Below are 55,605 nucleotides of genomic sequence, written 5' to 3'. Positions count from 1 at the left end.
ATCGCGCTCAATAAAGTCACAACCAGCCATCGACGCATCGTCTTTCCCCTGTATAGATTGAACTAGATCCCAAACGTTAATGGCCGAATACAAGATTGGTGCCACCACAAAAATTCCCGGCAGCCGGATTGTGGGTTGAGGTGGCGGCAGGCTAGATCTGGAATTCATTAAAAAATTCGAAAAAATGATGTGAAGCACAGAGTAAAATTGTGAAGCGCATCCCGAGTGATCTATCAGGCCTTATACCGCTATTGTAGAGCCTCCATTTACCATATTTTCCTGTAATCACATTATTTTACAGCCAATCGTGGACACAAAATTCATTGCAGTCATCACAGGTTGATAGTCAGGAGCTATTTCTTCTGAAATTACGTTATGTTAGTGGCGTCGTTCCAAATTTGTGTTCCGGCCATCTGCAGTCTTCCCACTGACACGCCGTTCTCACTGGTATCGTTGCTGACGATGGATGCTGCAAAAATCACTTCAGTCTATGAAAAGTTCACAACGGATCTCGATTTGAGCCACGACCCATTCGATCACAACCTAAATCAAAGCGAAGCTCATGAAAGTCTGTAGAGCTGATCGAGTGAGTGTTGTTGATGAAGTTGTCGTAACTGAGTTGAAAGGTAAAGAATTCATGATCGTGAAGAAATCGAAAGCGCTGCCTATCCTGCTGAGCAGCGTGGCCTGCATCCATGTGATGAGTGCCTGCGGTAAAAGAACCCAAAAAAGCGACCTTGATATTGTCGGCGGACGCCTGGTCACGTCTCAGGATGCCGGTCCCGAAAAGGTGTCTACAGTCGGCCTGAACGGGTGTACAGGAACCATTATCGCCCGGGATTTGATATTGACGGCTGCCCACTGTTACCCGCAGACCGTGCAGGGTGGATATGTGCTCTTCGGCATTGATTTCGATGGCAGTGATCGCAAGATCATCAACATCGCAGGCGCCACGGTCAATGAATCCTATACAGGTTCTCATAATGATGTGGCCATGCTGAAGCTCGCCAAAGATATTCCTGCCGGGTATGCACCTGTGAAGCTCCTCCCACCCAGCTTACCATTGACTGCCGGAGACGGTGTTCGTCAAGCCGGCTACGGCACTGACAACGAGGATGCTTTCGGCACCTTGCGGACGGTGGAAAGCAATTATGTGGGCCAATCACCTGAGGGCACTCTGGTCATTAAGAGTGGTAGCAAGGCCGCCTGCAGTGGTGACTCCGGTGGACCTCTTTATGTGCAGAAGAACGGCGAATGGTACTCAGCGGGGATTGCTGCCACCGCGACTATGAACTTTCGGAGAGAATGTGTCGGCGGCAACGATTATACGAGCGTCATCCAAAACTTGAGTACAATCATTAATATGGCGCGCCAGCTTTCTGGTCGCGAGGATCCTTTAGGTTCCGGCAGCACCGAGCCCGTGCCTACGCCTGCACCAGAGGACTTGAATAATTCGCAAACACCCATTCGATTTGGGGTCATCGGTCACCTCGTAGAGCAAAACAATGTGCTCAGCAAAACATCACAGGTCGTGTGGTACGGAACTGTCAGTTCACAGTCACACCTGTACGTAAATTCCAGGACGGCTCTTCCGTATCGTATGATCTGACTTTCCTTGTCAAGGAGTCCGCGGTGGATCAAACGCATGTATTGACCTTCCAAGACGAGTTCGCCAGCGATAGTCGCCTCGGTGATATCCTAAATTACAGCATTAAAAAAAGCTGCCAGGAATAAATCGTGACAAAGACGCTGCTTAGCGAGCATCTCGCAGCAGCATCCCCTCAAGCTCCACAGCCCGCTCTTCGAGAATTCGATGATTAAAGCCCTTTGCCGCAAATGTGTACATCAGCGTATAGGTATTCTGGTCGAAGTCAAACCCTTGGATATCATTATTGCGATTTCTTGCCGTGACAAAGCGGAACGAAAAGCTCGAGCGTTCGGACCATTTGTAATGAGTCGAGGCGCCAAAGCTATATCGGTTATCGAGTCGGGAACAAAGTTTCACGTCCGCATCCGAGCTATCTTCTATAACTCCAGCCCGGCAGTCCCCGATCTTCGCGCTTGGCAGCACAAAATCATCGGACCAAAAGGCTCCGTAGAGACCGAATGACAGGCCATTGGAGAAAGGTTGCCAATCCAGCTTCAGGCTTGATCCCGTTCTCACAAAATCGCTACTCTCATCATTAAATAAAATTTCATAGCGGAAAGCATGCGCCGCCAGCTCAAAACCCTGTTCTGTAAAGGTCCGCAGGTACTTCACTCCCAAGCTGGGCTTGCCAGGCGCATATGATTTGTAACTGTTCAAGTCCGAGATAGAGTCAATGTTCTTGTAGAAGATGCTATAGACTCTGATCCGATCAGCCTGAGTGATGACCGCATCGGTGTAGGGCATCATATAATAGCTGAGCCCGGTTTTGAGAGGGCTGGTTTCAAGATCGCTGTCTTCTCTGAAGAGTGAGGAACCGCGGATCGTCTGGTCATAACTCGTATCGACACCCAACCGCACAGCTTCCGTGAGATGATACTGCGTCAGCACACGCCCCCGGAAGGTATGCCACGCCCTGTGCGGCGCAAGAGGAAAATTATCGTAGCTCGTCTCTCGAGAAAATGTTTCCCATGCGTTCCTTTGAATATTCGCATTGCCAACGTATTCCAGTCGCCCCTGGACATCGAGGCCTTTCCAGGGCTTCAATTCGTGCAGCAGACCAAGCTGGAGTCGCGCCATGGTCTCCTCGAACTTCTGCGTCGTGAGCTGTAAACCGTTCGCTGTATCATCCGGGGCCGAACTCGTTTTTGCATCACTCATCAGACCGCTGTGTATATACCATTGAGTACTGGGGCTTTCTGAAGCTTTTTCTAAAGGCATTTGCGCAAGCGCGACCCGATAGCTCGAACTCAATCCCAATCCTATCAACAATGTGATCCTGGACGTTCTCATGATTTGCCCCACATGCTTTTACGCCTGATTAGAAATTTCCCAATAAAAAGAAGGAGAGGAAAGAAAAGCAGCATGGAGCTGAAAGAACGGCTGCCGGCAGCCCCTAAAGTCCCACAGCTGGCCTTGACTCGCTTCTTCGGTTCGGCAGGCAAAGTGCTCGCTGGCTTCTGTTGCACGGCGTTGTTTGCATTCAAGAGGCCCGTGCCGAGGAGGGGATGCATTTTCCCAGCGCGCTCATGGATGTATTCAGGGTTCGCCGCATAAAGGGCGCGGGAATCGGCGGTTGCCAGAATAAGACGCTTAAGATCCACAGCCTTTAGACCAGGTTGCACGGACAGCATCAGGCCCGCGACTCCTGTTACCAGAGGAGCAGACATCGAGGTTCCGTTGAGACATTGGCTGCTACCACCGGGAACAGCCGAAATGATGCCGTAGCCATGGACTAAGGCATCGCAGCTCCCGACCGGTGCCGCAATATCAACAGCGGAACCATAATTGGAGCGACCATCTTTTTTCAGATTCGAGCTATTGACGTTGGCAACCGAGATGACGTTTGGCAGAGATGCTGGAAAGGTGGCCTGCGATGAGTTTTCATTTCCAGCAGCCGATATCACAAGGATATCGTCATCAAATTCACCGAGCTGCTTCAGAGCTCGATTGACCCTGTCAGAGCTCTGATACTTCCCAAAGGAGATGTTTATCAAACGAACGGGCAGGCCTTGCTGTTTGAGTTCTGCAATATATTCAAAGGCTGCGTAGATCGCATCGTCTGTGATGGAGCCTTCACGGTTCGTAACCTTGATGGGCAGGATTTTGCAGGTCGGGCACACACCGAAAATGCTCGACTCTGGTTGATAACCAGCGATGATCCCGGCGACATGGGTCCCATGTTGACAATTGCCGATCTCGATTCCGCCGCTGGTGCCACAGGCCGTGCCGGGCCCTTGGGTTCCAAGCGGAACGATTTGTCCTTGCCCCCATTTCTCTTGAGGATACTGATAATCGGACGTATCACAGCCAAACTGATCGGACTCGCAGCGCGTTTGAAATACGGACGTGTCGACGATGCGCTCCTCGAAGGCGGGATGGAGATAATCAATCCCCGAATCCAGCACAGCAATCACAGGCTGAGCCTCAACCTTGCTGGCCAGGAACGCCAAAGCCGAACTGAGTTCTACGCGCTCGATCCACGCCAGCTGGGGATTCTGTTCAAGGAGTCCGATCTCCAGGGGATAATTCTGCGACGCTGTCGCGAGCATCGCCCTTAGTTCTTCGCTGGATTTTTCAGGCGTCCGCTGTGGTGCCGCGTCGAAATCAGAAGAACCGCATGCTGTGAGCTGCGCAACCAAAAGTAATGTCTTAATGATTCGATACTTCTCTCGCATTTTCTCTCTCATCCGAGGTTTAGCCCACTTCTGCTAGCTGTCGCGTCACGCGTTCACCGCCAAATCCTTGATCAGGGCTAAGTCTATCGATTTTCTAAGGGCAGAACGATGAGAGAGGAATGAGGATCTTCAGGATTAAAACCACTGTGGACTCTGCTGATAAAAAAAAGTAGTCGGCATGGTTTCAGTGCGCCATATTCGTTTAGACCGGCGAGGTTCAGAAGTGATTGATGGAACAGGCAGATTCCAGACCTTCGGTTCTGATCCCTATGGCAATTATGTTGATGGAAAAAGCTTTAAGCTAAACGCCCTGCTGCACTGATTATTTCGCTGGTTGTCAAGTTTTCCCCAAAACTCTCCGATATAAACGTACCCATTTCTGTATTGGATATGTCTGACGCAAAGCCGAGTGCGGCGCCTGACGTTGTCGAGAGTCCTGTGAACCGATTGCGCCAGTGAGAAGCGGGGGAACATTTTACTTTAAACGGAGGTACCCATGAGGCTGATGTCCGGATCCATGAGTCAAATCCTCAGGATTGTTTCCTTCGCATCCCTTATGGCTTCCTGCAGTGGCAATTCGTTCTTTGGCAAATCATACAGCAGTCAGAACTTCAATTCGCTCGTTACCCGGACCTCTGTCGTGGAAACAGGTCTAGCCGGGTGTTCATCCTTCTACATCTCCGAATGCTATCTGAGTCCCGATGCGGTCGATGCGCTGAACAGCCTGACAAATGATAGATCTGCGGTTGACTCCGCCGATGCAGGCGCGGCGAGAGGGTCCAATACCCAGGATTCTGCTGTTTCCGGCCCTACGAAAAACAACTCTGATACAGGTGATGGCGCAGCTAACAAAGAGGTTATCGTTGAAGACGTGATCCTTGCCGGCGAGACCATGAAAACCGTGAGCTTCTGCTCACGAAACGGCAGCGCCAATGCCGGTACCAACATACTGCAGACGCAGGAAGTTGTTCTGAAGGCGTTTCCTTTGGGCACGCATTACAACAAGGTTCTTGAGACCAATATCGATATGGCCAAGGTCCTGCGAGACGATGTCGTTAATCTCAGCATGATCAATGGCAAGGTGCTGGGTGAGGTTCTTAACACCCTTCCGACTGGCCCTTATGTGTTTCAGCTGTGCGACGTTGCTCTTAGAGATAGCTGCACACTCAACGCAAATTGGCTGGAAGAAATTTTGGGCGACTGGGAAGAATTGGAACAATCACCGAAAGGGACTGTCGGCGTCGCTGCATTGGTTGAAATCGAGGACAAAAAGATCGTCGCTCATTCCGCCTTTGGCGTGCTTTATCCACGAACTGGAGCTGGGTCGACTCATCAGTGCGATGAGGTGAACTCACCGCTGGTGCTGGACCTTACTGGCAGTGGAATCCATCTTTCGGCACCTCTGGACGGACCCAGGTTTGACCTCCTCGGTTACGGTTCTCGCCAGCAGATATCGTGGCCTTTGGGATCCAATGCGGCTTTCCTGGTTTTGGATCGCAACAAAAATGGATCGATCGACGATATCCACGAGCTTTTCGGCAGCAGCACGATTGGTCCTGATATGAAGACCAGCAAAAATGGATTTGAGGCTCTTCGCAAGTACGATGGCAACCAGGATGGCCTGATCAACGCCAAGGATCCTGTCTTTGCCGAGCTCAAAGTCTGGCTGGATAAGAACGGCGACGGAAAGTCAAATGATACAGAACTCCGCTCCTTATCCCAGGCAGCGATCAGCTGGATTCAGGTGAATTACCTGTTGACCGAGCAGAAAGACCAGTATGGCAATCTTCTGCGAGAGCGCAGCGAGTTTGCGACGAAAGACGGGACGACAGGGAAAGAGAAAACGTTCTCAGTTATAGACGTCTGGTTCCGTACCCTGCCGCTCTATAGTGCGCGCTAAAGACAAGAAAAGCGGCCACCCCTCGGGGGTGGCGCCTTCGCAGCTCGCCTCTCCTTATGTGTCACGGATTAATTCGGCAGCAACATCAACTCATCCGTCGATCGCCTTGGCAGCAGGAATACCTTTTGGTGGACCTCAGCTTCCAAGGTTTCGCTTTTTCCAGACGCATAAACCGCTTCGATCATAACTCTAACCTGATCATTGACCAGGTATGAACAGATGGCCATTCCCGGATATACACTCGGAGAATACGATGCGGAGCCAGTCCCCGTGACAACAATCGACACCTCCGGCCAGGTCCCGGCCGGGCAATTCATGGCCATCAGACAACTGTTCGGGTTCTGATAAATCCGGCTGCGGTTGCTATCGGAGTATACCTTGCCCAAAAACTCCTGCTCCTTGGTCGGAAAGGGCTGACAGCTGGTCTGATACCTGGCCTGATAATGCAGCTTTGCATCATTGGCGGTTTGAGGGAGACGCAGGATATCCAATCCTGGCGGACTTAGGAGCGGTGTCAGGCCACCATCCATCTGCACCGCTGCATCTCGTCTTATGAGATTAAAAAGATTTCCTACCATCTTATGGCTGCTTATGCGGTTCTGATCATATCGGGCCGTTTTCTGCAAACCCAGTATCCAGTTGCTGCCGATGCTGATCATCAGGGAAAACACCGCACCACCGACCATCAGTTCAATCAAGCTCATACCGCTCTGATTTTGATTATTTGGTGACATGAAAGAAACTGTTCCTCCGTGTGTATTGCAAGGCTGACGATGTTCCTTTGGACCAATAGGCGGTATAAAACACCTGCATGGATCCATGCTTCAATGTTCGGAAATCATCGCATGAAATAGGATTACCGTTATGAGCATCGACCAACTGCACCTTCACTTCAGCGAACGCATGGGGTGAGCCGCTGATGCTCGAGGATTTGTGCTGGGAATCCCGATTGAACCGAAAGCAGAAATACAGCGTGCCGTCCGACCTGCTCGTCGGATCATTGATATAGCGTGGGAGTTTGCAGCGCTCCACGGCTTCATTTGCAAACGCATGCTGTGGGGATTGGAGTGCCGCACGCTGCGCTTCAGAGAGATCGGCAGAGAGTTGATGACTCATGTTGATGAAGGAATACGCGGATAGTTTATTGGCCAAGTACGACCCGGTGTAGCACGACGCGGGTGAAGCTTTGGCCATGTTTTTCAGGATCTTTAAAACAGCCTGGTCGACCTCCTCAAAGTTGAGCTTTGCCGAAAGAGTTGAACGCGCCTTCCTGGAATTCAAAAATGCCTGGTTTGCCGTAAGCGCTATGAGAGAGAGCAATGCCAAAGCCACGAGGACAGAAACGAGCGAGAATCCGTTTTCATGATCACCGTTCATAGATTCACCATGTTGGAGTTATGCTTGGCTATCGGTTGAAATGAACCCTCGCTTGAAACCATGACGTTCAGAATCTTTCACGGCGCTCAATACCATCGCCGTCTTTAACTTACTGACGGATTCAACCGAAACGTTTTCAAGGAGGATCAATATGCTAAAACTAAATTGTGAACGGGGAAATGCAAGTCTGTTGGGTATGTTTGCTTTCGTGGGTGTACTTGGACTTTACGTGACCCACGACCAAAAGAAAACTCAGAACCTGCGCTCGGAAGTTCTTGGCTCGACGATGAGTTCGATGGCGAAACAGGCTAATGAAGCCGCGCTTTCCCGAACGAAGAACCTTTTGCAAAAGAATTCCAATGGGCAGCCGGGTGTGAACATTCAAAATAACGTGTTTGCGGCTGGTGCAGGCAGTAATATTCAAATCGAGCAAGGGAAGCTTGTGATTAAAACCCCTGATCCTCGCTCTGCACAATGGATGAGCAACTCCCTGTCGGCGGGGCCTCAGCTCATCACCCGCGTGGCTTTGGAGAAAATTGAAAGAGATCCAGCGCTTGATTCTACGGCGGCGATTGCCGTGGCCGAGACCACAATAACCAACGACGGCGTGAGCAAGACACACCGAACCCGGGCTCGTTATGATCTACTGGCTTTGAATCCCTCGCCAAATCCGGCACCTTCTCCTGGCGCTAACACCACCTCCCCTTCCAACCAAGGTTCCCCTTCCAACCAAGGTTCCCCTACCAACCAAGGCTCGCCAGCCAACCCAGGTAACTCGGGGACGCCGGCGACAACGGCTACCGATATCGCAAGCCAATCACCCTCTGCTGGTGGCGGTCCTTGTGGAGCGGGGGCCATGTCGCCAGGCAACTCAGCAGCAAGCAGTCAGACAGGTTCGAACACGGCGAACTCCACGGCTCAGGGTGAGAATACGGCCGCCAGTGCTCATACAACCAGCAATTCATCGTCTGCCTGTGCGATGTCACAAAGCGGCGGAAATACGGCGTCCGCGAATGCCCATGTATCGGGTGCCAGTCACTCCGAGGTGAATGTCAATACGAGTACGACTCCCAACGGAAGCTCTTCGAGCATTTCGGTGTCAGCCGGGCGCTACTAATAATTTCTGCAACTTTTTGCCGCATACCAGCGTAAGAAACTGCCGTTAGAGATGAAATCGAGGTGAGTCGGCCCTGAAGGGTCGCTCACCTCTCTTATCGTTCGGAATAAGGCGAACCCACTTCCCCACTAGCCAGCCACGTAATTGGGAAGTTCGCTAAGTCCTTGATTGCGACCCAACCCTCCAACCCCATAATTTGAGACAAAATCATCCAGGTACTAGGCACTTCACCGTGATGCAAAGTACAATCATAATCCATGGTGATTTTCCGGCAAATCACCGTGCAACTCGGGAGACGCCGTCGTTGTCGAGTCAGTCCTCGAAGGTTAAATTTTCGGGACGGAGCGGTTGCATCTGCATGACGAAACCATTCGACGCCGTTCGTCATCGTGAATCATGCCTTTTGCACAGTGACTAACAATTTCCGATCCTGGCTGCGTGACGACGCCTCTCCGCACGGAAATTCTGGGTAGCAACCAAATCCTATTTTGCTTACGGCGCTGCAAGGACGTCACATGTTAGGTCGTAATTGAGGGATTGGGATCATCGTCAATTTTTCGAAGGTCACGGATGAAATAGCTGCAAAAATCCGCAGCGATGGTATCGCCATTTTGCGTTATAGATCATTGTCCAAGTCACTCACCGATAATCTCCATACACGTAAAAACGCAGGAGCCCATGCGTTTATAAAGCGAGGGAATTGTTTGAAATCTCGAGAGGATACTGCTAAAATTTTAGAATTGACGTAGAGCTCTGTTCCCAAGGCGATCCTCAACTAGGCTGGAATGTTCACTCCGGATGAGTTTGAAGTGATGAAAACCCACGTTGTGTTCGGGCATAAAGAGGCGATGAATGCCATTTCCAAGGGCGTGCCCGTTGATGAGATCGGAGCCCGAGGGTCGCTCGGAGCCTCTTCCGCGCCTTTCTCCTCGCAGCAGCACGTGGCTGTGGCCGTGAAGAAATTGAGCCGACGCATGGTTTGGCTCTTTTTGCTATGGCTGACGCCCGCTTCATCGATTTGGGGCGCTAGCATCGATCTGAATACCGTCGAGCCTCTGGAACGTCAGATGCTCGATGATCCCTTCCAGTTCCCAAGCTGGATCAAGCAGCATTATCATCAGATCAATCGGGACAACGAGCCAACAGCATGGGTTCGAGCTGTTTGGATCTATGGCTGGGTCAATGGCTACGATGATTTTATTCCGATAGAAACGGCTCATGAGGCCGCCGACCAGGCTTTGAAACTAGGGCTTTATGTCGAGTGGGCAGAAATCCGTTCAAGCCTCATTCGCATGGCAGACGCTGGCGAAAACACCTACGATCAAACCACAAAAGCTTACGCAAATCTGGCAACCGAAGCTCGTGCTCTGGACCATGATCAAGCGCTCGCCTATGTGCTCGCCGGTTACGCTGGTTACATGGTGAACTACAAAAGACTTGATTCGAGCATGGCCATTCTCAGCGAGGCTCAAAAGCTTCTGGATCGAAACGCTCACCCTTCACTTATCACCTTTGATCTCGTGACCAATATCCTGGCTCTGGCGCTCCGTTATCAAGGGCAGCTGGATGCTGCCATTGGCGTCCATCAAAGGGTGGAAGAGACCTATGATCGTCACCAGATTCGCTTCGCACGAGCTTTGAACCTATACAACCTGGGCCTCACCGTCTTCGATGCGGAAACGGAGCAGGGGGGCGTCAGCTCGGAAAAATATTTTCGAGAGGCCCTCCAACTGGCTACAGAGGTCAATTCTCAGGAATATAGGGCCATGAGTTTCTATGGACTGAGCGTCTTAAAGCTCCGGGAGAAGAAAACGGACGAAGCCCGGACATTCGGCCGGCAGTCCTTGGCCATTTTTGAAGAACTGAAACACCAGGGTTGGACTGCGGCCCTACAGAGGCAGCTTGCCGAAACCGAGCTCCAAACAGGCCACTATACGGAAGCTTTGAAGCATGTCGCCCTCGGTCGCAATCAAAAAGCTGAAGCTGATAAAAAACATCAGAACACCTTAAATGAGATCCAGTACCGATCCTATCTAGGTCTTGGGGATAAGACCCAGGCCCTGCACTACCTTCAGAAATATATGGAAGGCTACAAGGAAGTCGCTCTGGAAAAAGAGAAAAAGGAATATAACCGGGCTGCGGTGCAGCTGGGGCTCCAGTTTGAAACCGAGCGCAATGCCGGGCTAGCCCAGCAGGTTTCACTGCTCAAGAAGTTCAGGCTCGTTTCCATCGTCGCGGTTTCCCTAATGCTCGTTGTTCTTGCTGTTCTGCTGGTGGTCAAGCGTCAAGCGCGAGCCCTCCGGGTCAGCCGCAAGCGCATGAAGGAGGTCCTGGATAACATCGATGAGGGGATCCTGACTCTCGACGGCCAACTGAAAATCCTGCAGGGCTACTCACCCTACCTGGACCAGATCTTTTCCGGCTTCGGCACGTCTCTGGTTGGAGTTTCCATCCAGCAGCTTTTTAAAGAGGCCAAGTCGGTTGAAAGCATCATGATGACCGCGGCCCTTGAGGCCTGCGTGGGTCAGGATGAAATCAGCTGGGAGATGAATGCGAGTCACCTTCCCGTGGAAATCTACATTGGCACGAGCATACTCCAACTGCATTGGCAGGCTTTAACGGGTGACACTCACCTCATTCACAGTTTTCTTCTTTCAATACGAGATATTACCAGTCAGCGAGCGACCGAAAGCGCGTTGAAGGAAGAGAACGAAAAGGTTCGACGCCTGCAGGTGAAACTGCAGGAAGTTCTCGCCCACGATATCGCTTCCAATAGGCGGCTGATCGACAAAATCCGAGAAGGCTGGGTAGAAATTGAGGCTTGGCTCTTTCAGACGAACAGGATTGCACCGGCCTTTCAAAAGCTGCACGGTTGGAAAGGTGCCGCGCGTACTCTAGGCCTCAAGGAGTTGGCAACATCTCTCCATAAGCTGGAATCATGCCTGGACCCGGTCCGAGGGCAGATCAAAAATAGCGAAGACGCGATCCAATGCTGGTCCGAGCTGCAGGCTGCCCTTCATGATTATGAAAGCTTGCTGGGAAACCTTGTGGCTCGCACGGACGAGTCGCATCCGCAAACTCTCTTCGACTATGCCGCGCTTTACACGTCCGAGTTTTTCAGCCGTCTTCAAGCTGAAGGCCTGCAGCCTGAGAGATTGACGGTTCACGATAGTGTACGGAGTTTGAAACCTGAAGCGCTTGAGGCCGTGCACGAGATGCTTCTTCATGCTCTGACCAATGCCCTCGATCATGGTTTTATCCGCCCTGGCAGGTCGGTCCCTGCATTCATTCAAGTCAGTTCCGTAAAAATTGGTGATACGGTTGTGATTACTTTGCAAGACAATGGGGCAGGCATTGATTGGAAACGCCTCCAGGCCAGGGCGAAAGAACTGGGATTACCTGCTTCGGATAGGGGTGAGCCGAGCCAGCTGCTTTTCCATGACGGCCTTTCGACGGCTACCTCCACCACGGAAACCAGCGGACGTGGCGTCGGTTTGAGTGCCATCCGCAGCCTCGCGCTCGCTTGGGGTGGCGAAGTCGCTATGGAAAACGCACCAGATCAGGGAAGTATCTTGACCATAAAGCTGCCTGCCAAACGCGTTATCATACAAAGCCTGCTTGCTGCAGCTTGAGTCGTAGCTCACTCTTTATGGAATAACCTCGACTCTTGCATCTGCAACGGATGCGAAGCGCTTTGCACGGAGTCATTCAGTTTCACACCAGCGTATGCCCTTCGGAGAAGTCCGCGCCCCATAATTCGCGGCTTTTACGCTTGAACCGTTATTGCTATTGATATAGAAAATGTTCAACGAATCGGAATTCATCTTTTGCACAGTGAGCACTTTACTGTTACACCGGATCAAATTTCTTTTGACCTCAATACAACCTGGGAAGCGAAATTGAAAACCAGTCTTGTGGCTTAACCAAAGCTATAAGAAGGCTGCGGCATCTCTTTTTGGGAAGGACATTTCATGAAAATCCTGCTGACCATCCCACTCTTATCTCTTCTGCTGTCTTGCTCCAAGGATCTTCAAAAATCGCATAGGCATCGAACTGAATCCGAGAATTCGCTATTTGGGCAGAATTCATCTGATCAGAATGCAGGCACTGGGACCGTTCTCACCCCAGGAGGCAATGACCCCTTTCTGACAGATGCGACGAATTCGGAAAATAACGGTGCTGGGCGCGTTATGATGGAGCAGTGGGATGGAATTCCAGGAAATGATATCGCAGCTTTGAAAAGCTCGAAAGATTTCCCCCACCGTCCTTCTTCCCGGATGTTCCTGAACAGATTGGAAACCCCGGCAAACCTCGGCGATAACCACGGAAAGCGTATCCGCGGCTACCTTCACGTCACCAAGTCGGGTGGTTATGTTTTCTACATCACTGGCGACAACCAGTCGCAATTCTTCCTCAGCACGACGGAAAAGCCCGATCAGCTTTCGAATCAGCCTTTGGCTGGCATCTCCGATGCTCAATGGACCGGTCTCGCCGAATGGGAAAAGTATCCAGGTCAGACGTCGGCAGAGGTTCGCCTCGAAGCTGGGAAGCGCTATTACTTTGAAGTTCTCAATAAGGACGGAACCGGAAACGATGGAGTGGCAGTTGGCTGGAAAATGCCAGACGGCCAAATCGAACGCCCGATCTCGGGGAGCCATCTGTCTCCTTTTGAAATCCATCCAGAATACGCAGCGACCATTCCCGCTGCAGCTGATTTGTTCAAGACCCTAAGCCGCACCCACCCGCGGTTGGTAGGATCAGCTTTGGATTTCACGCATCTGAAACGGAAAATATCGACCGATGCGGACTATCAGCGATTCTTCGCAGTGATCAAGGGAACGGGAAGCACGAGCGCCGCTCGGAATCCAGGTCCGCGTGAACGCTGTGATATCGAAGCCTCTGGTCGGAAATCTGCGGATCAACTCTTAACCACCCTTCCCTGTACAAGAATTCTAACAGAAGGAAAGCCCGCAAGGTTGCTGCACACCAGCCGTGAAGTTCTTCGCCGAGTTGAGATTTTAGCCATGGCTTATCGGGTGACTGGTGATCAGAAATACGCGGATCGAGCGATTTTGGAAATGACAGCGGTGGCTGATGACGCGTGGGGAGATTGGCACGAAAAGCACTTCCTGGATACCGCGGAGATGACCCATGCTTTGGCACTTGGCTATGACTGGCTGTATGATGCCATGAGCGTTTCTGATCGCGACCTTGTTGTAGCTGGAATCAAGAAAAAAGGGTTGGCGAAGGGAAAATTGGAATATGAAAACAAAACTTTCTGGACCAACGCCCACCACAACTGGAATGTGGTCTGCAATTCAGGATTAGCATTAGGCGCGCTGGCCATCGCAGATGTTGAACCCGAGATTTCAAAAGATATCCTTCATAAGGCCTTAACTTCAGTCAAAGAGTCTGGTTCCTTCCTTCAATACGGACCAGATGGAGCTTATCCGGAAGGAATCGGATATTGGGGCTATGCAACTAAATATTTGGCCGCATACACGTCAGCACTTGAAAGCGCTCTAGGGACTGATTTTGGGCTTGGCAAAGCAGCTGGTTTGTCGGAAGCGGGAAGATTCCCTATGGCCATGTATGCGCCTAATTCAAAGGTATTTAATTATGCTGACTTTGGCAACGACTGGAGAGTGGACCCTGCCCAGGAAATGCATTTCCTGGCTCAGAAGTACGGTCGACCCGAGTACGCTGCATTTGCAAAAAACCATGCGAGCGTATACGGAATGCTCTGGTTTAATCCAGAGTATGCCAATGCAGTCCTCAAAGGAAGTCTCGACCAAAAATTCAGAAAAGCCGACATTGCCATTTTGAGAACTGGAACATCCAATGACGATGCCTACGTAGGGGTTAAGGGTGGAGACAACAAGGCTGGGCACAGTCACCTTGATTTAGGAAGTTTTGTATACGATGCAAAGGGCGTACGCTGGGCATTCGACCTTGGAGCCGAACCTTACGAAAAAACCACTCAATATTTCGACATGAAAGGAGGACGTTGGAAATACTACCGCACTCGTGCTGAAGGTCAAAACACTCTTGTCATCAATCCATCTCAAAATCCAGATCAAGATCCCAATGCCAGTGCAGGCATTGAAAAGTTTCAGTCCAGCACGACAGAGGCATTTGCCATTCTAAACTTAACCGATGCCTATAAGCCCTCGAAAACTTCATCTGTTCGCCGCGGACTTAAGCTCCTTAAAGACAGTCAGTCCCTGGTTATTCAGGATGAGATTGTAGCCTCACAATCCTCAGACATTTGGTGGTTTATGCATACTGACCGGTCAACCACAATCACTGTCAAGGGATCGGGAACAACGGCTGAATTGAAGAACGGCAATAAAACTCTTGTAGCACGTATCCTGTCACCCTCGACGGCTCGGTTTTCAGAGCCGAAAGACGCCAAATCACTACCGTCATCACCCGAGATCCCCAAATGGACCGAAGAGGATGCGCCAGACGGCGTGGAACCCGGCACCCCGCAAGGAGACTCCAATCGTGGCTTCAAGAAGCTCGCTATTCATCTGGAAGGATTCTCTGGTGGAACGATTACCGTTCTGCTCACTCCTCTTAACAACGGGGAAAGCCAACCTGCAATCATTCCAACAGTAGCCGAGTTGAAAGATTGGTAAACCAAAACGGGCGCGGGTTGCCCCCGCGCTAGCGTCAATCTTGCGTTCTCAAACAATCTGTAACTGGGTACGGAGAATCCTATGAAGTTATCCAGCATTTTACTTGCATCGACCCTGACAGTGCTTGCTGGCTGCGGCAAATCCCCGGCGACCGCAACCCTCGCGGATACGAACTCTGCTTCTGATACGGCTCACGGCAACTACCAGACAGCGTTGCAGTTGTGGCGAAACGACCTTCCCTCCAAGCATGCAAAGGGCTCATGCGCCGGATGCCACGGGGCGAGTTTTTTCGATCTGGCTCGCTCGGGCAGCGCAGAATCAGACATCGTGCGACGAGCGTTGATCGACGGCGCAACTGCTGAAGAAGCTGAAGCGCTACGTGCAGCAGTACTTGAGATGCGGCAAGCATTGAAATTGCCGACCGCAAATGCGCGCACGTTTCGCCCCTTCCAACCGGGGGGACAGCAACTGTTGCCCGACCTGGAAGAAGCGCAGTGGAACATAGCCGCAGTCAAGCGCGACGTGGCATTCGCAGAAAATCTCTCGAAACTCATACCTACGCTCTATGGAAAGCGCGTTTCCACCCTTGCTCAGGCCGTGAAAGCACGTGATGAAATGCTCGACATTGCCAGGGGTACGAACACCGCGGGTGCCAATTCACAGAAGATTCAACTGCGAGACCTGCCAGTGGGGATCGAGTACCCGCTTTGGTCTTCAGACCAGTTCCATTCGTCTTCAGAGGGTACCTTCAACGACTGGTTGTCTGATGTGGCCTTTATTCCGAAGCCTGGATCGAAGGCTGCATGGGAAGCTCTGCAAAACGCTTATTTGGACAATCCCAACAACGACACATTTTGGGCGATGTATTCGGCAGTTGATAGCATGCTGCAATTGGCCACGCCGTCGGCGACTTGTACTGCGAAGTTTAAGAGTGCAGACGGAGTCAATCAGGATCTGTGTAAATCCGCGCCAAGCGCTTTCAAACATAAATTCAAGTCTTCGCTCATCGCTCAACACATGATGCAGCTGGACGCCTTAGGGCGTCGAGGCGAGTTCATGCAGGGACCTATCGCATTCTCGTATCTTGACCTCGATGCCAAGTACAAGTCCATACCGAAGGCCAATTGGGGGGGACGTTCTATGCTGCCTTCGCCAATGTGGGAGATTGGTGATCATCTTGGACGATCCGTGTTCGGCGCCCTGGGTGGGACTAACTTAGCGGAAGGTACGAGCTCCCTTGGCCTCCCCAAGTTCGTAGTCGACAGTATTGACCCTTCCAAGAGTCTCAATCGTGAGGCCCATGATCTGCGACTTCCTTGGATGTGGATCGGCTTCACGTTCGATCCCACCTGTCAACGCATCGGTCCAACATCCTCCACTAGGGTGGCGGAGTATCTCGTCGGTTCGTTGAACGAGGCATTGCTCTTTAATCATAATGCTTTTATGACTCACATGCGCATGATTTCGGGCGCTTATCTCGAAGAATCCTGGGTAAACTCGGCTCATACAAGTACCGGTGTGCAGCGACTGGCAACGAATGACCGTATGCAGACCGTGCTCGATTACTCTTATTTCCTTGGATATGGACGTAATCTTGGCAATTTTGGCTATGATCAGTGGAAAGAATCGGTTTTGCATGGCGGCGTAGGAAAGATTCCTGACGAGCTGAAGGCTCGTTCACTTGAGTTGTGGAGTACTCAAGTGTCCAACGGATCACGTGCAGTCTTATTGCTGTTTCTGGACGAGCTGCAAAATCGACCAGCAGGATTGGACAAGAAATGGCTAAGTAAAGCAGCCTTGGGAATAGAGACAGCGGGCGGTCTCGATAAGTGGAAGCAAGATTTTAGAGATCACTGGAAAAAATTTCAACCTGAATACGTCGCCGAAGATGATGCCCTGCTTAAGAAAGTTGGTCAGGCAATTCTTACTGCGGCATCGGCGAATCGTTGACGGTTCCTATTTAAAATCGTCACGTAGGCTCAGCTAAAACGGCAACGGGAACACATCCCGTTGCCGCACGCTTCAGTGCAGGTGCATCACAATCTTCGTACAGGACTGCTGCTTATCACGGAACATCCTGTAACCCTCGGGTGCTTCATCCAAAGTCAAACGGTGGCTGATGACAAACGAGGGATCAATCTGTCCGGATTGGATACGCTCCAGGAGTGGCCGCATATACTTATGCGTATGCGTTTGCCCCATCTTGAACGTCACGCCCTTGTTAAAGGCCATACCGAAATTAAATTTATCGATTAATCCAACATAGACACCTGGGACTGAAACCACACCACCCTTGCGGCAGCTGCGAATGGCCTGCCGTAGCGCGTGCGCACGATCCGGCTGGACGCGAAAAATCGCTTTGGCCTGGTCCATGAATGCATCGATCGTATGGCCTTCGGCCTCCATGCCGACCGCATCGATACAAGCATCTGGACCTTGTCCACCCGTAGCTTCCTGCAGGTATTCATAGACGTCTTCGCTTTCATAGTTAATGACCTCCGCTCCAGACTCTCGCGCGAGGGCAAGGCGCTCAGGAAAACGGTCGATCGCAAACACGCGTTCAGCCCCCAGCATAAACGCGCTGCGGATAGCAAACTGTCCCACGGGGCCAGCACCCCAGATGGCCACGGCGTGGCCTTGTTCGATGTCACAGTTTTCTGCTGCCATATAACCAGTTGGAAAAATATCCGACAAGAATAAAACCTGCTCGTCATTCAAATCATCAGACACGACCAAGGGCCCGACATCCGCAAAGGGCACGCGCACATATTCGGCTTGACCACCCGCGTAGCCTCCACACATGTGGGTATAACCAAACAGCCCGGAACACGCCTGGCCCATGCCCAGCTCGGAAATCGCCGGATTGGGATTGGAATTGTCACAGGCGGAAAACATTTTGCGCTCGCAAAAATAACAGTTGCCGCAGGCGATATTGAACGGCACCACGACCCGATCCCCGACCTGCAGATTCTTGACAGCTGGGCCGACTTCGACCACGTCCCCCATGAATTCGTGGCCCAGGATATCACCCTTCATCAGCGTGGGCACCTTGCCTCCATAGAGGTGCAGATCCGATCCACAGATCGCAGTGCTGGTCACGCGCACGATCGCATCACGAGGATTCAAGATCTTGGGATCGGGCACGCGTTCGACGGCAACGCTATTGGTTCCTTGCCAGCACAAAGCTTTCATAGTCTCGCCTCCATGGAAGGCGTGGAGACAGGAATATCCCTTTGCATTTTTTCCTGCACACTTTCGGTAAAATTTTCAACGGTCTGACCGATCGCACTGCGGCGACCATGGGGCTGACCCTCGATGGTGGGAACTTCGCCCGTTTCAAGCAAGGCTTTGAGGCGGCGAAGTTCCACGTCGAGAGCCTGCTTCAAGGCTGCGATACGGACGGGTCCACCTTTGATCCCAGCGCTCTCTTGATTATTGAGGGACGCATAAAGAAATGTTCGCTTGGCGTCATGCGATTCCTTCAGGCGCAGATCCCATAGCTGATCACCGGCCTGGATGGGAAAGAGCGTGCTGTCTGAATTCTGCCAGACCGGATCATTTTCACCCAGTATGGAGCGGACCTCATCCAGGGATTTATGAATCACAATGGACTTTTCGAAATCCAGTGGCGGACGGCATGAAGTCGGGAGAGTCGCCTTGCCCATTTTTTCATACAGGGGACAATGACCAGTCAGACCTCGGTAGAGCAATCCAGCGCCACTGACGCCTTGAGTCAAACGGCTGAAAACGCCTCTTTTTTTACCAAAGAGACTGCGGGCCAGAGCCGTCGAGCCGAGGGCGATCGAAACCATACGTTCCGTATTCGAAACATTGTGCTGCATGTGGTCACTCCATGTGATGTTAAAAAATTTGGCTTGGATGGACTGGTTCGCGGCGGAACCAGGTTTGTTGTAGTGGGCCTGCATACCAGCCCCTACGGGTTCAGGCAGCAGGCGTCCCAGGGTGCCTTGGACTTTATTTTTAAAAGCGCCAGGAATCACCGCGTCGCGGCCAGCCATGAGCGCTTCAAATCCCGCGCGCGCGACGTCACGAGCGTTGTCCTTGGGCTCGGAGCCGGCCTTGGTGTCTTGCATGCCAGCGCGGGCAAAGAATTGCGTCTCGGTCGCACCAGGCTGGAGCGAGGTTACAGTCACGCCGGTGTCTTTCAATTCGAAACGGATAGCCTCAGCAAACGACTGAAGGAAGGCTTTTGAAGCCGCATAGACGGCCAGATAGGGGCCAGGACTGGACGCGGCGACCGATGACGTGAAAAGGATACGGCCTTGGCCACGAGCCTTCATGCCTGGAATCAATCGCTTCGCCAGGTGAACTGCAGAGACAACATTCAAATGGATGAGTTCAATTTCTGAACGAAGATCAGTTTGGCTGAAATCACCAGACACGCCTACGCCTGCATTAATCGCAGCGGCGTCCACGGGTCGTTGCAACTCTTCCATCGCCTGAACCAGGGTTTCCACCCCTTCAAAGTTGGCAAGATCAACCTGCAAACCTTTCACGAAACGAAGTTCCGAGTTGAAGCTACGTTCGGCTTCGAAAATCCCGGGATCTTCAGCGGCCAGAAGCAAATCAAACCCATGCTGATAAAACTCCCGAGCCAATTCAAGGCCGATGCCGCTGGATGCACCGGTAATCAACGCCAACGGTCTCTGCGTATTTTTTTCCAAAATATTGCCCTCCTGCCTGACGGGATCGCCAGCAGAAAGTTGCATAAATCTTGCCAAATTGTCGGGAGTTATTCAGGTCGCTTGCGACAGCGCACGATACCGCTATCGATAAAACCTCGTGTGGCGGGCGAGCGGAAGATGAGACCTTCCACATGCGGCGTGGGATCCGCGAGCACGGCAAGACATTGATCCAAGGTCTTCAGCGGCGGCAGAGTTATGATCTTTGGTGAAGCGTACACGCGGGGGAGCAAGGCATAGCGTTCGCCATAGGTCACAGCATCAAGGATGTGATCCTCGCGCTTCAGAAAATCAAACACGAACAGGCGATCATCCGCTTTGAGCCATTCGGCGTCAATGACGTTCCAGCCGCTTTTAGGCCGAAAGATACGGCTCACTTCACGCAGCGCATCAGGCGGCAGAACCTTGCGATGCGGCTGGCCTTGCCGATTAAAGATCACGACGTTGTCATGGTCGTCACTGGGAATATGAATCTGCGCGCGGTGGCCATGGATTTTAACCTGACCCCACCAGCCGAGTTCCAGTATCCTGCTGATCGCATCCCGGGTGGGTGAGATTTCGCTTTTAGGGTGTATGGGACGTATATGTTTGGGGCCAATCAAAATGCACCTGCCACCACTGAATATCGTCGAATCAAAAATACCAGGCAACATCCGCGTCCCGCTTCTTCACAACTTGCACCAAGTAGAGGGATAATCTCTACACGGGTTGCGCGGGCCTGACAACTGCTCTAGCGTATGTAATTTCTTAATTTCAGATGTCTAATGATCTCACGAAGTTCCTCGGCTTTCTTTACATGACGACGCGCCAGGTCCGCTGCACCCGGACGAGCTTTCATGGCCATCGGCTTAAAAAGATTCTCCAAAACTTCGGGTGGCAGAGTTTGCAGAGCTGCGACGACAGCGTCGTAATTCGCTTCGAGCACAGCCTCATTGAAGCGAATGCTGGCAAAATCGCGAACGATCAAGTCTTCAGCGGCTTTTTTGCCCCAGCGATCGGTGAACTCTTCCACGTCCTCTTCACTTATGCCCGCGCTGGCATCCTGCACAACATACATGGCCATCGTTTCGACGCCTTGTATTTTGAAACCACTGCCTTCGCCGGTAAAAAGGCGCCGCGCATATTCTTCCGAGGCGTAATTGATTATGGTGTTTTTATGAACGGTGGCTTCACCTTCATGAAACTTGGCTTGATCCTGCGCCGCGCGAAACGCATCCACCGCTTCGGCTACGTCCTCGGGCGGAGTCAGAACATTCTCCGCCTGCCGGGCCGGGGCTCGGGATTTTTTCGTCTTAAAAGGATCCTTCGAAGCACTGGCCTTGGGCGCGGCTTTGGCCGGTGCGGATGCTACAGTCTTACGCTTGCTCGGAGCCATGAAACACCTCCAAAGCGCTTATCGACCGATCATCGGGCGGGTTTAGGCATTTTTTTCCGACCTTGGGTCAGGGCATCCAGCTCTTTCTGTTTCTCAGGTAACGAGACCGCAGCGGCGGCCATGTCTGCCCAGAGGTCCCCTAACCTTGCGAGGCGCTTTGGCAATGTCGCGATGGTAAAGATTCCGGGGTCGAGCCCTGGCTTGACCTCGGACCAACGCAGCGGCGTGGACACGGTGGCGTTGGGTTTTGGGCGTACGGAATAAACGGCCGCCATGGTCTGACCAATGCGATTCTGGAGGTAGTCCAGATAAATTTTGTGGGTCCGGCGATCCGGGGAACGTTCCAGGCTGGTCGTATCCGGTAACAGCCGGTGCACTTCCTGAGAAAGCTGCTGAGCGAAGATGCGGGCTTCATCAAAGCTCGTCGCATCCTTGATCGGCACATAGATATGCAGGCCGCGCGAGCCAGACGTCTTGCAATAGGCCGGCGCCTTGAGCTTATCCAGAATTTTCTTGACGGCGCGAGCCACTTCAATGACAGCATCAAACTCTATTTTTCCAGGGTCCAGGTCAAACACAATGAAATCAGGCGAGTTAATGGCACCAACGCGGGAGAGCCAGGTATTGATTTCAATGCAACCCATATTAGCCAGGAAAAGCAGATCCGATTCCGTTTGGCAAAGCGCATGGGTGACCGTTTTACCCGAACGCCCCGAACCGATGGTCGCGGTTTCCATCCACCCTGGAACCGCACCGGAAACTTCTTTTTGAAAAAAGTTGGTGCCGGTAATCCCATTCGGATGACGATTCAGGGATTGGGGCCGATCCCGCAGATGAGGCAGCATAAAGGGTGCCACGTGTTGATAGAATTCGAGCAGCTGGCCTTTGGTGATTTTTTCCTTGGGCCAGTATATTTTCGTCAGGTTGGTGAGCGCCACCTGCTGACGGGCCCCAGGTTGGGCGGTCCGATTCAAAACTTCATGACGCGAACCGGGTACGCGACTCGGTTCCGCCGAAGACTCCCCGGGTTCAGACGGCTCGCGATGATGTTGACCGCGGGACGTTCTGGGTAAAGCTCTGCCCTGATAGGGGTCCTTGTTTGAACGTTGCAAAATACCAATGGCTATCCCTTGATCGTCCTGTTCACCCACCATGCGCAGATGTTCAAAATCCATTTCAAGGGCCTTGGCTGCGGCCAGGCGATCCTTCAGCGGCAGAGCCGACAGATCATATCCATCCGCATGCAAAAGGTCATAAATCAAAAATGTATGCTGCAGATCCGTTTGTGCGGCCGCACGACCGCGACGGCGGAGCTGGCCATTGCTATCCAGTGGCGCAATAACGCCGTCCACAATCAAGGGGCCTTGGAGGCCCTGCAATGCGGTCAGGAGCCTTGGAAAGCGCTTGTTCAGGGACAGGCCAGTTTTGGCGGTCAGACTTACCTTCCCTTCAGCATCGATGCGGAGCAGGGCACGATAACCATCAAACAGTGGATGGAGACAGGAGTCTTTCACCTCAAGTAAAGATGCGGCGGGCTTCCAAAGAACAGGCTTCAGAGGGCGCACATCCGGATCCGAGGTGGCCTTCTTTTTATAGACGGCTGATAACACAGCCCGAGGGGATGTCGAATTCGAAGTTTTTTTCTTTTTGACCACTTTTTTCTGAGGCGCGGGCTTGTCCTTACGCGATGACCAGATCCGACCTTCCTTGGGAGCATTCGAGGCGATTTCACCCAGCGTGCGACCGCTGCGTACCGAGCGATCGGCATGCGTGATGTCTTCACGGCTGGCGTGATTATCATGCTTTTTAACCAATAGCCAATTAGGGCCATCACTCCGAGCCAAACGGATCAGAGCAAACTCACCCTGGAGTTTGCTGCCTTCCATAATAAACGTGATATGACCCTTCTCAAAACCTCGACGCAGGGCGTCCTCTTCATCTTTCGCCGGAAAATCCACGGCGCGAGCGCGATAGGTGCCTTCGTCCCAGATCATGACCACGCCGGCTCCATAGTTGCCAGGGGGTATCACACCTTCGAATTCGTTATATTCCATCGGGTGATCTTCCACCTGAACCGCCAGACGCCGTTCCATGGGATCCAGGCTTGGCCCTTTGGGAACCGCCCAGCTTTTCATGGTCCCATCGAGTTCCAGACGCAAATCGTAGTGACGTCGCGTGGCTTCATGCAGCTGCACCACAAAACGCAGGCCCGGACGCGCCTTTTTTTTAGGCTTCGAGCCATCCGGCTCGGGCGTGCTTTTGAAATTTCGTTTATTGCGGTACTGCTGAAGACCCATGTTTGACTTTCAAGCGCTTTTCTTGCGAGTCTTGGCTTTGGCCTTCTTCGCGGGTTTGGCTTTTTTAACGGCCTTGGCCTTCTTCGCGACTTTGGCTTTTTTTACCGTTTTTGGTTTTGGATCCGCCTTCTTTTTGGTCTTCTTCGCCGTTTTCACCTGAGCGATAAATTTTTCCCTGGCTCCGAGTTCGGCTTCGATCGGTTGGCGTTCCATCACCACTCCGCCTTGCGTCAGCCACGTGATCATGCTGAGAGCATTCAGGGGCGCGGTCTCTTTCACAGCATTATCGAAATAAGCAAAGATGGAGCGCGGCATCACGGGGGGCACGCCAGGCACCACCACGGCGGCGTCTTCAGGCTGCATGCCCTGCGACCAGGTTTGAATACGATGCCCCCAGGACTCTAAACTCTCCTTGGTATAACCGTCAGGGTATTTGACTTCATCCGCATGCAAACGCAGGTAAAGAAAATCCGTCGTCACGTCTTCAATCAAGGGCCAGCGGCCGGCCGTATCACCAACCACTATCGCCACACCATATTTCCGAGCCAGTTCCACAAAAGCCGGATCACGGAAACTGGGATGCCGGCCTTCCACAGCGTGGCGGATGCGATGGTTCCCCTGCACTTCCAGATAGGTCCGACCTTCCATCCAGGGTGAATGCCCCGTGCCCAAATTCGCCGCAGTCTGCATATCATGAGGTAAGGCAGCAAGAAAAGGTTCAAAGCGTTCGACGGTAAAGGGCATGTTGGGTGGAAACTGCCAGAGGATGCAGCCCAGTTTTTCACGAAGAGCCAGGATTCCCGATGCCAGGAAATTACTGAGGGGTGTTTGAAAATCTTTCAAACGCCGCTCATGGGTGATGTACTTAGGACCTTTGATCGAGAAATTGAAATCGGGTGGCGTCTGCTCGTACCAACTCAGATAGGAATTAGGCCGAAATAAGGAATAGAACGTTCCGTTGATCTCGATGCTATGCACGCGACGACTCGCATGCGCAAGCTCATCCTTCTGTTTCAATCCCTCGGGATAAAAACTTCCGCGCCAGCCATCGTAAGCCCACCCTGCCATGCCTATAAAAATCGCACCCATAGCCTGCTGCCCTCCCCTTCCTTTATCGGGGCTTGGGGCTAAAGCATGAGGCTGGGAAACAACCCCAGCCAAGCCTTACCATTGCGAAAATATCGAGGTTTTGGATCATACAGACCCCGGACGCTCCGATACCAGTTTCAGCAGATTGGGAGGAAATCTATGCGCGCGGTTCTTCAGGTTATTTTGTTTCTGATGGCGGGACTGGGATCCCCGGTTTGGGCCCAGAGTGCAGCATCGCTGGATCTGCGCCAGGAAACTTTTGATGATAGTAAAGTCCATCGCATCGCGGCGAACTGGGAAGTTTACTGGGGCCAATTACTCATGCCCCAGGACTTCAACGCCGAGGCCCGGACCCCTTCCGAGCTGCGCCCCTATAATGTCGCGATCAGCGCCGACAAGGGCCTGCATCAGGGTCAATCCAACGAGTTCCGGCATGGAACCTGGCGTCTGCGTCTGACGCTTCCCAACCATGAGGCTCCATTTGCTCTCTTTGTTCCGGAAATCCGAGGTGCGTCCCGCATATGGTTGAACGGGCAGGAAGTGGCTAAAAACGGTAAAGTCGGTACGGATTTGGATTCTGAAACCATAAAGATGCGCATCCAGACGATCAACATACCAAGCGGCGTCAACGATGTGGAACTGGTCGTCCAATCCTCGAGTTATGGTTTTGGGAAAATTGGTCCCTTTACACCTTTCCTGGTCGGGCCTCGCGTTAATATTGACGCCAGCCGCTGGTATGCGATGCTGCGCGATACCTTCACACTCAGCGCCATTCTCATCATGGCCTTCTATCATTTCGCGCTCTACATCGTACGCGGTAAGGGTATTGAGCCGGTGCTGTTTGGTGGGTTTTGCCTGGCCATGAGTGGCATTACGCTGACCCGGTCTGAAGGACTTTTGATCTTTCATCTCTTTAAGGACCCCAGCACCTACCTCATCTATAAATATGAGTTTTTATCCTTTGCCGTATCTGTGGGTATGATGGGCTATTATACGCGTCGTCTTTATCCTCAGTATCTGCCTCTCTGGCTTTTCCGCACTGTGGCAACCGGCACAACCATTTTTGCTACGATCTGCCTCCTGGGACCATTGCGGGCGATTGACTTTAGTCTGATCTACTTCCAACTCTTTATGCTCAGCACCAGTTTTCTTTATATCGGCTGTCTGGTTCGAGCCGCATGGAATAAGGCTGATGGGGCCAAGCTGTTTGTCTCAGGCTTTGTCATTATCATCATGGGCGCGATCAATGATATTCTTAAAACCAACAGCGTCATCGATACGATCTCTGTTTCGCACATGACCTTGTTCTGCTTTATTCTGATTCAATCCATCATTCTTTCCAAGCGTTTCTCCAAAGCCTTCGACATGCTTGAAGTCGCCGAAGGCGAGATTCGCGGCCTGAACGCTGATCTCGAGAAGAAAGTGCAGGACCGCACGGCTACGATTCGCATGATCCTGGATAACGTCAAGTCCGGCTTTTTGCTGATTGATAGCGACTTTAAAGTACGGCCCGGATTTACCAAGTCCTGTGAAGAGATTCTGGAGCACGCCCTGGTGCCTGGTGATAGCTTCGGTCATCTCTTTAGCATTTCCGACCGCCAGCGTGGGGACCTGGAAGTTGCCCTGATGCAGGTTTTTGATGATATTATGCCTGAGTCTGTCACCCTTTCGATGATCAAAAGCCGCCTGCCGGTCAAGAATCGTCAGGTCATGATCCAAAGCGCGGTCATCCGAGATGAACAGCAAAAAATCCAGTCCATCCTGATTACCCTTACGGATGCCACTCACGTGGCGCAGATGGAAAAGGAAGCCAAGCTCAGCCAGACTCTGGTCAAGATTCTGCAGGCACAGGTCAACTTCAAATCCCTCTTGGGCGAATCGTTTATGGATCTGGAACGCGCCAAAGGTCTTTTGAAGGAAGACGGCCAGAAAGCCGTGAAGATGGTGCTGCACACCATCAAAGGGAACTTTGCGAGCTTTGGTTTGGAAGAGATTGCGCATTCGATTCACGAGCTGGAAGATAAAGGTGCCGTCAATGCCAACGAAATCGATGAGCTGGTCCAGACCATCCATCAGTTCCTGGAATCCTATAAGGATATCCTGAAAATCGATCCGGCTTCGCTGAATGAGAAATCCTACCGCTTGCATGATGCCCATCTCTTGCGCCTGAGTGAACGCTTGAAAAACAAGGGTGCGACGCGTGAGCTTTTGGATACCTTCGCGACCTGGATGGATGAAATCAAGCAGATTTCCTTTGACGAGTTGATCGGTCCGATTGGCAAGAAAGCTCGCCGTATTGCAGAAAGTATAGGTAAAAAAGTGAATCTGACTATCGATGGCGGCAACATAGCTGTTGATGCCGATCGCTTACAGTCGGTGATTCATAGTTTGATTCACCTGGTCAGGAATAGTATTGACCATGGTCTGGAATTTCCGGACGAGCGTGGTGATAAGGGTGAAGAAGGTACGATCTTTATTCGGGTTCGGCGTGATGAGCGGGCGTTTCATATCGAAGCTGGTGATGATGGTCGTGGGATTAACGCTGAAATCATCCGTAAAGTGGCATTAAATAAGGGTTTGATCAAACCCGAGGAAGCAGCGCAGCTGAACGATCAGGATTCTCTCGCTTTGATTTTCCGTTCGGGCTTCTCGACCCGTGATGAAGTCACCTCGTTGTCGGGCCGTGGTGTGGGGATGTCCGCCATTGAATCTGCGGTTCTGGAATTGGGTGGCAAGATAGCGATTGATACCAAGCTTGGTCAGGGTACGTGCTTCAGGATTGAAATACCGGAAGTCAGCGCACCGGTCATGGAACATCGTAAGTCGGCTTGAGTCCAAGCGGTGCTTTCGGCACACGTCCGGAAGTTAGCACTGCGAGCGCAAAGGATCGGGAACGGCGGCTCACGTTACCATTCCGGATGCTGAAACACCAAGGGATGGTTTCTTGCTGAGGACAAGGCCGAAGATTCGGCCACGCAAGGCAGAATTGGGTTGGGTGGGATGAGTGACGATTTCGTGAGGCAGCTGGAGGATAGGTCAGTCAGATTTAAGGCAGTTCTAAATCGAAAGGTTCATGAACGCAGGAGAGGTCTCTCTGATGAAAGTTCTCGCCGTTGCTGCAGGCGATCGCCTTCAGTTGCTCCTCAGGCTCACAGTTGACGCCCGATGCCCTGCGTCCTTTGGTATCCTGGCAGATGTAGTTTTCCAAATCACCCGAGCACACGATGGGCCGTTTACAGCCGGATGGCTCCGGTGCCTCGAGCCAGATGGGGCCGACTTCCTTGACGAAGCCTTCGCCCCATGCCTGCTGTGCGAAGCAGGCGGAAATGAAACTGAACGAAAGCAGACTTTTCCTGAACATCAAGTGTTCCTCCTTATTCATGTGCAATAGCCAGGAATCAGGGCTCAAGCGTGCCTAGGCTCCCTATGTTGAGTTTTAGAGGGTGCTGGCTGGAAAGCCAAGGACGGGTGAGGGACACAGCGGGACATAAAGGCCCGAAATACCTGTCCAGGGTCACCCCTCTCCTGCTCTCAAAATGTAATAAAATTTTTTATTTCAACAGGTTAGGTTTGCAAATGGAGGGCGGTCCAGAGTTATTCGATCCTTGCTACCAGCACAAGCGGACAGCGGGGGCCATGGCCGCGCCGCGGCATGAGCCAATCATCATCGAGGCCGGCGCGAAACGGTTTCCAATTCGGACAGGGTTGACAGCACTTCGAGTTTCGGAGTTTTCGGATAGGCTTTTAGTCCATTTCGCTTAGAAAGGGACAAAGGCCGTATCCTGTTAAGGCGCTAATTTCACCGGAATAAAATCCAAACGACTACGAACCCAAACAACGGGCCAGCAATTAATTTTAGGTTTACAGGCAACTTATCTCTCTCTCGCAGGGGATATCCGGACAAGTTCAAACACTTGCCTCATCATTAAAAATCCTTGGTTTCCTGCCCTTAAGGCCTCCAGTGGCATACCGAAATTTCCATAGTAGGGTGGCAGCTGAATCAACGCCACAGTTCAAACCTGACCCGTGGTAATGGAATAGTACAGGACACATTGCAACCATAACCCTGCTCAGGAATGCGTTCAGTCGACGACGTTAACTCCTTATCGTTAGAGGAATGCATCATGAAAAAAAAATCGACTCGTGTCCTCGTCGTGGATGATTCGAGCTTTGTGCGCGAGCTAATGACTCAGGCACTGAAGCAGGTTGATTCCATCGAAGTGGTCGGTTCCGCAAGTGATCCCTATGAAGCCAGAGATCTTTTGATGCGTTTACAGCCTGATGTGATGACGCTCGACATGGAAATGCCGCGGATGCACGGTACTGAATTCTTACGGCAACTTATACCGCAGTGGCCTATCCCCGTAATCATCGTCAGTGCCCATGCCGCTCGCGGCACTTCACAGGCCAAGGATGCGCTGTCAGCTGGAGCGTTCGAGATCGTCTCCAAGCCTGGACATTTGAGCAGGACAGGTTTTCAAGATATGATGAATGAACTGGTCCGCAAGATCAAAAGAGCTTCGCCTACAGAAGAGACGGACCCGGCCTTGTTCAATGCGGAAAAAAGGGCAATGGCCACAGCGCAAAACTGCAACTCTTTCGGAAACAAATATCGGTTGATTGCTATCGGTGCATCGCTCGGCGGTCCCCAGGCGATCAAGACGCTTCTCAAGCATCTGCCACAGTTGATGCCACCCATCATTATCAGCCAGCATTTCCCCGCTGGCTTTAGCCGTTTTTTCGCAGATTGTTTACAGCAGGACACGCCCTTGACCACCAAGGAAGCCGAGGACGGCGAGATCCTGCGATGGGGGCATATCTATATCGCTCCCTGCGGTTTACAGACCGAGGTGAAAGCCCTGGGTCAGGAGCTGCAGTTGCGAGTTTACAAACCCTCGGAAAGCCATGTTTTTAATCCGTCCGTGGATGTGCTCTTTCATTCTGTGTCCAAACATGTAGGCGCACATGCGATCGGCATACTCTTGACCGGTATGGGCGAAGATGGGGCTCAAGGATTGAAGAGTATGCTTGACGCTGGTGCCCATACGATTGGCCAGGATGAGCAAAGCTCCGTGGTCTACGGCATGCCGGGTGCCGCGCGGCGGATGGGAGGGGTGCAGACCGAGCTGCCTTTGCAGGCGATTGCCAAGCAAGTCTTGAAAATGCTGGGGCGTCCCGCTTAACCTCTCACTTCATGCGACCTGAGCGCTGGATGAATTGCGGTGGCTGACATTCATGCAAAGCCACTTTAAGATACGTTCACGATCACACCCGAAAACCTATTGAAATCATAAGAGGAAATGCTTAAGCTTGGCACGCGGTGTCCAGGCAAGGTGTCTGCATAGATTTTCGTGAAATGCTGGGATGATGGATGGAAACTATTTACGCTTATCAGCCTCTTTCGATGTTTTCGAATGATATCTACACAGTCGATGGCAGCTTTGGCAAGTCGCCGCTCGGTCGGCGTATGACGGTTGTGAAAGTAGGACAAGAGCTAATCATTCACAGCGCCATACGCATGGAAGACAAGGATCTGCTGGCGCTGAATCAACTTGGGCGGGTATCCACCATCCTCGTACCCAATACCTTCCACACGGCTGATGCGAACTTCTATAAACAGAAGTATCCCGCAGCCCGCCTCCTGGTACCGGATCATCTGACGGCCAAAGAATTGAAAAATCTAAAAGTGGATGGCGTCATCACCAAGGATGGTGGCGCCTGGCAGAAAGAACTGGCGCCTCTCGCCATGGCGGGCACCAAATCCAAAGAAGTGATCTTCTTCCATAAACTTAGCAAATCATTGATTCTGACCGACTTGGCATTCAATTTTGTCAAAAGCGATTTCCGCGGCGTGGCTTCGGTTCTTATGAGCCTCAATAAGGCTGACCGAGGCTTGGCTCCTACGCGCCTTTCCAATTACTTATTTTTTCAAGATAAAAGTGCGCTCGCAAAGTCGCTGCGGGAAGCTCTGCTCTGGCCATTTGAAAATATCATCGTTGCACACGGACACAATCTTAAAGGCAATGGCAAAGCCGAGTTCAAAAAAGCTTTTGATTGTCTTTTGAACCCCTAGGGTTCGTGACACAATCAAAGGTTTAACAATTCGGCTTACTAACAGTCATCACTTAGCTAGAATGCTGTTCCAAATTGTGGCCGGGTCGATTCAAGACTGTGTCCTCTTCTCGGACCGAGCCTTCCAGGGCACGTGAACCGCGAAGATAGACGGCTTCAAAACTTTGTCGAACCGACTGAGTTTCTTCCATATCACGCCGCAAGCGGTCGACATCCGATTTCTTCTGGATGATCATTTCTTCCAGCTCACGAATCTCTGACCGTAGTTTATCATTTTTACTCTGCAGGCCTTCAATCTTGCGCGCGGCTTTTTCCAGGATCGTTTTGATATCGATTTTGGCGGAAACCAGCGTTTTCTGGACGATCAGGATAACCATTTCTTTTTTGTTATCCGGAAGGTCGCGCATAAGCTGAATGACATCTTCGATGCCATAGTTGAGTTTGGGGGCTTCCACTTGGGGTACGCTCACTTCCTTCTTCGCAGGCGCAGGAGATGCGGCCGACGGTGGCTTGGGCGCACTCGCGGACGGCGCGGGGGCTGCGGCGTTCGTATGGGAACGCTCCCGACGGCGTTGCTGCGCTTCTTCGAGTTCCATGGCCGCGGCTTCATAGCCATTTTTCTTGTTAAAGAGCCCCATAGCATAGTCTCCGTGTCCAGGTGGTCGAGACTCTATCGGAAATTTTGGGGGTGGACTTCAGAGAATTTGGTAGGGTTTTGATAAAATTGCGGTTTTTGGTTATGATTTAGCCCCTCTGCAGGGGCTCTAAGGCTAAATTAATACTTTACGTGACAGCCGTAAGGCTCAGTGCTGAGCTCCATGCCATCCGGCATGGGTTTGTTGGCCATCGCCAGCGTCAAAACTTCCTGCACATAGTTGGTCGATGTTTTGATATCGGCCTGATCCGCACTCTTTTTGTTATCGATCGCGCCCATGTAAATGAGCTTGCCCGTGGGATCAATAATAAACATATGCGGCGTGGTTTTGGCTCCATACGCACGCCCGATCTCACCTTTCGAATCCAACAGAACGGTCGTCGGCTTGCCTTCCACGGCGACCATGTGCTTAGTGATGTCCGCCGCAGGCATGAAACCTTGTTTGCCTTCCGCTGACGACAACACCGTTAGCCATACTACACCGGCTTTGGTGAACTTATTTTGCAGCGCTTGCATGTTGCCCGACCCGTAATGTTTTTTCACATACGGACAGTCTTTATTCCACCATTCCAGCACCACAAACTTATTTTTGTAATCACTCAGTTTATGAAGCTCCCCATCACTGCCTTTGGCCGAAAAATCTGGTGCAGGCTGCTTCAACACAGGCGAAGCCCAACCCGTAGCACTCATTAAAATCAGCGAAGCACTTAGCAGAAATTTCTTCATCATCTGTCACTCCTTGATAGCGTTTGAAGACACTCGCCCAATCTCCTTGAACAGAAGGTCGGGCGTTAAAACTTCCGGTAATAGGACGGGTTCACTGGTCGCATCGCGGTATAAGACATAAACGGGAACACCCTGTCTGCCTAGACTGGCGAGCATGCGCGTGATCTCTGGATTATAGTCCGTCCAGTCAGCTCGCATCAATTGGATGCCTTGATCCTTAAAAGCTTTTTGTACATCATCGCGATTGAGAACCAAAGTTTTGTTCACTTGGCAGGTTACACACCATGCAGCCGTGAAGTCAATGAAGACCGGGCCCTTCTGCCTGGCTGAAACCAGACTGTCTGCAGAAAAGGGCTGCCAAACATCGGCCACGACCTTGCCTACCTGCCCCGACGAGGTTGCGACCGCGTGCTTCTGCTGTTGGATAGCCACGCCGCACAGCAACAGAATGATAAAGGTCATCACCATCCAGGCACGCGGTGCCTTGCTTTTGACCTGGAGCCATAGCCATGCGCAGAAACCCAGGCCCACAAAAGCAGTCAGCACCCAGAGTACACCGTCCATACCGCTTTGCTTTTCCAAAACCCAGAGCAGCCAAAGGATAGTGAGCAGCAGGGGAAACGCCATAAGCTGCCGGAACGTCTCCATCCACATTCCAGGCTTTGGCAATAAGCGTCGACTCCCAGGAATCCACGCCAAAGCTATAAACGGGCTTAAAAAACCAAGACCGATAAAGAGGAAAATCAGGCAGGATTCGAGCGGAGATCGGGTCAACGCCGACCCTACTGCGATGCCCATGAATGGACCTGTGCACGGGCTGGCGACGATGACGGCAAGCACCCCGGATAAAAATTGTCCTCCAGAACCTGTCCTTGAAGTTCCCACATTCCCAAGTCGAGTGAAGGCATTCCAGGGTTGGATAAGATCCAGAAAGTTAAGTGCCATCAGAAAAAAGAGCAGAGCCAGTGCCGCGATAAATGCAGGCGACTGCAATTGAAAGCCCCAGCCTACTGCCTCGCCACCGGCTTTGATGACCAAAAGCAGCCCAGCCAATCCCAGGAATGAAAGCACAACACCCAGTCCATACGCGAGACTGCCCAGCCGCACCTTACGTTGATTCTCGCCAGTCTCCCGCACCAGGCTTAAAATTTTGATGGCAAGAACAGGCAAAACACAGGGCATGATATTCAGAATAAGGCCGCCCAGAAAAGCGAGACAAAGCAAAGTCCAAAGGTTTTCCGGGGATGCCGTCGGCTCGGCCAGAGACATTACATAACTCAACCTCTGACCAGCCTTATCTTCAAAGATCACAAGGCCGCTTAGCGGTTGGCTGGATGGTACGGAGCTTTTAGGTACACTCAGGGTCAGATCCGTAAGCAAAGGGGGAACGTTTTGCATTCCCGTGCCTTGCAGCGGAAAAAACTCCACCAGGCGAAGTTCCGCAGGGAGGTTCGCTGGATCCAATTTAAAGCTTAATGTATCGGGAGTCGACGGAGTGGCCAATTCAGCCCGCACATGACCTTGCGGGGCCTGTTCAAGAGACTTTTGAATCACAGCCTGCCACGGCCCAGGTTCGGGTTTTTTTCCCTGTTGGATCGGCATCGACCACGAAAAAAGATTTTGCCCCGGGATGCATTCTTCTTCACAAACCAGCCACTTCACGAGGACTTCGAGATCCAGACTTGTTCCCGTCACTGAATTCGGAACGGTCACTGAAAATGGCAGAAGAACTTCACCTTCGTAACCAAAATTATAAAAAGGGCCGACCTGGATACGCTGGGGCATGGGCCAGCTGAATTCGCTTGCCTTCAAGCCTGATGGCTTGCTCCATTGCATTTCCGGAGCCTGCCCCGAGTCACCGGCGTTCTGCCAGTACACATGCCAGTGCGGATCTAGCACAAAGCGGATAGCAAAGGTTTGGGTCTGCCCAGGCCTCAAGCTTAGTTCGCTGGATAGGACCTGAACCTGAACATGAGCGCCGCGATAGGTTGCCGTCGCTCCTGTGAAACCCTGCGCCTTCCATGAGAAGACGATAAGAATAAAGCTGATCCACAAAACTGGTTTCACAAGCCCTCCTTGAATCCTTCATAACAACCGATTTTGCCTGGAATGACAAGGCCGTCAATGACTTATAAAAAAGGTGAAGCTTGGCCCTTGATTTTCCTGCCAGTGATCTTAAATTCAAACTCAGGAGGTTTCATGTCTGGCATACGCTTACTCATTGCAATCATCTTCCTCTTCGCAGGTTGGGAAGCTGAGTTGCGAGCGGATGCATCCCAAGTCGTACCTGCAAGCTGCTTGAATTCCCCAGACATTCTTACCAACCTCAACAGCAAAACCTCCGTCGATAAGATGACGCAAACCGTTCCTGAGAGGATTCTCTGGATCCTCCCAGGACGGGTCATTGACCCGGCTCTCATCCTGATGAGCACGGCGTCCGATATTTCCCGTCTCGAAACTCCCCTCTATCACGCACCCTACGATCCACTCCGCACGTCCGGCTCCAGTCCGCCCGCATCCTCAGGTCTGGTCTAAAGTTTTAAACACCAATTATGAGGATTTATTATGTCGCGATCTATTTGCGGAGCGTTAGCGTTGTCGTTTTTTGTCTCGGCCCAGACTCTCTTTGCAGGCATTTTGCCGCTGACCTTCCAGGTCCCCGGTGCCTCCCCCTCAAAACCCCTGATTGTCAGCGATTATAAAGTAACAGAAGGCCAGGACCTTCAGATCAACATCCATCTGAATCAGGATCAGGCTCAGGAATTGAACAAGCTGACAGCTGCGAATGTTGGCCGGAAGCTGGTCGTCAAACAAGGCGAACGCGAGCTGGCGTCACCGACGATTCGCACGGCGACTTGGGGTCAGGATTTTATGGTGAGCTTTAAGAATTCGAAAGACCTGCAGGACTTTCGCGCCAACATGAATTGACGGTCTAAGGTAGGAAGGCCAGCGTCTGTTGCCATCCGGTCAACAGACGCAGTCGATTCCAAAAGTCGATCAGTGCGCGTACTGACGAACGAAGTGTGGCATGGGATCCATCGACTTGTTGGCCAAAGTTTTATACTCAAAATGCAAGTGGGTGCCTTCCGCGTTGCCGCTGGCGCCCACTTGTGCGATCTCTTCGCCTCTCTTGATCGTCTGATCCTTCTTCACGTAAAGCTTGGAGCAGTGCGCGTACAGAGTCTTATAGGACTTTTGTCGCAGAACCACAGTCCAGCCATATCCACGTTTCCATCCGGCATATTCCACAGTCCCGCCGTGCGCCGCATAAATCTTGCGACCGCGAGGAGCCATGATATCGATGCCTTCATGGGAACGACCACTGCGAGGACCGAATCCGGAACTCAAACGGCCTTCCAGCGGCCAGAGCAGTTCACGAAGTTCCGTGTAGAGCGTCGCACGCTCACCTTTGCCAAGGTTTTGATCATCCGATTCTTTGCCCGTGGATACTGGAAGCACGCTGTTGACCAGCCTGCTCCTTCCCCGCAAGTCAGGAGACATGAGAGCCTTCTCACTAACGGGGATATATATAACTTGTCCAGGTTTAAGTTCGGCCGAGGTTTCGAGGCCATTGATGTGCTGAATCATGCTGTGAGGAACGGCGTATTGAGCGCCCATGTTCACCAGAGTGTCACCCTTCTTTACTTTTACTTCGTAGTAATTTCGAGCTTGGGCGTCCTGGCCAGGCGGAGCTGCACGGTGCGCACACGATCCAAACAAAAAGGTACCGAGCAGCAGACAGGCCTTGAGCTCTGGTTTCTTCATGTAAATTGTCCCCTATACAATCAACCTTACGAAAAAAAAGAATGCGACGCCCACCGAGAGTGACTCGGTGGGCGTAAGCAGACGGCGCTGCCCGATTAGGATAACATCAAAGCGGGTTGAACACGAAGGGATAATTTACATTTACATTCTGACCGCCTCGCGGCGTCGGGAACTTCCAACGAACAATCTTTCCAGTCACACATCCGGCCATTACAGCGTCGCCAACTGTGTCCGATCCGATGTTAGAAGAAGTCACTCGTCCATCAGCTCCTATGATGAAATTCACTTTAATTTTGCCGTTTGCGTTCGGTGAACGCTGCAAGAGCTGCTCGTAACAGTGACGAATCTGATTCAGGTTCGCACGTATGACTGCCTGTACTTCTTGCGTCGTCAAACCGCCTGCTACGACAGGATCACCTGGCGGGACTTCAACGTTGGCGCGGCCTGCTCCGCCCTCACCTTTGCCGAATCCCTTGCCGATTCCTGCGCCACCAAGACCACCTGAACCGCCTTCACCCGATCCGGTTCCACCGAATCCACCAAAGTTGTTGGCTGCTCCACCGGTCCCGGCGACTCCAAGAGTCTTACCTGTTCCTGGTCCACCAAGTCCTAGCGTTTTCGCTCCCGACCCGGCGCCTCCACCAGCACCGCCAGCGGAATCTTTAAAGTCTGTTTTAATCGCGCCGGCTCCAACCTGACTCAAAACTTTACCGGCACCTAAACCAAGTTTTGCAAGGTTCACGCCAGATGCTTTTTCTGGAGCTCCACCTTCGGCACCTGCGAGATCGAGTTTCGATTCACCTTTGCGTTGTCCGCCAGCATCAGGGCGTAGCTTGTCACCACCTTGTGCACCACCTGATGGGCCGACCTTTGCGGCTGTCGCTGCACCAGGGGCCTTGAAGTCAGGCTTTTTCCCGGTATTCGCCATACCCTTATCAGCTGGCTTCTCCTGCGGCGGTGTTGGCGTCGGAGGAGTTGGCTTCTTCGGTTCAGCCAATTGCTGCGTAGGTTTTTCAACCGGCGGCGCGGGCTGAACCTGTTTGGGCTGTTCCACAGGCTTCGGTTTCGCTTCAGGCGGAACCGGTGTGGGCGGCTTGGGTGGTGGCTTAGGAGGAGTTGGCTTGGGCGGCGGCTCCTGCTTCACTTCGGCCACTTCAACTTTAGGCTTCGGAATAGGCTTCGGCGCCTCTTTCTTTTCCGGAGCATTGACGATCGACCAGATGTCGTCATCATTCTTGTCATCTTTTGGATTTTTGCTGAGGTAAATCGCTGGGACCACAGCGATGTAAAACAGCAGCGAAGCCACCATGATCGCCATGAAAATGGGATCGCGCGCACTGGTTCGCGGCAATTCCAAAACTGGCGGCTTGATAAACATCAGGAAATATTTCAATGGTCCTTGCGCGATATGAGCCATATCGTGCTTGCTCATATTGATGGTTTTCGCCCCGGATTCCTCCAGGACTTTGCCACCTTTCCTGAGGCGCGCATGCATGTCCGGCATCAGGTGAAGGGTGTAGCCCTCTTCATTCACTGTAGCAAGTTCGTGCGCACGAACATCGTTTTCGCTTCCCGACAGAAAGTGCGCCTTCGGTGGTTCACCGATGGTCACTCTTTCATAATTCTTGAACTTGGAATGGAATAAATCCACGTCAAGAATAGTGTCGTCCCAATAGCTCACGACCTCCAGAACGTTACCGCTGGGTTTGGCATTTCTGGGGGAAAAGAGCATGTCCCCATCATCCGACCCGCGGTCACCGTCGCTTTTGGGCGCCGCTCGCACTGTTGTTTTTACGTCATCGCCTGCAGCCATATCGTCCGCCTCATCCGCGTCCTCGTGATCCGACTCCATGTCATGGTCAGATGCCGCTTCATAAACTGATGCCGGTGGAGGCGCGGCCGCCACACCTGCTCGTCCGTTCATGACGGTGGCTTCCCCACCGACCTTGGTTCCTTCATTCTGGGCTGCTTTAAACTCGGAGCTTGCAGCAGCCACAGCTTGATGATTGTAAACTTCGATCACGACATCACCGATGGTGATGCGATCGCCGACACTTAAGGGTGATTCGACTTCAATGCGTTTCCCGTTCAGAAACACACCGGAGTGCGAACCCAGGTCGGTGAGCATGTGCACGCCATTTTCCAAAACTTCGATCATGGCGTGAATGGGTTCCACCGCCGTCGCTCGAATCACGACTTCGTTGGATAACAAGGAACCGATCATCAACCGATCACGGACCGGGACGACCTGCTGCGATTGATTAGGCGGAGAGTAGCGGATCTCAAGGTTCATTCAACTCAACCCAAATGAAGCCAGCCCTTGATCGGGAGGATCTGGCGGAAGCACCAGTGACCTGATAAACGCCGTTACTATTATTATTGCGTGGATCAGCTCAAATGGGAAGGCCCGCTTTCAGTTAGCGGGCCTTTAAAAATTTTATGGCTGTTACGGAATTAAGAAACCGACAGGTTACTGCTTCGGAGGCGTGCCTGGAGCGGGGGCTCCCTGCTGAGGAGCGGGTTGGCCTTGCTGAGGTGCTTTGTTCCCTGCGCCGGCTGGAGCCTGGCCTGCAGGTTGGGCTTGCTGAGCTTTCGCAGCGGCAGCAGCGCGTTCCTTGGCCTGCTGTTCGCGCTGTTCTTTTTCTATCTTGCCAATAATCAGGTAGGCTCGTTCATCCAAAGACGATGGCCCACCATCCGTCTTCGCGATCTCCTCGAGTTCGGCACGAGCCTTCTGCAGATTGCCAAGACCTTGGTATTCATTCAAGGCACAGCTAAAGAGAGCGGGTTTATAATTTTTCTTTTTCTCAAGGACGGACGCGCAGTACTGAGCCGCTTCCTTGGGGTTGTCCGCCAGGCGTTCGCTTTGAACGAGGCCCGTGCCGACGAAGAAATCTTCGGGCAGACCGGCCAGCATCGCTTTCGCGGTTTTATGATCACCGTAGCGGAGAGCCGTAAAACCAATATTCAATCGCGCTGGTTCATAATCTTTACGCAGGTTGAGCGCTTCGTTCCACAGCGCCACAGCTTCGGGCAAACGGCCGTCAGTCATGGCTATCATGCCGCGCGCGGTCAGCGCCGCCGCCTTGGTCTTCTCATTCTTGCTGTTCATGAGTTTTTCAATCCAATGCTCGGCCATGGGGAATTGCCGGGAGTGGATCGAAGCGAGAGCCAGTTCAAGCTGGGCGACTTCCGGCATTTCGTGCCGAATGTCTTCCTTCATTTCGACAACCATGAGCTTCTTGGCCACCAGGAAAACTGGGCCCACACCTTCTCCGGCCAGGCGCTTGGCGGCCATCAGCGCGATCAGATCCTTGCGATCCTTGATCGTCGGCGAGGCCAGTTTGCCTTCCAGATCACTGGCGAGATCCTTGGCCTTGCCAAGATTGATGGTTTTCGAAGTCAAAGAGTTGTTGGAAAGACTATAGGTCAACGTCTGATAATTCGAGGACACATAAAGGTCGTCGTTGCCACTCTGGGCCTTCTTCGAATCACCCGAGTCTTCATCACCCTCTTCCTTGAGGCTTGCCGCACCCTTGTCGTCGCCACCACCAACATTTTTCAGCGTGGCGCAGGATCCCAGCATCAAACCCAGAACAATCAATGGAGAGGATATTCGCAACATCGCTTATTTCCCATTCTTCACAGAGCCAGCCATGCTGCTGGCAAGCTCGGAACCCAAAAAGTCCGGCTGGACCACGAAGTCATCGAACTGCACACGCTTGCCGGCCAGACGATTGATGCCACCGATCACACGCAACGACCAATCGTTGTAGACGCGGAACTGGGTTACCGTATCCTGGGCGATTTTATACCAGTTGGCCGCGGCCTTGCGGCGCTCTGCAATCTGCGGGGCCAGTTCTTTCACAACATCTTCTTTACTTGCGCCCTGAATCGCGGGCGGATTGGCCAGAGCTTCCGCATACTGTTCGTTAGCAAAGCCCATCTGATAGAGAGCGGCGACACCCCAGTACGCATCCTTGGTTCCAACGACGCGCTGATAGGTTTGTTCCACCTGAGCTAGGCCCGTGGCTTTGTTTTCCAGCGACTTGGCCAGAGCATCCACAGTGCCACCAACCAGGGGAATCTTCAGGTAACGAGGCAAGATGCCATCGGCTTCCCGGAAGGCAATCTCACCGATATAACGCAGAGCCTCACCATTCACATTGCCGGGACTCGAACCAAAGATCTGTTTGATCTGAGCCACAGCCTGACCAGCATCATTGCCGCCAGCGCGAGCGATACGGTAATAAGCTACGATCTGCTGGTTAGGACTCAGCTTGAAGCGATTCAGATACTGAGTACGAATGATTTCGACCATCTGGTCGTAACGCTTGGCGCGTTCGGCACCCACAATCAGATCTTCCACCACCCCAAGGGCGTTGTCCGGGAATCGCGAGGCAAATGCGATACAAACCGGGAGAGCTTTCGGGGTGTTCAAGGCGATCTGGAGAGTACAGGCCGTAGCCAGGGCTCCGCCGGCTTCCTTTTCCTTGGGATACTTCTTGGTGAACTCCAGGAAGTAATCCGAAGCCTTGTCATACTCCAACTGCTTTTCGTGAATCTTGCCAACCTGCAGCAAGGATTCCTTGGCCTGGGGCTTGTCCGGGAAATTCTGCACGATGAAGAGATAAGCTTCAATCGCCGGGCCAATCGCTCCACCTTTGATATAGTCAACGGCTGCGTTGTACCACAGCTTGTCAACATCCGGATCTTTGGGATACTTGCGGGCCTGAGCTTCGAAACGCTGCGCGCGCTTCAAAGTATCCTTTTCCTTGGCAATATCTTCTTTTTCGGCTGCGCGCTGAATATTGCGGAGGTCGGTTCCGACCTTGCTGTTCCGATATTCAGGTATTTTCAAGAGACTGTCGGCCGTTGCCAAAAGGTCCTTGCGATCATCCTTGACGATCGGGATCAAAAGGTCGACAGCGCCCTGCCCTTCCTTGTCCTTCGGATACTTGACCGCGATATTCTTCAGGTAGCGGACCGCATTATCCTTCTGACCCGAATGATAGAAGATGGTGGCGATACCCACATCGCAACTCTTCACGCGGACCTGATCTTCAGGATACCAACCGGTGTACTTTTCGCAGGCCTTGATATAGTTGCGGGCCCGGGCCGAGATGGGCTTGGGATCCTTGAAATCCGGCTTGCGCTTTTTCAGCACTTTGAATTCGGGTTCGAAATCCTTCACGAAAGCGTTGACCATGTAGATCGACACTTCCTTGTGCATGTTCTCGGGCTTCTCGCCTTTGTTATAGCGAATCGCCTTGTCCTTGCCGAGCGAAGCGATTTCCAGATAGTAACGGCCTGCTGCGCGATAATCCTTGAGGTAGTATTCAATATCCGCCAGGTAATACATGACGCCTGGAACTTCGCGGGCCTTCTGGTGGTACTTGATAAAGAGCAGGTACCCTTCCTTGGCCGCAAGGTTCAACTCGCGGTTATCATCCTTGATCGCGTTCTGGTGAGTCAGGGTCGCGTAATAGAGCATTTGATCTTTAATCTCGGCTTGCGTGTCGAGCACCAGATCCTTCTTATTCGCCTTGGCCCAGTCTGAACCCGCGGAATACATTTGGGCGAAACGCTCCAGTTCCACCCAGACGCGTTTCAGATCGCCTAATGCGGCTGAGAGACTGACGATTTCCTTTTGCGCCTTGGGGCCATCCGGATCGTTCGGTGCAATCTGCTGGAACCGCTTCAGCACGTTGATGGCCTGCGCGTAGTTACCCTGATCGGACAGGATCTGAGCGAGGAGTTGCAGGAAAGGACCGATGTAGTTCGCCCCGTTGTTGGCGCGATAGTAGGCAATCGCCTCTTCGATCATTTTGAGTTCCGCGAAGGCAAAGACCATGTCGCGCAGGGCTTCTTCACGCAGCTGAGCGTCCTGGTTCGTCGTACCGCCTTTGGCCAGACTCACCAGCTGCTTCCAATAGCTCAAGCTCTTGCGGTAATCACCCAGGTTATAGGCACACCAGCCAAGCTTAAAGACCGACCAAAGATAACGCTTGCTGCGCTTATACTTCAGAGCCTTGCCAAAGTTGGTCTGGGCGTTGGTGAAGTCGTTTCGATCAAAGTAAAAATCACCCAGGGATGCGTAGGCATCGCCCGAGATCGCGGAGTTCGGATACTTTTGAATCAGCTGGGTATAGATGCGGGCCGCATCCTTTTCCTTGCCCAGGAACTGCAGGGCCACAGCTTTGTTATAGGTGATCTGGTCGGCGTTCTCACTGCGCGGGTACTCGGTGATGATGTCGGACGATTCCGTCACGACCGCTTTCCAGTGACCCATGGACTTATTGGTATTCAGACGGGGCTCAGGGGTTTTCTTGCCACCTTTTTCCCAGGCTGTATATTTTTTATCGTAATCACGTTCCTCTTCCGAACGCACGTACGTCGCCTGCTCCATGTGCAGGTTCAGGATACGCTCCAGAATCTGCAGACGTTGCGGCGACCGAGGGGGCAAACTCTTGGCTGTTTTTTCCAGATAACGGACGGTCTTATCGATACCCTTGACGAGCTTGCGTTCGACTTGCATGGAAAAGACCGCGGAGCGCTTCAGCGTGGGACCGGCTTTATCTTTCTTGGCCTCGCGCTTGCGTTCGGTCACTTCAAGAGTCGCGCGCTTTTGCTCCTGGGCAGCGAGATGCTCCGGCAAATGCCAGAGTAGCACGTATCCTAGCAGAATCTGTTGGAACAAAAGACGCATATTTCACCCTTATTCATCGCCTGCAGTCGGAAACTCATTCGTCCTGCAGCCGGACTCATCCGAAAACTTACTCTCCGCCCTTGTCGCCGTTGTCCCCATCGTCTTTGTTGGCCACACAGCGGCTGGCCAAATTGTAGACATAGAAGCCCAGCTCATCCTCCCAGTACTCGCCTTCAAAGGGCCAGTATTCCAGGGTTTGGTTGATATTGAGCTTTTGCATACCACCGATGAACTGAGTTTTCTTGTCCTCGCCGGTCACCTTGATAAGGGCTCGCAGACTGGCAAGCTTGCCGAGCTGCATTTCCGCGACGATCAGCTTGGTCTGATTGGACAGTTCGAGGAGCTCTGTATAGTACGTCGTGCCTTCCTTATACATACGCTGGCCGGCATCAAGGACAGCGGCCGATTTCTTCGATTCCAGGAACTGGTTCAGGCTTTCCAAAAGACCCGACGACTGCCATTCGCGATAATTGCGCAGGGCATTCAGCTCGCGGTCGGTAAAGCGGATGGTATCCATGGCTTCCTTGAAGCTATCCACCTGCGAAAGCTTTTTCACGATCTCTTCGGCGCGACGGTAACTCGAAAGCTGACTATTGCGATAATCGTAAACGAATTTGAAGAAGCCCTTGGGATCACCCTTGAAGCGATTCAACATCCCTTTCACGTCACCAAAGACCGGCTGGTAGCGGTCCTTGAAGCGGCGCATCGATTCCTTTACCTGATCGTAGCGGCACATTCTCAGGAATGTGATCGACTGCAGGATATAGGCTTCGGGATAGAACCGATTCTCAAAGAATGGGGAGTGAATCGTATGGATATTCCCCAGACTGTTATTGAATTTTTCCATAAAGAAGAATGCCCAGGACGCTTCCCAGATGGCATCCAGCCAGTTCTCGGAATCACGGGGCACCTGACCGTAGTAGGAAATCGCTTCAGGGAAGCGTTTGATCTCGTAGTTCACGCGCGCGATGTTCATCAGCGACATTTCCTGGAGTTCTTTCATGTCGCTGCGTTCGCGGGTACCTGCCAGGACTTTTTCAAACAGTGCGATAGCCCGGGAATGCCGCCCCTTGAGGTTGTTGATCACGCCCTCGTGGAACTGGGCGCCGAGCTGATAAGGACTGCCGGCTGGGACCATGGAAAAATATTTCTCCGCGGTTTCCAGACTGCGATCGCCAAAGGCTTCAACACCCTTGTAATAGAAGTAGAAGCCGCGGGCAGGACCAGGCACATCCGACAGGCGAATTTCGGTCTTGAACAGCTGGACGATATGGGACTGACCGAGACTGAGCTTGCTGTTGATGTTGCCGAGTTCTTCCAGGGCGGAGCGGAAGAAAGGATTATCTTCGGTCCGGCCACGACGGACGATCAAACTGTAATGCTTGGAAGCAGAATAAAGCAGGCCGGTTTTCTGCAAACTTTGCGCAAGGCCCCATTCAGCCTTACGCTTTTCGCCTTTATTGTCGGATTTCTCATAGACTTCATGGTAGGCCGCAGCGGCCTTCACATAGTCTTTCTTGGCAAAATAAACTTTGGCCTGCTTATAGTCAGCCAACGCTTCGCCACATGCGAGCGCGAGGGTCGCGACACAAATCAGGATGCCTGGTTTTCGCAGACGGTCAAACATGGGCCCTCGAAGCGCTAAAGGTAATACGCCACCCCAATCAGCAAAGTAATCGTGTCGTGCGGAGCCGTACCACTGAGTCCTTGCAGGGTTTTTGCTTTAATCGGACTGCATTCGCCGTCCAGGATCGTGTAATTGAAACGATTGGCTCGCAAATCCCATTTGTAAGCCATCTTTCTTGATACAAAATAACGTTGTCCTACGCCCGCCATCAAAGTGGGATAGGATTTGGTCGCATTCTTGGGAATATCTTCGGCGGTCGGGTCGAGTTTTTTATCGGGTGGCTCGCAGAAATCATCATAGCGCCACTCGACCCCGGTTTGACCAACGCCGGCCTGCAGATAGGTATCGAAATAAACGAGCTTGCCCGAAGGCAGCTGCCATTTGCCATAGATTGGGGTGTATTGCACCGCAAGCTGGGTCATGAATGAGGTGCGGAAGATTTGAGTCTTGATATCAAATTCATCGAAGAGGATACGCTTATCCTCGCGATCGATACTGATGCCATAGGCAGCCATACCTTCAATCGACCACGATTCGTTGAAATGATAGGTCAAGAGACCTGTACCCAGGAAGGTATAGATGAAGCTCTCGTTCATGATGGTGTTGATCGCCGCCCCCAGCTCGAGGCGACCGGCCTTGGTGAAATAGCGGGGACGAATCACCCGGATTTCAACGTCCTTAAAACGCTCCGATTCGTCGCTGGCACCGGATAGCGGTACGGCGCTTACAAGACTGGCCGCTACGGCCATTGCTTTTCCCCACTTGCTCAGCATCAGCCCATACCCCATCAGATGTGCTCTTTGGCCACCAGCAGCTTGTAAGTCACGAATTCAGCCTGTTGTCCCGCTAGCATGATGCGGCGAAGCAGCTCAAAATCGTGTTTTCTATCCATCTCGATCGTAATCTCGCCGGGCTTCAACTTCTTGGTGTCATCACCGCGGAGCATTTCAGCCGCGGCTTTGTTCACCTTGGCGATTTCAACCAGTTCCTGATAGACCGGATAGGCAGCACCCTGCTGGATATCGTCTTTCGGAACCTTGCCGCCCTGCAAAGTCACGACCTTCTTGTTATTCACCAGAATTTCGTTCTTGTTGACAACAATACTCGGCACTTCGTCCATGCTCACCAGCGTGACCGAATCCGGCAACTCCAGGTTCTGGTCCACGTCGTGGTTCGTAGGATCCGTCGAGTAACTCATCAGAAGAAAAGTTACGAGGATACTAAAAATGTCGAGCATGGGCGTAAGGTTCAGCGAGAGTGTTTCTCCGCCTTCTCCACCGGCTGATGACATGGTCCGTCTCCGTGCGTGTCGTTACAAAGTCACAAAATTACACTACCAATCACCACTTTTTCGAACAGGTACATGTCTTTTCCCGTCTTGCGCAGCTCATCCGCGTTGGGAAGCGCTGGCCGGGGCTCATTCTCTTTCATAGTCTTGATGGCATCGATCGCCTTGACCAATATTTCATACTTGACCGAGTCGTCCGAGAAAATCGTAACTTTGTCATTCTCGGGAGCCTTCACACGGAGCGCGATCATTTCCTGATGGAACCGGGCAAAATCTGCATCGTCCACCTTGAATGTCTTCACGTCCTTGTCAAAAGGCTGCTCGGTCCATTCCGAAGTCACCTTGATTTCCGCATCGGCAACATCCACACGAATATTAAAGGAGCGCGAGGGCGGCTCCTTCACTTCGGAGGAATTTGACAGGAACGGAACCTGGACTTCAAGAATACCAAGACCGATAAACGCGGCCGACACCAGGAGGAAGGTGTTGAGCATCGAGAAAATATCGATGAAGGGCATAATGTTCAGTTCAGGGGCGTCCGGACCGGCTCCGCCTGAACTGCGACGTTTGTGTTTCTTGCTCACAGGCCTCTCCGGTTAGGCTTTTTTCGCGCCTTTGAGTTTCATTTTTCTGGTATAGAGCAGGTCGTTCAGTTTGGACGCGTTCTTGTTGATGTCATCAACCACGGTCTTCTGCTTGGCGGAGAGCACACCGTAAGCAAACAGACAGAAGAGAGCCACCGACAGACCGAACGACGTGGCGTTCAGAGCTTCCGAGATACCTTCGGCAAGCAGGGTTTGCTTTTGCGCACCCGTGGCCTTGGCAACCGCCGCGAAAGAGCGCATCAGACCGAAGATGGTACCGAGGAGTCCGAGCAGCGTCGCGACGTTGGCAGTCGTTGCCAGGAAGGACACAGCCTTGTTCACCTTGGGAACCACGGTCAAGACCGCGTAATCAATCGCGTTGTTGATTTCCTGTGTGGAATCATTCGAACGCTTCAGACCTTCAGCCAGAACGTAGGGAAGCAACTTGGGACGCGCCTTCTTGCAAAGACGGATGGCGTTCTCGATGGAGTTGTTCATCACCATCTTCTGCACCATAGCCATGAAACCATCACTGTTGATCAGATCGTATTCCATCCACAGTCGGTAACTGCGCTCGATCACAAGACCCAGGGAAATCACCAGGGTCGCCAGAATCGAGAACATGACTTCGTAGCCACCGTGTTGGAAGTAGAGATGAATAGACTCCATATCCTGTCATTTCCTCCTTGAAAGGTGCGATCCGCTGGCCTTGGTCGGCCTTGTAAAAACCAGGACGCTTTTTTAGCTTTAATAAAATTCTACGTAGCCGGACGGCCTGCTGTCAACCTCTGGAGCCATCTTTGCCCCACCGGCTCTGGATTCCACGCGCACCTTGCGATATAGTGAAAGAGTGCAACCTTTGCCTATCCCCTATCCTTGAGGATGCCATGAACGGATCGCTCTTGTTTGTCGATTGCAGTGGCTACAAATCGCTGCCATCCATAGAAGCTCTGCGACTTATCAGTGGCGGGCAAAACCTGGAAAGCGTGACGAATATCAATGCTGCTTTGGAAGTTTTACAGAATAACAGCAACATCGATATACTTGTCAGCAACATACCGGATTTAAAACTCCTCACTCGGTTTCGACAGACGAACCCGAAAGGTGAAGCGATCCTCGTAACTGAGTTGCCGATGAAAGAGTATAGCGCGCTTTTGCAAAATACCGAAGAAAAGCTTTTGGACCATGTGATTGCCAACAAAGGCCGCGAAGGTTGGACGATTCATCAATTGCGGGTTACCATCACCAAGATTCGAAGCCGCGATCTGTTCGGCATCGAAAAGTATCTGGCTCCGCACACCATCATTCACCGCGCCCAGGTCCGCGGCTCCGCCGAGCGCGAGGAACTGAACAGCAATGTCATGCGCTTCGCCGAGGCCTGTCACCTGGGGCAGCATGCGGCGCGCATGGCCTTCGGCATTACCGAAGAGCTTCTGATGAATACCGTTTATGATGCCCCAGCCGCTGCCGGGATCGCTCGCTTTAAAAATGTGGAGCAGACCCAGGCGATCGTGCTGGAGCCCGCTGAGTACGGCGAGCTGAGCTTTGGCTGCGATGGTCAAATTTTAGCCATTTCCACCGCCGACCCCTTTGGAGCCTTGCGCAAAGAGACTTTGCTCACCTATTTGAAAAAAGTTTTGAAGCGGGATGAAACCGATGGCCTCATCGATGAAAAAAAGGGTGGCGCCGGCCTGGGTCTTTTCAAAATTCTGTATTCGAGTCATGGCATCGTCTGCAACGTGAAGCCAGGCACTCGAACCGAGATTATGGCTTTGATTGATGTCAACGATCAGCTCCGCGACTTTGCTTCGATGGCTCGCTCCATTCATTACTTCCGCACGTAAGTCACAACGGCAAGACGAGAGCGTTGGGCAGCGCGCGATATGGGCTGGACAAGCGCGCCTGAAGTCCCTAGACTTTCTCCCTCGCTCCCTTGGTCCCAAGGGCCGTACGAAAGCCTTATAGGAGTCAGTATAAATGAAGGTAAAGGTCAAAAATCCGATCGTGGAGCTTGATGGCGATGAAATGACCCGGATCATCTGGGCTCGCATCAAGGAAAAGCTGGTACTTCCCTTCCTCGATATCGACATTAAATACTATGATCTGGGTATCGAAACCCGCGATAAGACCGAAGACAAAGTGACTCTGGATGCGGCCGCCGCGATCAAAGAATATGATGTGGGGATCAAGTGCGCGACCATTACGCCGGATGAAGAGCGGGTCAAGGAGTTCCATCTGAAAAAAATGTGGAAGAGCCCCAATGGCACGATCCGCAACTACTTGGGCGGCACTGTTTTCCGTGAGCCTATTATCTGCAAAAATATTCCCCGACTCGTCCCCAACTGGAAACGTCCGATCGTGGTGGGCCGTCACGCTCACGCGGATCAATACAAATGTGTGGATATCGATGTCCCGAAAGCCGGCAAGGTCAAGCTCGTGTATGAGCCTGCCGATGGCTCCGCGCCGCAGTCCTGGGAAATCCATGATTTCAAGAGCGCCGGTATCAGCATGGGCATGTACAATACCGACGAATCGATTGAAGGCTTTGCCCGTAGCTGCTTCCAGTACGGTCTGCAAAAAAACTTCCCTGTCTATCTGTCGACCAAAAACACGATTCTGAAAGTCTACGACGGACACTTTAAAGATATCTTCCAGAAGATTTTTGAGACTGAATTCAAGAGCAAATTCGAAGCGGCGAAGCTGACCTATGAGCATCGCTTGATCGATGACATGGTCGCCCAGGTTTTGAAGTGGGACGGCGGTATCGTCTGGGCCTGTAAAAACTATGATGGGGACGTGCAGTCGGACACCGTCGCGCAAGGTTTTGGCTCGCTCGGACTGATGACCTCGGTTCTGATGTGCCCGAACGGCCGCACGATTGAAACCGAAGCGGCTCACGGGACGGTCACCCGTCACTACCGCGAACATCAAAAAGGCAAGCCGACCAGCACCAACCCGATCGCCAGCATCTTTGCCTGGACGCAGGGACTGGCGCACCGCGGCCGCCTCGACAATACGCCGGACGTTGTGCGTTGGGCGGAAACATTGGAGAAGATCTGCGTGGCCACGATCGAAGGCGGCGCCATGACCAAGGACCTTGCTGTTTGTATTCATGGCAATAAGGTTCCTGAAGGCAGCTACCTTTATACCGACGCTTTCCTCGACAAAATCGGCGAGAACTTCCGCAAAGCCTGGACGTAATCCGCACTAAGGCTGGCGGTCCCCTCGGGCTGCCGGCTTAAACTTCTGCAGAAACCCTTCCAAGCCGCCTATTTTTTCCAAAACGACGTCCAGCTCCACCACCTGATCGCCGATGGTCACAGCGTACTTCACGTTGCGATAGAACGTGCCGCCACTAACCTCAACCCAGTACGTACCGGGAGGGGTCAGTCGCAATGCCAGCTGATCCTGCAGCTCGGGGAGGCGTTTCACGATCTGAAAATCAGCATCGCGAATGATCAGACTCGCCTGCACCGGCCCAGGCTCCAGACCCTTGACGTGCAGGAGCAGATTATCCCAAGCCTCCGCCATTCTATTACGCCCCTCCACCGCACTTTTGCCGTCGGAGTAGGGGGTAAAGCCGAACAGTGAAAACGAAGCGAGTCCCGCGATCAGTACGGAACGACTATTCTTGGGCCGTTCCACCCAACACGCCGCCGTGCCCAGAAGAAATGCAGGCACAAACACCCAGAGCGGATGGACGTCGGTCCTGAGGATCATAATGAGAATTTCACGGACCCGAAAAAAGATGCCTGTATCACCCTGGACGGCGGATAGAAAACAGGCAATCACCGCCGTCACGCCGGTGGCGACGTAGTATTTCCACGGAACCGGTTCGTCATCCACGGTCGACAGCCCCTCTTGCGTTAAAAGGACCCACTCAGCGGCATCGAATCGCGACGGAAATTATCACTCAGCATGCGATGCACCAAAGCCATGCTCGCAATCGCCTCGATCAAATACTTCTGTTCCACAGGTTTCGGAAAGAATCCTTGATAGCCATACTCGAAACTTCTCTGCATGGCCCCTTCACTGCCGTCCGCCGAGACAGCGATGGCCGGCACGAACCCGCCCTCATCCAATCGATGAGCCAGACGGAACTTCCGGATCAGGTCGAAGCCATCTTCCTGGGGCATGGAAAGATCGCTGACGATGATACTCGGATGGAAGCTATCGATGACTTCGAACGCTTCAGCTACGGACGTCACCCATCGGGCATCAGCACCTTCGTTTTTCAAAATGAGAGCTAGAAGCTTCGCGCTTTCCTTCTGATCATCCACCACAAGGATGCGAAGCCCATGAATGTTACGTAACTGCATCTCTTCCGCTGAAAGCATGTCCATGGTGTTGTCGAAAGTCCCGCTAGACACTTTGCTTTTCGAAATCTTCATCATACTTAACTCTCGCTTGAACGTAGGTTAACGATGACTCGACCCCCCTCTCCTTCACACATAGCGCCTTTGCACGGCCGTGTCCAACGATTGGCTCGATTTATGTACAAAATACTGCACGGGTGAACAGTTGTTTTCGCAAAAATCGTTCACCTTCATGTTAAAATAAATTTTTTCTTATTCTTTCCGGAGGTCGTTCATGCGGTGGTTGCCCACTCTGCTGCTCACTCTTGTCGGTTTCCCGTTGAACGCTTTTGGCCAGGATCAAGGGTTTGATGATTCCATCCTGCTCAGCAATACGATCATCGCCAGCTCGCAGAGTTATCAAATCAAGAAACTCGGCTGTGAGTTCGCCGGCATCTTCTCGCGCGGAAATATGGAATCGAAAAATGGGCACCTCACGATTGAAGCGAAGTCCGAGGGTGGAGGGTTTCACTGCGGGCATGCACTCGATCAAAACTCTCTGATCCTAGGCGTCTCAGGCAACATCCAGCAGTTCACCATGGACGCCATTGTCTTTCGCCGGGAAGAACTGACCACCAACTATCAGCCTTATTTGGCCTTCCAACTCTCCCCTTCCTTCAGCCTGGGCATCAGTCAGGAAATGGAAACAGGCGAATATAAAACGCAGACAGGGAGCTATTCAGCGAGCTCACATCGCCTGCTGCTGAGTGGAACGTGGCATCAGGATCAATGGGAAGCAACTGTCGCTTATGCCGACCGTTACCGGGACACTATGGTCCCGACCATCGATATCCCTCGCAGCATGGACCTCTCCGTCCGCTATCAATTCTCACCCCTGCTCACAACAGCTGTGACTTATACCCGGTATGATTTTCCTGGAATCGCTAACGGCTCTCCGCTGACCGTGGAAACCAGTACCACGCTGGTGCTGGCGTCCCGCATCACAGATGAGCTCGCCACCGAACTCGCTCTGATTCAAACCAAAAACGTGGAAGGTGACCCGAAGGCCAAATCCCAAACGATCGGTTTCATGGGTCGATACGCATTGAATCAGCAGTTTAAGGTCGGCGGTTTCGTTCATCAGTATAAAGGTGATAGCCCCGACTTCGATACGAACATGAGCGTTTACGGTTTCAGTCTTTCCATGGATCGTTAGTCAGCTTTTCTACAGCCTGGAATCACCCGCTCGGGGTCATCCAAGCCAGTAAATTCCCTGGACATAAAAATTCCCTTATGCCAGGGAACTGCCAGCTCCCTGTTCACCGCAATTCCAGAAAAGCCTTTTCTTCCATAGCTTTCAAACCCTTAAAAACACCTGTCAAACGCTTGGTGGGTGTCAGATCTTTGGCCGGATTTCCGCCATCTGCTGACCTTAAGATATCGGGAACTTGTACCGATATTGTTGATGGAACGCCGCTTGCTTTGGATACATGCGCAGGAATTTAAAATTCGACGAAAGGGATGGTACATGGCTTACAGGAACACCATTATATCTTTTGCATCTTTGATCGCTCTGGGAACAGCTTGTTCCAAAGCTCCTAGTTACAACACTGGCGTTCAGTCGGCTGGTACCGATCAGGTAGCCGCTATCAACGCGAACGGCGACCATGGCCCCATGCCACAAGACGACGTTGTTACCGAAAACAATACTGCTGACGCTGGCAAGACCGAGACTCCAGCGCCTGCTAAGCCAGCTGAAACACCAGCGGCGACCCCTGCTGCACCAGCTGCAGCGGTAGCTGATACAGCGAAAAAAATTGCTAACAAAGCCATGTTCAACATGGTCAACATCACCGCTGCCAAAGCCTGGGGCACAACAGCAGCCGCCCGCTTGAAAGTTCAAGTGGCCGTTGACGCCGCTGGCGCTGTGATCCCTCCTCAAGCAGGTCTGGGCGCGCAGTTGGTGGCCAAGATTGACCCAACCGATCCTAACAAGATTGCGTTGACCGATCGTCAGGGAGCCGCCGTGGTTCTCAACACGCTGACTTCTTTCATGGTTGCGTGTAACAATTCCGGTGCAAATATCTATCTGCACTCCGGAACTGGTGGCGCTCCATTCTCTCATGGTAGCGGAGCCATCGCTACCGGTACTTGCGCTGCTTTCCCTGCGCAAAACCTGAGAGCGACCGACGGCGCAACCTATGACCATATTGCTGGTCAGGCTGCTGAGAACAACGTCTTCATCGCGATCGAAAAAATCGGTCCAGATGGCAAAGTTGTTCCCTGATTTTTGATGAAAAAAAAGAAAGCTGAGGGTTGACCTCAGCTTTTTTTTATTTCTTAGGGGTAGGCTTTGCCTTGGCTAAAGGTGCTACGTTGCCTGCCTTTATGGAATATTCCTTCTTGAAGAGCATCCACTTGCCAGCCCCGTTTTCTTCACAAATCTTTTTATCCGGAGCATCTGTCCAACCTATCGGATGACCGAGAGTTTTCGCGCATTTATTATTCGACCCACAAGCGTCGTTGCCAGCACCCATACAGACAGAGTTTCCTGCGCACTTCGCGTTCGCGCAAAAATACTCTTTGCCGGTTTTCTTGTCTTTGACAATCTGCACATCCATGCTGAACCCGTCACGCGCTGCCAAAGCGCAAACCATAGCCGCAGCTATCTGCCCTAAATTCTTCTTCATACGCTCCCTTTCGTAAGACACTATACACGCACATTATAGCACTTCGAAAAAATACATCCAGCGTCTGACCCCTCGCCACCACGTTGAAATCGGCAAGGCCACAAGGGCGGCTCCTTAGCTTTTGCAAGGAATTCCCGATAACGGCGCTTGATGTTTCAACCATTCACAGAGCCTGGGCAGATATTGGGTTTGGTCCAGCGTTATAGGCACCAAACCTATGTCCTTGAAAAGCAAGTAAATGTAATTGTTGTCGGACCCAACCCCAACCATATCGTAAGGCGACACCGTCCGTCCAACACTCTCACCTGTTGGCCGCAGGATCTCAAGCATCTGTTCGCTGCTGTAGTTCATAAACCATCCGCTTCGTTGAATATAGCGTCCGCGGGAAAGGGGCTGTACCGTTGGCAGATAGGTTGGGTTGCTCCCATCCAGGGCATGAAGAGCAACAGTCCCATCCCAGCTCATATGATACGCACTCCGATCCCCTGGAAAAAAATCTGTAGTAAATACAGTGTCTTGTGGGTCGCCAAGCTTAACAATTGCCGGCTTATCAAGCGTGGAATTTTGCAAGTCCAATAGAATTATGGCGTTGATATGAAAACCAATAAGCAGTTTCTGGGCATCTTTCGAAAATGCCATCGTTTGAACACTCGCAACTGCCGGCGAGAAGCCGACTCGTTTGGAATGAAACTCATAAAAGGGTTTGGGATCCTGGGTTTTGAAAATCAAAATGATGACATTTTCAGAATCACCCGCGCTGCCCGCCAGGGCGAACACTTCTTTCTCCAGCTGAGCCACAACTTGCAAGGGCCCGACAGAGAGAAAACCTTCAGGCAAGGTGATGCTCAATACACGCTGAAGCTTTTCATTGAGAACTGCTAACACACCATCCTTGGTCACCACTGCGATTCGATCCGCGGCAATCCATTGAAATAGCTCTATTTCAGCCGACATCTTGGCCTCGAGAGGATCCTTAACCCCTGCATTCAGAGAGAAAACTTTCAAGATTTGACCTTCGCCAACCAGCAGCAGGGGCAAGCCAGTTGGATTCAGATCAATAGCCCGATACTTATTAGAGGTCATCTCAAGAATACGACCCGGATCTATTCCAGGAATCCTGCGCTGGCTTTTGATGATGTGCACATTCAGGGAATCAGGCACGGCCTGGATCCAGCTCGTGTCGGAAGCAAACAAGAAGGAATTGATGTCGTTAGACTTTCCTGGAAAAGCAGGCGTCCATCGTTTACTGGCTATGACTTCAAGGCGACCGTCCTGAGTGCGGATAAATACATCTTTCTTTTGGCCATCAATGGCAAGGATGTGCTGACTCAGCGACAAACGCGAAAAAGCTTCCTGACGTGTTGAGCAATCGACAAGATCCTGACCGTATCTCCCCTTGCTCGCACAAACCTGGGAGCTTCCTATGCGTCCCGTCCAACAACGTTCGTCTGTTGCACCTGCTACAGGAGTAAGATTGATGGGATCAAAGACCTTAGCGATTGAATGCTCACAAATCACAGACGAACCATCTGGCTTGAAAAATAACTGCGTCCCAGGCCGAACTTCTCCCAGACTTCTTTTAGTTTGGCTCGACCAATCGTAGATCATCGCTGATCCGTTTTCCTCATAAATAAGGCGTTTTCGATCAACATCCCATCCGAAGACGGACCCGGACCTTTTAGCGAACGTTCTTTCTTCACTGGCCGAACGGCATTTGATGACATCATTATGATCGAAGCATAGGAGCGACCCATTACGGTCACCCTCGACATTTAAGATGGACTGCTGATCATTGAATTCAGATAGGCGCCGCCCATCAACATTATAGATAGTGACTTTGAATTCTTGACTCGGATCGATACTCCAAAAAAGTGTATCCGAACTGTTTTTCCCTATCGAAGCCGCACTGCTATCAGCAAGCTTATTCAGAGTTATCTTGCCTGCCGATGTCGTCAGACGACCGAGATAGCCAGGGCAACTGAGGAAACCATTGTATCCGTCATCCGTAAAAAGCAAAGTGCTGCAATATTGCAGTGACGATTCCAATTCCACCTGGGACAGAACTTTCAAATTTCGGTCACGCAGCACCAGCATATTTCCTGACTCACAGTTCAGCATTACTTCCCTCTGAGCCCAATAGAAATTACGCTGGAAAGTATGGCGGCAAGGGCCTATGTTGACCGTTTCCAGCAGCTTCCCAAGGTTGGTCCGGAGCTCGATACGAGACGGATTACCAAAGCGGCCTTCAAGCCATATAATGAAGTTATTATTTTTCAGTGGGAAAACTTTTTCCAACGGTATGTTGGGAAACGATATACCGAGTCTTGGCAGCATGAGAGTCTGCAAAATGGTGAGGTAAGGAATGAGCTGTT

General features: G+C 52.1%; 43 protein-coding genes. 16 read left to right on the top strand and 27 right to left on the bottom strand.

Going from position 1 to position 55,605, the window contains the following annotated elements; genetic code table 11:
- Positions 1-562 precede the first annotated feature (562 nt).
- Positions 563-1,609 (top strand): S1 family peptidase, encoded by a 1,047-nt coding sequence (locus tag VE954_RS38405; protein WP_324963164.1) that lies wholly within the window; start codon positions 563-565, stop codon positions 1,607-1,609.
- 144 nt (positions 1,610-1,753) lie between these two features.
- On the opposite strand, the gene VE954_RS38400 is transcribed toward VE954_RS38405, so the two are convergent.
- Together VE954_RS38400 and VE954_RS38395 are read right to left on the bottom strand one after the other, a co-directional pair.
- Positions 1,754-2,938: a hypothetical protein gene (locus VE954_RS38400; protein ID WP_324963162.1), complete on the bottom strand. Its 1,185-nt coding sequence runs from the start codon at positions 2,936-2,938 to the stop codon at positions 1,754-1,756.
- The gene (locus VE954_RS38395) at positions 2,935-4,323 is read right to left on the bottom strand and encodes a S8 family peptidase (RefSeq protein WP_324963160.1); all 1,389 of its coding nucleotides are present in this window, start codon (positions 4,321-4,323) and stop codon (positions 2,935-2,937) included. The genes VE954_RS38400 and VE954_RS38395 overlap by 4 nt, the downstream gene beginning before the upstream one ends.
- Before the next feature lie 496 nt (positions 4,324-4,819).
- On the opposite strand from VE954_RS38395, the gene VE954_RS38390 reads away from it, so the two are divergent.
- The gene (locus VE954_RS38390; RefSeq protein WP_324963158.1) at positions 4,820-6,223 is read left to right on the top strand and encodes a hypothetical protein; all 1,404 of its coding nucleotides are present in this window, start codon (positions 4,820-4,822) and stop codon (positions 6,221-6,223) included.
- A 68-nt stretch (positions 6,224-6,291) separates the two neighbouring features.
- Here VE954_RS38390 and VE954_RS38385 read toward each other — a convergent pair whose 3' ends face one another.
- Together VE954_RS38385 and VE954_RS38380 are read right to left on the bottom strand one after the other, a co-directional pair.
- Entirely contained in the window at positions 6,292-6,957 is a 666-nt protein-coding gene (locus VE954_RS38385; RefSeq protein WP_324963156.1) for a prepilin-type N-terminal cleavage/methylation domain-containing protein, read from the bottom strand.
- On the bottom strand, positions 6,944-7,600 hold the full coding sequence (locus VE954_RS38380) for a prepilin-type N-terminal cleavage/methylation domain-containing protein (RefSeq protein ID WP_324963154.1): 657 nt from the start codon (positions 7,598-7,600) through the stop codon (positions 6,944-6,946). Before VE954_RS38380 ends, VE954_RS38385 begins: the two co-directional genes overlap by 14 nt.
- A 151-nt stretch (positions 7,601-7,751) precedes the next feature.
- Here VE954_RS38380 and VE954_RS38375 point away from each other — a divergent pair, with 151 nt between their 5' ends.
- The 4 genes from VE954_RS38375 to VE954_RS38360 all read left to right on the top strand — a co-directional run bounded on the left by VE954_RS38375 (position 7,752) and on the right by VE954_RS38360 (position 17,308).
- A complete protein-coding gene (locus VE954_RS38375; RefSeq protein WP_324963152.1) occupies positions 7,752-8,717 on the top strand; it encodes a hypothetical protein in 966 nt (321 codons plus the stop codon).
- An 812-nt stretch (positions 8,718-9,529) separates the two neighbouring features.
- A complete protein-coding gene (locus VE954_RS38370; RefSeq protein WP_324963150.1) occupies positions 9,530-12,349 on the top strand; it encodes an ATP-binding protein in 2,820 nt (939 codons plus the stop codon).
- Positions 12,350-12,688: 339 nt separating this feature from the next.
- Complete coding sequence (locus VE954_RS38365) at positions 12,689-15,358, top strand: heparinase II/III domain-containing protein (RefSeq protein WP_324963148.1); 2,670 nt, start codon at positions 12,689-12,691, stop codon at positions 15,356-15,358.
- A gap of 81 nt (positions 15,359-15,439) precedes the next feature.
- Positions 15,440-17,308: a hypothetical protein gene (locus tag VE954_RS38360; protein WP_324963146.1), complete on the top strand. Its 1,869-nt coding sequence runs from the start codon at positions 15,440-15,442 to the stop codon at positions 17,306-17,308.
- Positions 17,309-17,380: 72 nt separating this feature from the next.
- Here VE954_RS38360 and VE954_RS38355 read toward each other — a convergent pair whose 3' ends face one another.
- The 6 genes from VE954_RS38355 to VE954_RS38330 all read right to left on the bottom strand — a co-directional run bounded on the left by VE954_RS38355 (position 17,381) and on the right by VE954_RS38330 (position 24,822).
- Positions 17,381-18,550, bottom strand: a complete 1,170-nt coding sequence (locus VE954_RS38355) for a zinc-dependent alcohol dehydrogenase (RefSeq protein WP_324963144.1) — start codon at positions 18,548-18,550, stop codon at positions 17,381-17,383.
- Entirely contained in the window at positions 18,547-20,043 is a 1,497-nt protein-coding gene (locus VE954_RS38350) for an SDR family NAD(P)-dependent oxidoreductase (RefSeq protein WP_324963142.1), read from the bottom strand. The genes VE954_RS38355 and VE954_RS38350 overlap by 4 nt, the downstream gene beginning before the upstream one ends.
- A 68-nt stretch (positions 20,044-20,111) precedes the next feature.
- The gene (locus tag VE954_RS38345; RefSeq protein WP_324963140.1) at positions 20,112-20,663 is read right to left on the bottom strand and encodes a hypothetical protein; all 552 of its coding nucleotides are present in this window, start codon (positions 20,661-20,663) and stop codon (positions 20,112-20,114) included.
- Between the two features lie 128 nt (positions 20,664-20,791).
- Complete coding sequence (locus tag VE954_RS38340) at positions 20,792-21,436, bottom strand: hypothetical protein (RefSeq protein ID WP_324963138.1); 645 nt, start codon at positions 21,434-21,436, stop codon at positions 20,792-20,794.
- Positions 21,437-21,465: 29 nt separating this feature from the next.
- Entirely contained in the window at positions 21,466-23,733 is a 2,268-nt protein-coding gene (gene ligD / locus VE954_RS38335; RefSeq protein ID WP_324963136.1) for a non-homologous end-joining DNA ligase, read from the bottom strand.
- 9 nt (positions 23,734-23,742) lie between these two features.
- Positions 23,743-24,822: a DUF72 domain-containing protein gene (locus tag VE954_RS38330; RefSeq protein WP_324963134.1), complete on the bottom strand. Its 1,080-nt coding sequence runs from the start codon at positions 24,820-24,822 to the stop codon at positions 23,743-23,745.
- Positions 24,823-24,981: 159 nt separating this feature from the next.
- Between VE954_RS38330 and VE954_RS38325 the strand changes: the two genes are divergently transcribed.
- Positions 24,982-27,654, top strand: coding sequence for a 7TM diverse intracellular signaling domain-containing protein (locus VE954_RS38325; protein ID WP_324963132.1), 2,673 nt, complete (start codon positions 24,982-24,984; stop codon positions 27,652-27,654).
- A 214-nt stretch (positions 27,655-27,868) separates the two neighbouring features.
- On the opposite strand, the gene VE954_RS38320 is transcribed toward VE954_RS38325, so the two are convergent.
- Complete coding sequence (locus tag VE954_RS38320) at positions 27,869-28,183, bottom strand: hypothetical protein (protein WP_324963130.1); 315 nt, start codon at positions 28,181-28,183, stop codon at positions 27,869-27,871.
- A 763-nt stretch (positions 28,184-28,946) separates the two neighbouring features.
- Between VE954_RS38320 and cheB the strand changes: the two genes are divergently transcribed.
- The gene (gene cheB, locus VE954_RS38315; protein ID WP_324963128.1) at positions 28,947-30,005 is read left to right on the top strand and encodes a chemotaxis-specific protein-glutamate methyltransferase CheB; all 1,059 of its coding nucleotides are present in this window, start codon (positions 28,947-28,949) and stop codon (positions 30,003-30,005) included.
- Between the two features lie 188 nt (positions 30,006-30,193).
- Positions 30,194-30,895, top strand: coding sequence for a hypothetical protein (locus VE954_RS38310; RefSeq protein WP_324963126.1), 702 nt, complete (start codon positions 30,194-30,196; stop codon positions 30,893-30,895).
- Positions 30,896-30,947: 52 nt separating this feature from the next.
- On the opposite strand, the gene VE954_RS38305 is transcribed toward VE954_RS38310, so the two are convergent.
- The 3 genes from VE954_RS38305 to VE954_RS38295 all read right to left on the bottom strand — a co-directional run bounded on the left by VE954_RS38305 (position 30,948) and on the right by VE954_RS38295 (position 34,342).
- Positions 30,948-31,532 (bottom strand): hypothetical protein, encoded by a 585-nt coding sequence (locus tag VE954_RS38305; RefSeq protein ID WP_324963124.1) that lies wholly within the window; start codon positions 31,530-31,532, stop codon positions 30,948-30,950.
- 137 nt (positions 31,533-31,669) lie between these two features.
- The gene (locus VE954_RS38300) at positions 31,670-32,278 is read right to left on the bottom strand and encodes a redoxin domain-containing protein (RefSeq protein WP_324963122.1); all 609 of its coding nucleotides are present in this window, start codon (positions 32,276-32,278) and stop codon (positions 31,670-31,672) included.
- A gap of 3 nt (positions 32,279-32,281) precedes the next feature.
- Complete coding sequence (locus VE954_RS38295; RefSeq protein ID WP_324963120.1) at positions 32,282-34,342, bottom strand: protein-disulfide reductase DsbD family protein; 2,061 nt, start codon at positions 34,340-34,342, stop codon at positions 32,282-32,284.
- A 132-nt stretch (positions 34,343-34,474) separates the two neighbouring features.
- Here VE954_RS38295 and VE954_RS38290 point away from each other — a divergent pair, with 132 nt between their 5' ends.
- Positions 34,475-34,810 (top strand): hypothetical protein, encoded by a 336-nt coding sequence (locus tag VE954_RS38290; protein ID WP_324963118.1) that lies wholly within the window; start codon positions 34,475-34,477, stop codon positions 34,808-34,810.
- Between the two features lie 30 nt (positions 34,811-34,840).
- A complete protein-coding gene (locus tag VE954_RS38285; protein WP_324963116.1) occupies positions 34,841-35,203 on the top strand; it encodes a hypothetical protein in 363 nt (120 codons plus the stop codon).
- A 69-nt stretch (positions 35,204-35,272) separates the two neighbouring features.
- On the opposite strand, the gene VE954_RS38280 is transcribed toward VE954_RS38285, so the two are convergent.
- The 9 genes from VE954_RS38280 to VE954_RS38240 form a co-directional block, all read right to left on the bottom strand.
- Positions 35,273-36,040 (bottom strand): peptidoglycan DD-metalloendopeptidase family protein, encoded by a 768-nt coding sequence (locus VE954_RS38280; RefSeq protein ID WP_324963114.1) that lies wholly within the window; start codon positions 36,038-36,040, stop codon positions 35,273-35,275.
- Positions 36,041-36,146: 106 nt separating this feature from the next.
- On the bottom strand, positions 36,147-38,333 hold the full coding sequence (locus VE954_RS38275; RefSeq protein ID WP_324963112.1) for an AgmX/PglI C-terminal domain-containing protein: 2,187 nt from the start codon (positions 38,331-38,333) through the stop codon (positions 36,147-36,149).
- 177 nt (positions 38,334-38,510) lie between these two features.
- On the bottom strand, positions 38,511-39,665 hold the full coding sequence (locus VE954_RS38270) for a hypothetical protein (protein WP_324963110.1): 1,155 nt from the start codon (positions 39,663-39,665) through the stop codon (positions 38,511-38,513).
- A 3-nt stretch (positions 39,666-39,668) separates the two neighbouring features.
- Positions 39,669-42,749, bottom strand: a complete 3,081-nt coding sequence (locus VE954_RS38265) for a tetratricopeptide repeat protein (RefSeq protein ID WP_324963108.1) — start codon at positions 42,747-42,749, stop codon at positions 39,669-39,671.
- Between the two features lie 67 nt (positions 42,750-42,816).
- Complete coding sequence (locus tag VE954_RS38260; protein ID WP_324963106.1) at positions 42,817-44,376, bottom strand: hypothetical protein; 1,560 nt, start codon at positions 44,374-44,376, stop codon at positions 42,817-42,819.
- A 14-nt stretch (positions 44,377-44,390) separates the two neighbouring features.
- Complete coding sequence (locus VE954_RS38255) at positions 44,391-45,149, bottom strand: outer membrane beta-barrel domain-containing protein (RefSeq protein WP_324963104.1); 759 nt, start codon at positions 45,147-45,149, stop codon at positions 44,391-44,393.
- Positions 45,150-45,163: 14 nt separating this feature from the next.
- Positions 45,164-45,667 (bottom strand): ExbD/TolR family protein, encoded by a 504-nt coding sequence (locus tag VE954_RS38250; protein ID WP_324963102.1) that lies wholly within the window; start codon positions 45,665-45,667, stop codon positions 45,164-45,166.
- Positions 45,668-45,696: 29 nt separating this feature from the next.
- Positions 45,697-46,248, bottom strand: coding sequence for a biopolymer transporter ExbD (locus tag VE954_RS38245; protein WP_324963100.1), 552 nt, complete (start codon positions 46,246-46,248; stop codon positions 45,697-45,699).
- A 12-nt stretch (positions 46,249-46,260) separates the two neighbouring features.
- Positions 46,261-46,917 carry a MotA/TolQ/ExbB proton channel family protein gene (locus VE954_RS38240; RefSeq protein ID WP_324963098.1) on the bottom strand — a complete coding sequence of 219 codons (657 nt, stop codon included), beginning with the start codon at positions 46,915-46,917 and terminating at the stop codon, positions 46,261-46,263.
- A 218-nt stretch (positions 46,918-47,135) separates the two neighbouring features.
- Between VE954_RS38240 and VE954_RS38235 the strand changes: the two genes are divergently transcribed.
- Together VE954_RS38235 and VE954_RS38230 are read left to right on the top strand one after the other, a co-directional pair.
- Positions 47,136-48,092, top strand: coding sequence for a hypothetical protein (locus VE954_RS38235; protein ID WP_324963097.1), 957 nt, complete (start codon positions 47,136-47,138; stop codon positions 48,090-48,092).
- 133 nt (positions 48,093-48,225) lie between these two features.
- Positions 48,226-49,449, top strand: a complete 1,224-nt coding sequence (locus VE954_RS38230; RefSeq protein WP_324963095.1) for an NADP-dependent isocitrate dehydrogenase — start codon at positions 48,226-48,228, stop codon at positions 49,447-49,449.
- A gap of 6 nt (positions 49,450-49,455) precedes the next feature.
- Here VE954_RS38230 and VE954_RS38225 read toward each other — a convergent pair whose 3' ends face one another.
- Both VE954_RS38225 and VE954_RS38220 read right to left on the bottom strand, forming a co-directional pair.
- Positions 49,456-50,094 (bottom strand): hypothetical protein, encoded by a 639-nt coding sequence (locus tag VE954_RS38225; protein ID WP_324963093.1) that lies wholly within the window; start codon positions 50,092-50,094, stop codon positions 49,456-49,458.
- A 20-nt stretch (positions 50,095-50,114) separates the two neighbouring features.
- Complete coding sequence (locus tag VE954_RS38220; protein ID WP_324963091.1) at positions 50,115-50,642, bottom strand: response regulator; 528 nt, start codon at positions 50,640-50,642, stop codon at positions 50,115-50,117.
- Positions 50,643-50,838: 196 nt separating this feature from the next.
- Between VE954_RS38220 and VE954_RS38215 the strand changes: the two genes are divergently transcribed.
- Positions 50,839-51,759: a hypothetical protein gene (locus VE954_RS38215; protein WP_324963089.1), complete on the top strand. Its 921-nt coding sequence runs from the start codon at positions 50,839-50,841 to the stop codon at positions 51,757-51,759.
- A gap of 312 nt (positions 51,760-52,071) precedes the next feature.
- The gene (locus VE954_RS38210) at positions 52,072-52,830 is read left to right on the top strand and encodes a hypothetical protein (protein ID WP_324963087.1); all 759 of its coding nucleotides are present in this window, start codon (positions 52,072-52,074) and stop codon (positions 52,828-52,830) included.
- Positions 52,831-52,876: 46 nt separating this feature from the next.
- On the opposite strand, the gene VE954_RS38205 is transcribed toward VE954_RS38210, so the two are convergent.
- Entirely contained in the window at positions 52,877-53,233 is a 357-nt protein-coding gene (locus VE954_RS38205) for a hypothetical protein (RefSeq protein WP_324963085.1), read from the bottom strand.
- Between the two features lie 114 nt (positions 53,234-53,347).
- Positions 53,348-54,841 (bottom strand): hypothetical protein, encoded by a 1,494-nt coding sequence (locus tag VE954_RS38200; protein ID WP_324963083.1) that lies wholly within the window; start codon positions 54,839-54,841, stop codon positions 53,348-53,350.
- 549 nt (positions 54,842-55,390) lie between these two features.
- Here VE954_RS38200 and VE954_RS38195 point away from each other — a divergent pair.
- The coding region (locus tag VE954_RS38195) for a hypothetical protein (RefSeq protein WP_324963081.1) at positions 55,391-55,605 on the top strand (215 nt) is incomplete at its 3' end.

The organism is Oligoflexus sp., assembly GCF_035638955.1.
In the GTDB taxonomy this organism is placed as follows: Bacteria; Bdellovibrionota_B; Oligoflexia; order Oligoflexales; family Oligoflexaceae; genus Oligoflexus.
This window is presented reverse-complemented; position numbering and strand designations above follow the sequence as displayed.

Bases quoted from the DNA above. Each gene is read 5' to 3' on its own strand.
- VE954_RS38325 (WP_324963132.1), top strand. From the start codon at position 24,982: ATGCGCGCGGTTCTTCAGGTTATTTTGTTTCTGATGGCGGGACTGGGA.
- VE954_RS38240 (WP_324963098.1), bottom strand. From the start codon at position 46,917: ATGGAGTCTATTCATCTCTACTTCCAACACGGTGGCTACGAAGTCATG.
- VE954_RS38205 (WP_324963085.1), bottom strand. From the start codon at position 53,233: ATGAAGAAGAATTTAGGGCAGATAGCTGCGGCTATGGTTTGCGCTTTG.
- VE954_RS38385 (WP_324963156.1), bottom strand. From the start codon at position 6,957: ATGTCACCAAATAATCAAAATCAGAGCGGTATGAGCTTGATTGAACTG.
- VE954_RS38360 (WP_324963146.1), top strand. From the start codon at position 15,440: ATGAAGTTATCCAGCATTTTACTTGCATCGACCCTGACAGTGCTTGCT.
- VE954_RS38320 (WP_324963130.1), bottom strand. From the start codon at position 28,183: ATGTTCAGGAAAAGTCTGCTTTCGTTCAGTTTCATTTCCGCCTGCTTC.
- cheB (WP_324963128.1), top strand. From the start codon at position 28,947: ATGAAAAAAAAATCGACTCGTGTCCTCGTCGTGGATGATTCGAGCTTT.
- VE954_RS38265 (WP_324963108.1), bottom strand. From the start codon at position 42,749: ATGCGTCTTTTGTTCCAACAGATTCTGCTAGGATACGTGCTACTCTGG.
- VE954_RS38380 (WP_324963154.1), bottom strand. From the start codon at position 7,600: ATGAACGGTGATCATGAAAACGGATTCTCGCTCGTTTCTGTCCTCGTG.
- VE954_RS38235 (WP_324963097.1), top strand. From the start codon at position 47,136: ATGAACGGATCGCTCTTGTTTGTCGATTGCAGTGGCTACAAATCGCTG.
- VE954_RS38400 (WP_324963162.1), bottom strand. From the start codon at position 2,938: ATGAGAACGTCCAGGATCACATTGTTGATAGGATTGGGATTGAGTTCG.
- VE954_RS38250 (WP_324963102.1), bottom strand. From the start codon at position 45,667: ATGTCATCAGCCGGTGGAGAAGGCGGAGAAACACTCTCGCTGAACCTT.
- VE954_RS38340 (WP_324963138.1), bottom strand. From the start codon at position 21,436: ATGGCTCCGAGCAAGCGTAAGACTGTAGCATCCGCACCGGCCAAAGCC.
- VE954_RS38330 (WP_324963134.1), bottom strand. From the start codon at position 24,822: ATGGGTGCGATTTTTATAGGCATGGCAGGGTGGGCTTACGATGGCTGG.
- ligD (WP_324963136.1), bottom strand. From the start codon at position 23,733: ATGGGTCTTCAGCAGTACCGCAATAAACGAAATTTCAAAAGCACGCCC.
- VE954_RS38305 (WP_324963124.1), bottom strand. From the start codon at position 31,532: ATGGGGCTCTTTAACAAGAAAAATGGCTATGAAGCCGCGGCCATGGAA.
- VE954_RS38390 (WP_324963158.1), top strand. From the start codon at position 4,820: ATGAGGCTGATGTCCGGATCCATGAGTCAAATCCTCAGGATTGTTTCC.
- VE954_RS38290 (WP_324963118.1), top strand. From the start codon at position 34,475: ATGTCTGGCATACGCTTACTCATTGCAATCATCTTCCTCTTCGCAGGT.
- VE954_RS38230 (WP_324963095.1), top strand. From the start codon at position 48,226: ATGAAGGTAAAGGTCAAAAATCCGATCGTGGAGCTTGATGGCGATGAA.
- VE954_RS38215 (WP_324963089.1), top strand. From the start codon at position 50,839: ATGCGGTGGTTGCCCACTCTGCTGCTCACTCTTGTCGGTTTCCCGTTG.
- VE954_RS38285 (WP_324963116.1), top strand. From the start codon at position 34,841: ATGTCGCGATCTATTTGCGGAGCGTTAGCGTTGTCGTTTTTTGTCTCG.
- VE954_RS38365 (WP_324963148.1), top strand. From the start codon at position 12,689: ATGAAAATCCTGCTGACCATCCCACTCTTATCTCTTCTGCTGTCTTGC.
- VE954_RS38275 (WP_324963112.1), bottom strand. From the start codon at position 38,333: ATGAACCTTGAGATCCGCTACTCTCCGCCTAATCAATCGCAGCAGGTC.
- VE954_RS38375 (WP_324963152.1), top strand. From the start codon at position 7,752: ATGCTAAAACTAAATTGTGAACGGGGAAATGCAAGTCTGTTGGGTATG.
- VE954_RS38270 (WP_324963110.1), bottom strand. From the start codon at position 39,665: ATGTTGCGAATATCCTCTCCATTGATTGTTCTGGGTTTGATGCTGGGA.
- VE954_RS38260 (WP_324963106.1), bottom strand. From the start codon at position 44,376: ATGTTTGACCGTCTGCGAAAACCAGGCATCCTGATTTGTGTCGCGACC.
- VE954_RS38300 (WP_324963122.1), bottom strand. From the start codon at position 32,278: ATGATGAAGAAATTTCTGCTAAGTGCTTCGCTGATTTTAATGAGTGCT.
- VE954_RS38355 (WP_324963144.1), bottom strand. From the start codon at position 18,550: ATGAAAGCTTTGTGCTGGCAAGGAACCAATAGCGTTGCCGTCGAACGC.
- VE954_RS38200 (WP_324963083.1), bottom strand. From the start codon at position 54,841: ATGATCTACGATTGGTCGAGCCAAACTAAAAGAAGTCTGGGAGAAGTT.
- VE954_RS38280 (WP_324963114.1), bottom strand. From the start codon at position 36,040: ATGAAGAAACCAGAGCTCAAGGCCTGTCTGCTGCTCGGTACCTTTTTG.
- VE954_RS38255 (WP_324963104.1), bottom strand. From the start codon at position 45,149: ATGCTGAGCAAGTGGGGAAAAGCAATGGCCGTAGCGGCCAGTCTTGTA.
- VE954_RS38310 (WP_324963126.1), top strand. From the start codon at position 30,194: ATGGAAACTATTTACGCTTATCAGCCTCTTTCGATGTTTTCGAATGAT.
- VE954_RS38405 (WP_324963164.1), top strand. From the start codon at position 563: ATGAAAGTCTGTAGAGCTGATCGAGTGAGTGTTGTTGATGAAGTTGTC.
- VE954_RS38210 (WP_324963087.1), top strand. From the start codon at position 52,072: ATGGCTTACAGGAACACCATTATATCTTTTGCATCTTTGATCGCTCTG.
- VE954_RS38220 (WP_324963091.1), bottom strand. From the start codon at position 50,642: ATGATGAAGATTTCGAAAAGCAAAGTGTCTAGCGGGACTTTCGACAAC.
- VE954_RS38395 (WP_324963160.1), bottom strand. From the start codon at position 4,323: ATGCGAGAGAAGTATCGAATCATTAAGACATTACTTTTGGTTGCGCAG.
- VE954_RS38370 (WP_324963150.1), top strand. From the start codon at position 9,530: ATGAAAACCCACGTTGTGTTCGGGCATAAAGAGGCGATGAATGCCATT.